We start from the raw sequence: 54,744 nt of genomic DNA on the forward strand, positions 1-54,744 counted from the left end.
GCTGGGCCCGTCGTCTTCGTCGCGCTCGCCGCGCCGCAGCTCGCCCGGCGGCTCACGCGTTCGGCCGGGGTGACGATGGGGGCCTCGGCGCTCATGGGCGCCGTCCTGCTGACCGTCGCCGACCTGGCCGCCCAGCGCGTCCTCGCCCCCACCCAGCTGCCCGTCGGCGTGCTGACCGCCGCCATCGGCGGCACGTACCTCGCATTGCTCCTGCGAAAGGACCGCCACTGATGGCCCGTTTGTCAGGCACCGATCTCACACTCGCCTACGACCAGCGCGTCGTGGCGGCCGACCTGAGCGTGGCGATCCCCGACGAGTCCTTCACCGTGATCATCGGCCCGAACGCCTGCGGCAAGTCCACCCTGCTGCGCGCCCTGGCCCGGATGCTCAAGCCGAAGTCCGGCGCCGTCCACCTGGACGGGAGCGTGATCACGTCGCTGCCGTCGAAGGAGGTGGCGCGGCGGCTCGGCCTGCTCCCGCAGAGCTCGGTCGTGCCCGACGGGATCACCGTCGCCGACCTGGTGGCCCGCGGCCGCTACCCGCACCAGCGGCTCATGCGCCAGTGGTCGCGCGCCGACGAGGCGGCCGTGTCCGAGGCCATGCGCGCCACCGATGTGGCGGAGCTGGCCGACCGGATCGTGGACGAGCTGTCGGGCGGGCAGCGGCAGCGGGTGTGGCTGGCCATGGCGCTGGCCCAGGAGACGCCGATCCTGCTGCTGGACGAGCCGACCACGTTCCTGGACATCTCCCACCAGATCGAGGTGCTGGACCTCTGCGCCGACCTGCACGAGGCCGGACGCACCATGGTGGCCGTCCTGCACGACCTGAACCAGGCCTGCCGGTACGCGACCCACCTGATCGTCATGCGGGCCGGCGAGATCGTCGCGGAGGGGGATCCGACGGAGATCGTCACGCCTGAGCTGGTGCATCGGGTGTTCGACCTGCGCTGCGAGATCATCCCGGACCCGCAGTCCGGCACCCCGCTCATCGTCCCCGAATCCCGCCGCCGCATCTCCACCTCCGCCTGACCCACCACCCCTGCGACGACCGGCCAGCGGGCCGCGCGGTGGGGTCAGGAGGTGGTGGTGAGGGCGGCGGCGAGGGTGGTGATGGCCGTGGCCGCACGGGCGGGGCCGTAGGCGTCCTTCAGGGCCGCGGCCGCCTCCGCGCCCATCGCGGCCAGCAGCGTGTGGGACAGCGGGTCGGCGTCGCAGCCCGGGCGGCACTCGGCCAGCAGGATCGCCACGTGCCGGTGCCAGAAGCGGTAGGCCCCAATCCGGTAGCGAGCCCCCGGGCTGGCGGTCTCCGACATGCGGACCAGGTCCAGGTGGGCGAAGAGATAGTCGAGGTAGGCGGCCACGAAGGCGGCCAGCCGCTCGGACGCGGGAGCCCCGGGCCCGAGGGGCGGCGGGCCGGACAGGACGCGCTGCTGCAGGTCGCGTTCGCGATCGTCCAGGAGTGCCACGGCGAGCCCCGACTTGTCGCCGAAGCGCCGGAAGAGCGTGCCCTTGCCCACCCCGGCCTCCGCGGCGACGGCGTCCATCGAGACCGCCTCCACCCCCTTCTCCGCGAACAGCCGGGCGGCCGCGGCCAGCACCTTCTCCCGGTTGCGCGCCGCGTCCGCCCGCTCTTTCACCGGCTGGCCGACCAGAAGCTCCAGGGACTCCGACATGATTCGGACTCTAGTCCATTTTCAGTGCCCGCCGGCACAGCCGGAACGCGCCGTTGGACGTGGAACGGACGGCCGTCCTGGGTGACCCTCAGCCGGACAGACACCACACTGGGGGAGTCTCATGGACCACGCCGGACGGATGCCGGCCCGCGCCGACCCTGCTCAGAGTGCTCCGCAGCGGCGCACAACGAGCAGTGCCAGTGCCCGCGTGACCTCGCGCAGCTCCCTCAGCTCGACCTGTTCCCTGGGGGCGTGCGCGTATCGCACGTCCCCGGGGCCGTAGTGCAGGGTCGGGATCCCGCCGGCCGCGTACAGCCGCAGGTCGCTCCCGTACGGCGCCGCCGCCTCGGCGGGCCGCGCGCCCGTGACGTCGGCGACGGCCCTGCCGACCTCGTCCAGCAGCGCGTGCCCGGCGGGCAGCCGGCCGCTGGCGAACTGGCCGCCGGGCCACGTCACGACCGGCGGGTTCGCGCGCAGCCAGGGATCGGCGACGCCGGCGACCGCCTCCTCGAACGCGGCCCGCGCCGCCGCCGGGTCCTCGTCCAGCCGCACCCCGAGCCGGCCCTCGGCGACCAGCAGGTCGGGCACGGTGCTGGCCCAGTCGCCCGCGCGCACGGTGCCGACCTCGATCGGGTACGGCGCTCCGTCGCCCCGGAAGAGGCCGGGCCGAGAGGGATCGGGAACGTCCCGGTTGCGCTCGGTCTCCAGCCGCCTGATCGCCTCGAACACCGGCCAGAACGCCTCGACCGCGCTGACCCCCTCGTGCCGCGTGGCCCCGTGGGCGGCCCGACCGGCGATCTCCAGCCGGAACGTCAGCGCGCCCGCGTTGGCCGTGATGACCGCGCCGCTGGTGGGCTCGGTGATGACCGCGGCCTGCGCCGTGTGCCCCCGGGCGAGCGTGGCGAACGCGCCGAGCCCGCCGTCCTCCTCGCTGATCACGCAGTGCACGGCCAGCGGCCTGGCCAGCCTGATCCCGGCCTTCTTGATCGCCCGCGCGACGGCCAGGTTCGCGACCAGGCCCGCCTTCATGTCGCAGGCGCCCCTGCCGTGCAGCACGTCGCCGGTGATCCGGGCGGCGAACGGGTCGTGCCCCTCCCACTTGGCCAGGTCACCGGTCGGGACGACGTCCACGTGGCCCTGGAGCGCCAGCGCCGGCGATCCCTCGCCCTCGGTGACGGCCACGACGCCGTAGCCCTCGCTCCTGGGCGCCTCGGTGCCGGGGAAGCCGGGGCGGGCGGCCAGGCCGGCGAGGTCGAGTTTCCAGACGTCCACGTCCATGCCGGCCTCGGTGAGCAGGCGGGCGAAGCGGTGCTGCAGCTCCGACTCGGCGTCGGTGCCGGTCACGCTGGGGACGCCGACGGTCTCGGCCAGCAGGCTCACGGTCTCGACCTCGTCGATGGCGTTCAGGACGCCGGCCTCCACGTCGCGCATGGAGCACACCTTACTCATGAACCCGAATCGCGCTTTGTGGCGATACAAGGCGTGCGGACATGGGTGAGCTGGATCGTGGTGGTGCCGTTCGCGGGGTGGGCGGCGGTGCGGTTGAGCGGGTTCGAGCCGGACTGGCCGTGGGTGCCGGTGGTGGCGTACACGCCGTACGCGGCACTCGCGACGGTGGTGATCCTGGTGCTGGCCTGCCTGCTGAGGCAGTGGGCGGCCGGAACGGTCGCGCTGGTTTCGGTGCTGGCGCTGACGCCTGTCTTGCTCCCCCGCGCGCTGGCCGACGGCAACCCCAAGGCCGGCGGGCCGACGCTGCGGGTGCTCGCGGCGAACCTGCTGGTGGGGCGGGCGGACACAGCGGACCTGATGGCGCTGGTCACCGCTCTGCGGCCGGACGTGCTGACGTTGCAGGAGTTCACGCCGGATGCCATGCGGCGGCTGAACGAGGCGGGAGTGCGCAAGGTGCTGCCGTACGCCGTCACGCGCCCGCTGGAGGGGGTCGGCGGGTCGGCGGTGTACGCCCGGTATCCGCTGAAGGCCGGTGCGACGATCAAGTACGGCGGGTTCGGGCAGGCCAGGGCCTGGCTCACGTATCCCGGCGGGGCGCGGGTGGAGATCGTATCCGTGCACCCGTGCGCCCCGAAGCGGATCGGGCGGCAGCCGTGCTGGCAGGCGGGGCTGGAGGCACTGCCGCGGGCGGGCAAGGAGCTGCGGGTGCTGGCGGGCGACTTCAACGCCACCCTCGATCACCTGCCGGTGCGCGAGCTGCTGGCGAGCGGTTACCGGGACGCGGCCGACGTCATGGGGCGGGGATTCGTGCCGACCTGGCCGCAGGAGGGCTCCGACCAGAACCTGCCCGGCGTGCCGATCGACCACGTGCTGGCGGATTCACGGATGGCGGTGCGGGACTTCGAAGTGCTGCGGTTGGGGCACACCGACCACCGGCCCGTGTTCGCCGAGCTCAGGCTGCCGTGATCGCGCTTCCGGAGTCTCGGGGGTGTCCTGACTCGTAAACTTGGGCTGTGGTTGAGCCCAAGTTCGAAATTCAGATGCTGCACGACCGGGTCATGATCAGGCTGGAGCCGGAGGCACAGGAGCGGCGCAGCGGCTCCGGGATCGTCATCCCCGCGACGGTCAAACTGGCCAACCGGCTGGCCTGGGGCGAGGTGTGCGGCGTCGGTACGAACGTGCGCTCGGTCAAGGTGGGCGACAAGGTGCTCTTCAACCCGGAAGACCAGTCCGAGGTCGAAGTGCACGCGCAGGTCTATCTGGTGATGCGCGAGCGCGACCTGCACGCGGTGGCCACCCAGGAGACCGACCACGGCACCGGCCTCTATCTATGATCCTCGGGTGAAGGAGAGCCAGAGTTCCGCGGTCCACGTCGTACGGGGCAGTTCCGCGAGCACGCGTGTCGTCTTGCCGGTCAGGTCCAGCACCACCAGCCGGTAGGCGGTGCCGCGCGCCACGACGGCGATGACGTGGCTGTCGTCCCACCAGCCGAACAGCGCCTCCGGCCGGGCGTTCACCCGCTGGGCGATCTTGCCGGTGGCCGGGTCGACCAGGCAGAGCTGTTCCTTGAAGCGTGCCGGGCACCAGGTGGTCAGGCGGGTGCCCGACGGCGAGAACGAGTCCTCGGGGCCGGTCGGCAGGCCGACGCCGGCGTAGGTGCGCAGGACCGCGCCGTCCAGGGCCCGGTAGACGCGCAGGCCGGTGCCGTACATGGAGACGAGGTTGCCGTCGGGGCTCCACCAGAAGCCCGCTTTCGCGCTCAGGCCGGTGACCCTGATCGTGCGGGCGGTCTTGGCGGCCACGTCCACGACGGTGTAGCCGATCACGCGCCACGTGCCGCTGGTCTTCTGCTCGACCGTGAGCGCGACCCGTTTCCCGTCGCGGGACCAGGAGGCGTAGGAAGCCGTCAGGGGCTTCTTGACCGTGCGGATCCGGCCGGCGGCGCCCGTGGTGCGGTCGGTGACGATCAGGGAGTCGTAGCCCGACCGGTACGCCCTGGGCACGCCCGCCGTCAGCCGGCCGCCGGGCGCGACGGACACTTCGGACAGCGCCTGTTGCCAGGTGAACGTGCTCCCGGTCGTGGACCTCAGGTAGGTGCGCTTGGTGCCGAGGCCGTAGGCGGTCAGGCGTACCGGATCACCCGTTGTTTCGCGATATTTCACACCTGCGGTCCCGGGGAGGACGAGGTCCGCCCGGGCGGCGGGACCCGCAAACCCCGCGGACGCGTGGCCGGAAAGCGTTAAGGACAGCGCGATGGCGATTTTGGCGATCACGCCCGCAGAATAGGCAGGAAAGCGCGGAATATCGGTCCGGTATACCGGACCGATCTATATGTGACCCCGGACGAACGCGATCGCGTCGAAGCCGAGCGTGAGCAGGCCGAAGTAGACGATCACCGCGGCCGCGGCCACCGTCACGACGAGCACGACGACGCGCACCAGCCAGCCCTGCCGCTTGTACCACTCCATCCAGGCGTGCAGCGTGCGCTTGCCGAACTCCAGCACCCTGCGGGCCCAGTGGAACTCCACGGCCAGCACCGCCAGCCCCGCGAACACGACCGCCCACCCCGGCCCGGGGAAGGGCACCATGATCAGCCCGGCCACCACCATGACGGTCCCGATCACGCCGAACACGATCTTCAGCGTGAGCGCGCCCGTGCGCGTGGACCTGATCCCGTCCAGCCACCCGTGAAGGCCCGTACGGCGCTCGGGCATGCTGGAATGCTCGGCGGCCTCGCCCTTGAGCATGTCGGCGTCGCCGGTGTCGGAGTTCTGAACCTGCACAATTCCCCCCCGGCAGTCGGTGTGCCATCCAGGATACGGGGCCTCACTAGGTGCCGACTTGCAGGCGACTAGCAAGGCCTGAAACCCTCCGAACGGCAAAATTTGCCGCCAGAAGAGGCTACTTACGGCAAACATCGGTTAATGTCTGCTATGCCCGAGGTCTTGCTTCGCACCGTCACCGGCCCTGTACGAGCCGCGGCCATCACCGGCCCCGTACTCCCCCACGAGCACCTGCGTACCGACATGCGCTGGGCCGTCGGCATCGACTCGGACCCGTACCGGTGGCTCGACGAGGAGCAGGCCGTCACCGCCGAGCTCCGCGAGCTGCGCCAGGCCGACGGCCTCGGCCTGGTGGTCGACCTGACCTGCATGGGGATGGGCCGCGACGCCGCCGCCCTGGCCCGCATGGCGGCCGGCAGCCGGGTGCCGGTGATCGCCTCGACCGGCCTGTTCGCCGAGCCGTTCACGGACGTCGGCGACGCGGACGTGGACACGCTCACCGCCCGCCTCATGGACGAGATCCTCAGCGGCGTGGACGACATGGGCGTCTTCCCCGGCGTGATCGGCGAGGTCGGCACCTGGGGAGCCGAGCCGACGCCGCGCGAGGAGCGCTGCCTGGTCGCCGCCGCCCGCGCCTCGCTGAAGTCGCGCCTGCCCGTCGCCACGCACGGCGCGCACGCCCCCGCGCTCCTGGAGATCCTGCTCGGCCAGGGCCTGCCGGGCTCCCGGGTGGCCGTCGGCTACGCGGGCACCGACCTGGGCGCGGCCAGGAAGATCGCCGAGGCCGGCGCGTACGTGAGTCTGGGCGTGCTCGGCCTGGGCTTCGACCAGGCGGCCAGGATCGCGCTCGGCCTCATCGAGGACGGCCACGCGGAACGCCTGCTGATCAGCACGGGCCTGAGCCGGGTGGCGCAGCTGCGCAAGTACGACGGGCCGGGCTACGCGCACCTCTTCCACGCGCTGCTGCCGCGCCTGCGCGAGGCGGGCGTCGGCGAGGACACGATCGGCCTCATCACCACCGCGAACCCGGTGCGCTGGCTCACAGCCGGAATGGCTTGACCCCAACCAATGTCAAGGTTGCAGACTCGCCTGCATGACCTTCACACCAGCGGAACTTGACTACCTGTCCTCGCAGCACCTCGGCCGGCTGGCCTCCGTGTCGCCCGGCGGGCAGGTGCAGAACAACCCGGTCAACTTCTTCGTCGACGCCGGGACCGGCACGATCACCATCGGCGGGCACGCCATGGGCGCGTCCAAGAAGTTCAGGAACGTCGGGCAGGGCAGCACCGTCGCGCTCGTCGTTGACGACCTGGCCTCGGTCGATCCGTGGGTGGTGCGCGGCATCGAGATCAGGGGCACGGCGGAGGCGCTGACCGACGTCGACCCGCCCGTGCCGTACTTCTCGAGAGAGATCATCAGGATCACCCCGAGGAAGATCACCTCGTGGGGGCTGGACGGCCCGCGCCAGACCCGGAACCTGTGAAAGCTCGCTAGGATCGGGGCAACACGAACCTTGGCCGGGTGGGGATGGTGACGGAGCAGACGCACAGGGCCGGCCGCCTGCGCCGGCCGCTCGCCGCCCTGTCACGCCTGACCCGGGTCGGCGACATCCCTGTCGTGATCATGCTGGCGTGGGCGGGCTGGCTGGCCGTCCCGTGGTCGTTCAGCGGCCTCGCCCAGGCCCGCGCCGCGGCCGCTGCCGCCGCGGCGGAGGCCGAGCCGCCGCCGTTCTCCACGGAGTCCGTACGCGCCGAGCCGCTCTTCACCGGATCCGCACGCGCTGAGTCGCCAGCCCTTTTCGCCGCGTCCGCCGGCGTCGAGCCGGCGGCGTGGGGGATCCCCGCCGCCCAGCCCCACCGGCTCACCACGGTGCGTTCCACCGACGGTGCCGGGCCCGACCTGCTGGCGGCGGAGCGGGCCAGGATCGCCGGCGAGGTGCACGACGCGGCCGGGCACGGGCTGGCGGCCATCGCCATGCAGGCCGGGATCGCGCTCGTCACCCTGGACGACGACCCCGAGCAGGCACGCGCCTCGCTGCGGGCGATCAGGGAGACCAGCACGACGGCGCTCGCCCAGCTGCGGGCGGCGCTCGACGGCATCGACCCGCCGGGGGCCGACCTCGCCGGGCTGATCGACGGCGTGCGGGCGGCGGGCGTGCCGGTGGACGTCGAGCCCGCCGACCTCGCCGTGCCCGCCCATCTCCAGGCCGCCGTCTACGGGGTGGTGCGCGAGTCGCTGACCAACGTCCTGCGCCACGCGGGGCCCACCAGGGCGCTCGTGCGGGTGGGCGGGGGTCCGGGCGAGTTCGTGGTGGAGGTGGCCGATCGGGGTGTCGGCCGTACGGGCGCGGGCGAGGGGCGCGGGCTGGCCGGGATGCGCGCCAAGGTCACCGAAGCGGGCGGCCATCTCGCCACCGGACCGCGCGAGGGCGGCGGCTTCCAGGTGACCGCCCGGTTCCCCCGGACCTCCGCGTGACCACCCCGGACGACACGGCTGCCCCGGACGGCGCGATCCCCTTGGACGGCGCAACCGTCCCGGACGGCGCGACCTCCCCTGAAGGCATGGTCAGGGTGGCCGTCGCCGACGATCAGGCGGTCGTACGGATGGGGCTGCGGGCCCTGCTGGAGCGCGCGCCCGGGATGGAGTGCGTGGGCGAGGCCGCCGACGGCGCCGCCGCGCTCGCGCTGATCCGCCGCACCCGCCCCGACGTCCTGCTGCTCGACATCCGCATGCCCGGCATGGACGGCCTGGCCGTGCTGCGGGCCATCGCCGACGACCCCGAGCTGCGCGCCACCAGGATCGTCGTGGTGACGACCTTCGCCGTCGACGAGTACGTCTTCGCCGCCCTCCAGGCCGGCGCCAGCGGCTTCCTGCTCAAGGACAGCGCCCCGGAGGAGCTGGTCAACGCCGTACGCGTGGTGGCCGCCGGGGAGGCGCTGCTGTCACCGGCGATCACGAAGAAGGTCATCGGGAGGTTCGGGCGGCACGGCACCGAGCCGGTCGAAGGGCTGGAGACGCTCACGCCCCGCGAACGGGAGCTGGTGGCGTGGGTGGCCACCGGCCGGTCGAACGAGGAGATCGCCAAGGAGCTGGTGATCAGCCCCGACACCGTCCGCACCCACGTCAGCCGCGCCATGCTCAAGCTGCATGCCAGGGACCGGGCCCAGCTCGTGGTCTTCGCCATGCGAGCCGGGCTCAGCGTGTGACTCAGCGCAGGAAGCCTTCGTAGTTGCGCTGCTGGAGCTGGGACTCGATCTGCTTGACGGTGTCCAGCCCCACCCCGACCATGATCAGCACGCTCGTCCCGCCGAACGGGAAGTTCTGCTGCGTACCCGGATCCCGGAGGATCGCGAACGCCACCAGCGGCAGCAGCGCCAGCACCCCCAGGTAGAGCGCCCCGGGCGCGGTCAGCCGGGAGAGCACGTACGCCAGGTATCGCGCCGTGGGCCCGCCCGGCCGGATCCCGGGAACGAATCCCCCGTAGCGCCGCATGTTGTCCGCCACCTCCACGGGGTTGAAGGTGATCGACACGTAGAAGTAGGCGAAGGCGACGATGAGCAGCACGTACACGCTCATGTAGAGGGGATGCGTCCCCGAGGTCAGGTTGAGCTCCACCCACGTCCGCGCCGAGTCCCCCAGCAGCGGCGCCACCAGCGTCGGCAGGTACAGCAGCGAGGAGGTGAAGATCACCGGCACGATCCCCGCCTGGTTCACCTTCAGCGGGATGTAGGTGTTGGTGCCGCCGTACATCCGCCGCCCCACCATCCGCTTCGCGTACTGCACCGGGATCCGCCGCTGTGCCTGCTCCACGAACACCACGGCCGCCACCAGGCACAGCCCGGCCGCCATCATCACCACGAAGCTCACCGGGCTCATCACGAAGATCTTCGCCATGTACCCCGGGAAGACGGCCACGACCTGCGTGAACATCAGGATGGACATGCCGTTCCCGATGCCCCGGTCCGTGACCAGCTCGCCGAGCCACATGACCACGCAGGCCCCGGCCACCATGGTCAGCACGATCACGGCCACGGGCAGCAGCCCCTCGTCACGCAGCAGCGGCTTCGCGCACCCGGGCAGCAGCTGCCGGGATCGGGCGAGCGCGACGATCGTCCCGGCGTTCAGCACGGCGAGCCCGACGGTCAGGTACCGCGTGTACTGGGTGATCTTCGCCTGGCCCCGCTGCCCTTCCTTCCTGAGGGCCTCCAGTCTGGGCACCGTCACGGCGAAGAGCTGCATGATGATGCTGGCCGTGATGTACGGCATGACGCCCAGCGCGAACACCGACAGCTGCAGCATCGCGCCCCCGCTGAGCATCTGCACCATGTCGAACAGCCCGCCCCTGGCCGACCCCACGCACTCCCGTACGGCCACCACGTCCACCCCCGGGGAGGGCATGAGCTGCCCGAGGCGGAACAACGCGATCAGTCCCAGCGTGAACAGCAGCTTCTTACGCAGCTCCGGCACCCGGAACGCCCTGGTCAAGACGGTCAGCATGGTCAAGAAGTCTGACCTGGGCGGCGCCCGGGGTCGTCCGCCGAGACGAGGCACCCGCGTACGCAAATCCGCGTACGCGGGTGTCAGGACGGCAAGGCGGTCAGGACGGCACGCGGTAGTCGTCGTCGCGGGCGTCCAGGATCGCCATGTGCCCCGGCAGGTGGCCGATCGCGTACTCGACGCCGCTGGCCATGACCGCCGCCTGCGGCGTCACCCCGCACGCCCAGAACAGCGGCACCTCCCCCTCCCGCACCTCGACCGGATCGCCGAAGTCCGGCCGGGCCAGATCGTGGATCCCGATCCCCGCTGGGTCCCCGGCGTGCACCGGCGCCCCGTGCACCAGCGGATACTGCCCGCTCACCTCGATCGCGGTCTTCACCAGCTCGCCCGGCACCGGCCGCATCGACACGACCAGCGGCCCCGACAGGCTCCCGGCCGCCGTGCAGGCGACGTCCGTGACGTACATCGGCACGTTCGTCCCCAGCTCCAGGTGCCGCACCGGCACCCCGGCCGCGAGCAGCGCCCGCTCGAAGGTGAAGCTGCACCCGATGAGGAACGGCACCAGGTCGTCCCGCCACCGCTCCACCACGTCGCCGAGGTCCGCGACCGGCTCGCCGTCGCGGTAGAGCCGGTATCCGGGCAGATCGGTACGGAGGTCGCCGGGGAACAGCGGCGTGGACCAGGCGCCCGGCTCCCCCACGTCCAGGACGGGGCACGCCTGCGGGTTGAGCTGGGCGAACAGCAGCAGCTCGTACCGCAGCCGCCGGGGCACGGCGATCAGGTTGGCCTGCGTCCACCCCAGGCACCACCCCGCCGTGGGCACGCGCTCGCCGGCGCGGAAGCGCTCCCGCGCCTGCGCCGGGCTGAGATCGGCGACGTCCACACCTCGACAGTACGCCCGCGTGGCAGGTCCGCGTGATGCCGGACGTTTCCGGGGTAGCGGGCTTGCCGTGCGTCTCGACGTTAACCTCCTCGACTACGTCCTCATCGCCATCTACTTCGCCACCGTGCTCGCCATCGGGTTAGCCGCCCGCAAACGGATCAGCTCCAGTCTCGACTTCTTCCTCGCCGGGCGCGGCCTGCCCGCGTGGATCACCGGGCTCGCGTTCGTCTCGGCCAACCTGGGCGCGATCGAGATCCTCGGCATGGCGGCCAACGGCGTGCAGTACGGCGCCATGACCGTGCACTACTACTGGATCGGCGCCGTGCCCGCCATGGTGTTCCTCGGCATCGTGATGATGCCCTTCTACTACCGTTCCAAGGTCCGCAGCGTCCCCGAGTTCCTGCGCAAGCGCTTCAACGGCGCCACGCAGCTGCTGAACGCGATCACGTTCGCGGTCGCGCAGATCCTCATCGCGGGCGTGAACCTCTACGCGCTCGCCCTGGTCATGGAGGCGCTGCTGGGCTGGCCGCTGCCGGTCTCGGTGGTGGTCTCGGCGGTGATCGTGCTGGCGTACATCACGCTCGGCGGGCTCTCCTCGGCGATCTACAACGAGGTCCTGCAGTTCTTCGTGATCCTCGCCGGACTGATCCCGCTGACCGTGCTCGGGCTGATCAAGGTGGGCGGCTTCTCGGGGCTGGCGGACAAGGTACGGCAGAGCCCGCTCGGCGAAGGCGGCCTGCACACGTGGGCGGGCACGGCGGGCGACAACCCGATGCACGCGCACTGGATCGGGATCGTGTTCGGCCTCGGGTTCGTGCTGTCCTTCGGGTACTGGACCACGAACTTCGCCGAGGTGCAGCGGGCGCTGTCGGCCAGGAACACGAACGCGGCCCGGCTCACGCCGATCATCGCCGCGTACCCGAAGCTGTTCATCCCGCTGGTGACGGTGCTGCCGGGGATGATCGCGCTGGTGCTGTTCAGCGGCTGGGGGGAGGGGCAGCCGTACAACAACGCGATCCCGATGCTCATGCGGGACCTGCTGCCGAACGGCGTGCTCGGGGTCGCGGTGACCGGGCTGCTGGCCTCGTTCATGGCGGGGATGGCGGCCAACATCAGCGGGTTCAACACGGTGTTCACCAACGACATCTGGCAGTCGCACCTGCGGCCGGACCGCGACGACGGCTACTACGTGCGGGTGGGCCGGATCGCGACCGTCGCGGGCGTGGCGCTGGGCGTCGGGACGGCGTTCATCGCGGCCGGGTACTCCAACATCATGAACTACCTGCAGGCCCTCTTCTCGTTCTTCAACGCGCCGCTCTTCGCGACGTTCATCGTCGGACTCTTCTGGCGGCGGATGACGCCGTGGGCCGGCTTCTGGGGACTGCTCGCCGGCACGCTGGCGGCCTTCGCGTCGTACATCGCGTTCAAGGCCGGGATCGTGGACTTCGGCACCGAGCTGAACGCCAGCTTCTGGGGCGCGGGCCTGGCGTTCGTCGTGGACGTGATCGTGTCCGTGGCGGTCACGCTGGTCACCACGCCCAAGCCCGCCGAGGAGCTGCGCGGGCTCGTGTACGGGCTCAACGCCACCGACCTGGAGGACGACGCGCTCGCGGGCGACGCGCGCTGGTACCGCTCGCCGGTGCTGCTCGGCACGGGCGCCCTCGTCCTGGCCGTTGTGATGTACGGGGTGATCCTGTGAGTGACATCCGGATGGTGATCGGCGGGTTGTTCCTGGTGTACGGGGTGATCCTCGTCGTCGCAGGGGCGCTCGGGAGCGCGATCAACCTGTGGACCGGCCTCGCCATGGCCGTCTTCGGCGGCGCGTTCGTGGCCTGGGCCCGAGCCAGACGCCTCTGACCGCCCTCTCCGGGCCCCGGCCCTGACCAGCACCTTTCATGGCCCCGGCCCAGCAGCCACCTTTCGTGGCCCCGGCCCGGCAGCTCTGACCGGCACCTTTCGCAGCCCCGCCCGTCGGCCCAGACCGGCACCTTTCGCAGCCCCGCCCGTCGGCCCAGACCGGCACCTTTCGCAGCCCCGGCCGACGGCCCTGACCGGCACCTTTTATGGCACCGGTCCGGGCCAGACGCCTCTGACCAGCTCGGTTCGCCCGTTCATCGCAGGCCCTACGCGCCGCGATCACATCGCCGAGATCTCGTCCAGGCAGCGCGCGATCAGCACACCGGGCGGACCGGGATGGACCGGGTGGACCGCTCATACGCGCGCCGGGGACGGCCGACGATGCCTCAGCACCCTCAGCACCCTCAGCACCCTCAGACCCTCAGACCCTCAGACCCTCAGACCCTCAGTACTCGACCTCGAACGTATGTGCCCCAAGGGCGTACCCGTCCTCCTTGGGCACCACATACCCATGCTCGATCAGGTGCTTGAGGCTCTCGCGCACCTGCTCCTCGGCCAGCCCGGACGCCCGCACCAGCGCGGCCGGTTCCGCCATGCCGTGCTCCACCGCCAGGGACGCCACCGCCTCGTAGACGTAGACGTCGACGTCCGACAGAGCCTGCACATCGTGGACCTCGATCATGATCGCTGTCTCGCCCCCTCCCTCAGCCGGTTCGGGTCGACCTCACGGTCCGGGTTGCGGCGAAGGTACTCGGATTCCAGTTCGTTCATCCGGGACGTGTGCACCGCCAGAGCGTCGTCCGACCCGTGGAAGAAGGTGTCGCTCCGGGTGGCGTGCAGTTGCCGCAGCTCGCGGACCAGATCGTCGTCGCTGAGCTGCGCCGGATCTATTCCCATCGTCGTCATGGGCTCCCCCTACCCCAGAGACCCTCGACAATATCTGTCACATTTCCTGACATATGGGCATTGTTTGTAAGAGATCGCCGCCTTACCGTCCCCTTATGGACCTCGAGCTCAGGCACCTCAGGATCGTCCGTGCGGTCGCGGACGCGGGAAGTGTGAGCAAGGCCGCATCCCAGCTCGGGCTGGCCCAGCCGGCCCTGACCGCCCAGCTCAAGCGCATCGAGCGGGTGCTCGGCGGCACGCTGTTCGAGCGCGACAGGCATGGCGCGCGACCCACCAGGCTGGGCGAGCTCGTGCTCTCCAGGGCACGAGTACTGCTTCCCGCGGCGCAGGAGCTGCAGGAGGAAGCCGTACGTTTCGCCGCCGCCCCCTCCCCCGGATTCCGCATCGGCGCCACCAACGGCCCCATACTGGGCGGCCTGGTCGACCGGCTCGCCGCGGAAGGGGCGGTCAGCACGTACACCTCCTGGTCGGCCCACGAGCTGACCAGCATGGTCGAGCTCGGCCGCCTCGACTACGTGCTGACCGGCGCCTGCGGCGACTCCGGCACCCCGACCGGCGCGCTCGTGTGGGAGACGATCAGCCTCGACCCCGTGTTCTGCCTGGTCGGCGAGGACCATCCGGCCGCCAAGGAGAAGGAGGTGGAGCTCGCCGACCTCGCCGGCGAACAGTGGGCGGTGACGCCCGGCGACGGCTGCTTCGCCGACTGCTTCGCCACAGCGTGCGCGCGGGCGGGGTTCACCCCGGGCACGATCTACGAGACGGACGTGTCAACCTGCACCCACCTCGCCCAGGTCGGCCGCGCGGTCGTGCTCTGCCAGGCCACCCACCAGGCCGCCCAGGGCCTGACCATGGTGCCGTTCGCCGGCGCGCCACTGCGCTGGCGCCAACTCCTCGGCCACCACCCCACCGCCCCCAAGGCCGACTGGGTGGTGGCACAGGCCAAACAGGCCCACATGGACGCCGTACGCCGCAGCCCGATCTACCACGACTGGCTGGTCCGCAACCCCAGCTACGGCACCGCCCCATAAGCCCCAGGCCGCAAGTCGCGCCCCGCCCCAGACCACCATCTACCCCGGACTCCACCCCCACCCCTTGAACCCAAACCACCACGCCGGGGAGGGCACCCCACCCCTCCCCCACATACCACCCCACCTCAGGAGATGCCGTACTCCCACCCCGACCACCACCCAAACGGCGCATGAACCAACTCCTCCACGGAGCCCCATCCAGCAAATTCTGCAGCGCCCACCGATTGACGGGATGCGACACCACGAGCACCAGACCCCCTTGCCACTCGTCCATCACCTCCCGCAGAACCCCCGCCATCTCCGCCACAACCTGCCGATTGCTCTGCCAGCCAGGCCACGGCATATCGATGTGCCTACTCCACAACGCCGCCACTTCACCGACCGTCCGCCCGTTGCAGATCCCGTAATCGCACTCCCTGAGCCGCCGATCGAGCCTGACCTCCTTGCCGCTGCCCGCAAAAGCGATCCCCGCCGTCTACACGCCCCGCCCCAGCTCGGAGGCGCAAACGACATCCACCGCCATCCGCCACGCCCCCGGCTCCACAGCCAGTTCCCGCCCCGCGCAGACAACTCCCCCAGCAACCACCCGGTGGCAATGCCCGTTTCGTTGTCCACGGCGATGGAGTGAGTCTCGTAACCCAGCGTCACGGCCACGCCCAGACGCTACCGCTCATCAATCCCTTACGACTCCGCTGGTAGCGAAGACCCCGAATATGATCGACCGAGGCTCCAACAACACTGCCGGGCATGGAATGATGTCCGCGGAGACCCGTCTCCCGTTCGGCCGGACGCCACGACCGCATCCGATGCTCTAGCCTTAGCATGCGCAGGGGCTCGGCGCGGTCTTCCGACGTCCCACCGCACGTCACACAACTTAATCCAGGGGCGGTAGCTCAGCCGGTCAGAGCATCGGACTCATAATCCGTGGGTCGTGGGTTCAAGTCCCACCCGCCCTACTCTCCAACACCGCGTTCGACCTGGGGTTTCTCGGTTCTCGCCAGCCTCGGACTTCGTTGTTGACCATGGTTGGTTGCTCGGTGGTTGCTCTTGTGTACGGACCGTGTATCGCGGTAGATCATTTAGATCGCCACCGTCAACTCAGACCCCAGCGACGGTCACCAAAAGATCAAGCCAGAAGGTCTGCGCAGCGTCGTCGGTCAGCGGTCGCCTGATGTACGGTCAAGAGTTGTCCAAGCTGGCTCTTCTTGCCCACCAGGCCGCTCGTGACCAGCAGATAAAAGATCCGCTGCTTCTCGCGGCGATCCTCTCGGCCCTGTTTACAGGACGGGTTAGGGATCGATCGGCTGCATCACCTGCACGACAGCGCTGAGGACAAAGACGCAGGCCCGCCGAAGAAACGACGGGCCTGCTGGGTTCGGTGGTTCAGGTTGTGGCGTCGCCAGCGTGGGCCGGCAGAGTGATCAGCCGGGCGGTCTGGGCGTGTGGGTGCCAACAACTCGGCCGCCCTAAGCGACCTGCGCGTACTCGTGGATCAGCCCGCCGAGGCGGTCACGTCGAATGACCTTGATATCGCCCTCGGCCGGATCGGGAAGGGCCCGCAGCGGAGCGGCTTGGCTCAGGGAGCGATGTGGGCGATGCGCATTGAAGTGGATCTCGTAGGCAGCCAGCACGCGTCGTAAATGGCGGGCGTTGACAATAAGGATCCGATCGAGAAGTTCTCTGCGCAAGCCGCCGATCCAGCGTTCGGCGAACGCGTTGGCCCGCGGAGCCCGAGGCGGACTCTTGAGAATGCGGATGCCTGCGGCCGTGAAGACTTCGTCGAACGCCGCGGTGAACTTGCTATCCCGATCGCGGATGAGGAACCTGAACCCCTGCGCCCTGTTCCCCAGCTCTATCATCAGGTTCCTGGCCTGCTGCGCAGCCCACGGCCCGGTCGGGTGCTCGGTGACACCGAGAACGTGCACACGGCGGGTGCTGATCTCCATGACGACCAGGCCATATAGGCGCTTGAACAGCACGGTGTCGCAGTGGAAGAAGTCGCACGCCAAGATCCCTTCAGCTTGAGCACGCAGGAACTCACTCCAGGTCGGTCCTGCGCGTCGCGGCGCTGGGTCGATGCCGGCCTTCTTCAAGATGAGCCACACTGTGGAGGCCCCGACCCGGTACCCCGAAGCGGCGAGTTCTCCGGCGATCCGCCGGTAACCCCACAGCGGATTCTCCCGGGCCAGACGAAGCACCAAGGTCCGGATGGAGGCGCGGGTGGGAGGCCGCCCCTGGCTGCGGCGTTTGAAGGTCCAGCGCCGCCGTACCAGGTCGGCGTGCCAACGCAGCAGCGTCCCCGGCGTCACGAACAACCGTCGACGACCGGCCGGAGACAGCAGCCGCGCCAGTGCGCTGATCACCGCCCGATCCGCCCACGACGGCCGAGGCCTGGCCACCTGCCGACGCAACACCGCGAGCTGATGACGCAAGACGAGGATCTCCGCGTCCTTCGACCTTTGCGAGCGACCCAGCAGCACCAGCCAACCCGCGAGCCGAACGAAGATCAGATAAAGCAACCGCAGCGCCATGAAAAGCGATCATGCCCGCCAGAATGGAACACCAACCCCCAGGTCGGCCCCAACGGCCGAGATTCGGGCACCCACACGCCTCCAAAACGACGCTGCTCGCTCCGCGATCACGCATGGTGCGCAGGATGAGCTGCAGTTCCGCCGCCTCCGGGGTGGTGGGCGTCGTTTTGTCGACCCAGATCGGTTCGTCGCCCACGCGGCTTCCGTCCGTGCCGATGACCCCGCCCCGGGCTCGCGCGCCCATCCGCAGCACAGACTCGATCATGTAGCTGATGCTGCTCTTGCCGTTGGTGCCGATGACCGCGACCACGTCCATGTCCCGTGACGGCTGCCCGAAGTAGCGAGAGGCCACCCAGGGCGCTGCCGCACGCGTGTCGGCCACCCGCACCATGCACACATTCTCCGGCAGGGGCTCGCCGATCGCCATGCGGTCGACCAGGACCGCCACCGCGCCGCGCGCCACGGCGTCGGCCACGAAGCAGTGACCATCAGCCCGCGATTCGCGCATGGCGATGTACTTGCGGCCGTCGGCCTCTATTCCACGCGGGTGTCTGCCGCACGTTCCCCCGACACGACCCGCGCCGCCTCGACGATCGGTCCTTCACCCGGGGTGAGGGCGGGCCCGGAGTTTCGGGTTTGCCACCAGACCCATGCGGTGATTGCGATGTGCAATGCGCAGGGAAGCAGCATGATCGCCGAACCGACCCCATCGGATCGGTCATTGGCTGCGGTGAAGTCCGCGTGCAGGACAAGGAGGATGAGGAAGCCGATCGTGTTGTTCACCGCGTGGATGACGATGCCGATCTCGAGTCCGCCGCTTCTCCAGGTGATGATCGCGAGGGTGGATGCGAAGACGAGGTAGTAGAGGTTCACCCAGGGGTCGGTCGAGAAGTGAACCACGGCGAAGAGGATGCTGGATACGGCGACGCCGAGCAGCAATGCTGCGCGCGGGCCCTTCGCCCAGCTCGCGGCGACTCGGAACACAAGGCCGCGGAATCCGTATTCCTCTCCTGCGGCCTGCAGCGGTGTCAAGAGGAGAGTGACGAGGAAGACCGAGGCGAGTCCGACCGTGGTCCAGGTGGTTGTCGTGCTGCCCATCACCAGGGTGGAGACGACGAGGTTGATCGCCCACAGCGGGAGGACGATCAGTATCGCCTTGCCGAAGACAGCGGTGCGAAAGACATTCAGTACCGAGGTCAACGAAGCGGCCCGGACCCCGTACAACCATCTTTGAATCAGCATGCTCCACGGAATCAGCAGGGCGATGGGGAGCATCGCTGCGACGTGGATGCTCGCGGTGTACCCGCTCAGTCCCAGCGCGGCGTCGATGCGAAACGCGATCTGGACCGCTCCGAATGTGAGACCGAACATGCCGCCGATAAGCAGGATGATCGCCAGGATGCCCCGCCCGATGCGGCGTCTATCGCTCGCGAGCACGCGTTGGTACTCCGCTCCGGGCCGAATCGGACGAGGTGCGAGCGAGGACGTCTTCGCCGAAGAGTCCGTGGAGGACATCGCGCTGAGCGGGTTATGCGTCATGTTTCCTTTGCCTTCTTGAGACTCGATGTCCTGTTGAGCGGATGGCTGCCGGTTCGGGACCGACATCCCTGCGGTCCGGGTGGGAGCTCGAAAAGCCTCACTGTCGCCTTTGTCGGTCCTGAGCGATGATCTGGTGAGCTTTGGCCAGGGCTTTGAGCTGCGCTTCGTTGTACAGCTCACCCACGGCGGACACGATCACGTCGGCGGCTTTCTGCGGGCTGGACGCAGACGATTTGGTGACGTCGACCATCCGAGGGAATCGGGCTTGGTGGTGCTGGATAACGGAGGCGAGGTCGTCTGCCACGGCATCGATTGCTTCGTCGTCAGCGTCTTCAGAGAGGAGATCGAACTCGTCTGGTTCGTCTCCTCGTTCAGTCATGAGCTGCCGTAAGTCGTCAAGAGCGTCGCTCTGCAAGACCTGTGAATAGACGGTGATCAGGGATCGGTCTCGCTCCGAGAGTGCTCCCGCGACCGGTTCGAATGGCGATGGGGTCGTGAGGGGAGCACGGTTGGTCAGGAGCACCGCGAGATCCGCACGTACGCGCTGCAGCCGGCTGATGGTCTGTGCGAGTTCCTCGTCGATGACGCGTATGGCGTCTTGAAGGTCTTGTCCGGTGTCGTCGATGTCGGCGATATCACTCAGAGGAATGCCGAGGTCTTTCAACCGGCTGATGTGGATGAGGCGGACGAGGTGAGCGGTCCTGTACTGCTTGTATCCGTTAGCGGTGCGCTCGGGCATCTCGAGGAGTCCGACCTCGTGGTAGTGGCGGACGGCTTTGACGGTTGTTCCTGCCAGTTCCGCCAGTTGTCTGGTGCTCCAAGCCACTGTGCTGCTCCTTTCAGCTCGTGATCCCGTGATAGACCAACCCTGCCGAGTTGTACACGATGTGCACGGCGATCGCGGGCCACATCGACCCTGACGCTCGCAAGAGGACACCGGTCGCGACACCGACGACGAACGCGACGGGCATCACAGCGTTGACGCCGTGAGCGACGGCGAAGATCGCAGCGCTCACGAGAACTCCTACCCAGGGGCCCCACCGGAAGAGGAAGTTGGCGAGGAGGCCCCGGAACAGCAGCTCTTCGCCGATCGGAGACAGGATTCCTCCGAGGAAGACCGTGACAGCGAGTGACAGCAGGTTCAGCTGGGTTGCGTCACGGTAGGTCTGCTGGACGGCCTCGGAGCCGGGGAACAGAGGATCGAGAAGCCAAGACACGGGCCAGCTGAGGAAGAAGCACGCAATACCGGCCCCCGCGCCGGCGAGAATCCAGGCGGGGCGGACTCGGTGAAACCCGAACGGGCCGAGACGGCGGATCCGTACGAGGACCGCGGCGAAGAAGCCCCCGGCGGGGGCCACGGCCGACTCAATGAATGCGAGGTGTCCGGCTGACAGGGCTCCGTTCTCGGGTACGAGATAGCCGACGATACCGCCCACCAGATACAAGATCAGTGCGACGACGAGTCCGACGATAAGTTCAAGCCACCCGGGCCGGCTAACATGCGGTTTCGCGTGGGGCGCGATGTCTGCGATGTCCATGCGACGAGCTTCTCCTGTGCCCCAGGGGCAGGGTCAAGGCTGGCTTGCAGCTGCGATGTGGCTGATCGTTCTCGTCCTGGGTCTGTCCGTACGCTCCCTGCGTAGCCTGGAACCCGAGACAGAGAACGACGAGTCGACGGTGGTCAGTAGTGCATAGCGGGGAGCTGGCGCGACTCGCCGGAGTGACCGTCCGAGCGCTGCGCCAATACCATCAGGTCGGCGTCCTCGCCGAGCCGGAACGCGGGGGCAACGGCTACCCCAAGTACAACCCACGACTTGATCCGCCTCCTGCGGATTCAAGCGCCTGGCATCCCGCTGGAACGGATGCCGGACCTCCTCAATGACTTCGGCGGCGACGCCGGCGAGCTGCTGGAGCTGGACGCGGAACTGTGCGCCTGCCGAAAATTCCATCCGTGCAGGTCAAGCGGCATGTGAGTATTCGTGGAGGACGCCGCCGAGCCGGTCTCTTCGGCGTACGTTGAGGTTGACGATTAGGGCTGGATCGGTGATTGAGCCCGGGGTAGAGCGCAGTGGAGCAGCTTGGTCCAGGGCTTGGTGGGCTCGGTGCTGGTTGTAGAAGTGTTCGTACTCGCGAAGGGCGTGCCGCAGGTGGCGCTCGTTCCAGAGCAGGCAGCGGTCGAGGAGTTCACGGCGGCAGGACTGCACCCATCGCTCCATGATGGAGTTCATGCGCGGCATCCGAATGCCGGTGAGTACCGTCGTGATGCGGGCGTCGGCGAGGACCTCGTCCATGAGGGCCGGGAACTTGCCATCCCTGTCTCGGATCAGAAAGCGCGCCCGGCAGCCCGCATCGTTCAGGTCCATCACCAGGTTCTTGATCGCCTGGGTGACCCAATTCGCGCTCGGGTGCGCGGTGGTGCCGAGCACGCGGATGCGCCTGGTGGCGTGCTCGATGACGGCCAGGATGTACTGGCGCTGCCCGTTCAGGGTGACGGTCTCGAAGAAGTCGGCGGCTAGTATGGCGTCGGCTTGGGAGCGCAGAAAGTCGGCCCACGTGGTGGACGGCCGCTCGGGCGCCGAATCAAGACCTTCCTGCTTGAGGATCTCCCACACCGTGGATGGCGCGACCTTGATGCCGAGGGTGGTGAGCTCTCCGTGGATCCGCCGGTAGCCCCAGCCGGGGTTCTCCCTAACCAAGCGCAGGATGAGGGTGCGGATGGAGCGGACGGTGGGCGGGCGCCCGGGCCGCTTCGGTCGGCAGGTACGGGCATGACGCCGTTTCATCAGATCGCGATGCCACCGTAGGACGGTATCCGGCCGGACGATGAGTCGCAGTTGGCGCAGGGCAGCGCGGGGCAGCGAGGTCAGGAGCGCGGCGAGAAAGGCTCGGTCCTGTACCGCTTCAAAATTCATCACGTAGGCCTTGAGCTGGAAGTTCTCCAGAGTGGCTACGCGGCTCGGTGGTACTCGTTGATCAGCCCGCCAAGCACTCTCCGGCGTTCGATCCGGCCTTCCAGCGGTACAACGGTCTGCTCGTCATGATCGGGTGGCCGCTGCGCGCGGGACTGGTGCGGCCGGTGGCCGTTGTAGTGAGCGGCATACTCGATCAGAACGGACCGCAGGTGCCGTTCGTTGTAGATCAGCATGCGGTCGGTGCATTCGGTCCGCACCGTGCGCACCCACCGCTCGGCATAGCAGTTGGCCCGCGGCGTCCGCGGCGGCGTCTTCACCACCGTCACGCCCGCACCGGCGAAGACCGCGTCGAAGACATCAGTGAACTTGGTGTCTCGGTCGCGGATGAGGAAGCGAAACGAGCTGATCCGGACGCCGAGGTCCATGAGCAGGTTGCGGGCCTGCTGAGCCGTCCAGACACCGGTCGGGTTGGCGGTCACGCCGAGGATGTGCACGTGCCGGGTGGCGACTTCCATCACGAACAGCACGTACAAACGCTTCAAGGAGATCGTGTCGATGTGGAAGAAGTCGACGGCCAGCAAACCTTGTGCTTGGGTGCGCAGGAACGTTCGCCAGGAGGTGCCGACGTCTCGGGGCGCCGGGCCGACCCTCCGGCCCCGCAGGATCCGCCGCACGGTCGCTTCACTCACGCGATAGCCGAGCCGGACCAGTTCACCGTGCACCCGGCGATACCCCCAGGACGGGTTCTCCCACGCCAGGCGCACCACCAACTCCCGGATCTCCTTGCGCGTCCTCGGACGGCCGGACTGGTGCGGATACGTCCACCGATCTCGGACCAGGCGCCGGTGCCAGGCCAGCAGGGTGGCCGGCGCCACCAGTCGATGAGCCCGCAACCCGGGCGGCAGGAACCGTGCCAGCGCGGCCAGGACCGCCCGATCAGCCCAGTCCGGCTTCGGCCGGGTGACTTGCCTCCGCAATATCGCCACTTCATGCCGCAGCACTATGATCTCGACATCCTTGACCGCCTCGCTCCGACCCAGCAGCGCCAGCCAGCCGAACACCCGGAGCACGATCAGATACAGGAGACAGAGAGACACAAGAACCGATCTTGCCCGTACCACCGCATCAGGTCGATCCGCAGGTCAAGCGCCCTGCGATGACTTTTGAAGCGGTACAGGTCGATGAGCTTCGCCACGGGCAAGGCGATCACGCCGGTACCGGTGCCCAGGTCCAGGACCGCTACATGCCTTCGAGGCCAGAGACTAAAGCACCCGGCGAGCGCGTCGTAGAAAGCGGGACGGCAGCCGGACTGGTATTTCGCGTTTCACGCGTCGGTGGAGGCAAACACCTCATCGAGCGTGCCAAGCCTTACTCCACGTCATCGCCTGAAGGTGCTGGTGATGTCGTGCAGGCCGGGACTCCCCAACGATCCGGGGGCCGGGGTCGTCGAACGCGCCGAGCCAGCGATAGCCACACTGCACCATCGCCGCCAGGCGAGCACAGGCGGAGGCGTTCAGACCGCCCGCGCGCCAGACGCGCTTCTCCAACAGCACCACATCGATGGGCCCGATGCCAGCAGTGACGGCACCCAGCCCATCAATCCCGCCGACCGCGGACGCTGATCAGGCCATGCCCAGGAGGACTGCCGGACGCAGAGCCACCGCCAACCTCGACCTGCGCGCAGCTCAACTGACGTACAGTGCGGGGCGGAGTTCCCCCGTGCACCCACATCGATCGTCGTCACGACAGCGACAGCCCGACCTTTCCGAGCGGCGCGGAGGCGAGCAGCGTGAACGCCTCGTCGATCCGCTTGAATGGCAGCACCTCGACCAGCGGGACGCGCAGCACCCCCTTCACTGCAAGATCCGCCACGCGGCGCAGCAGGGCCGGGTCGCCTTCCGAGTGGATATTGCTCACCCGGCGGCCCTCACCGATCCCCTCGCGGGCGGCGCCCAGCGTCGAGACCGCAACGCCACCAGGCCGCACGAGATCGGCCATCACCCTGAAGATGCCCGGGTCACGTGAGACCAGGTCGACAACGCCGCCGACGCCGTCCAGGAAACGCTTGCGGACGTCGGCGGCAACATCCCCGCTCCAGTCCACGGTGTCCGTGGCACCCAAGGCCCGGACGTGCTGCTCCTCGGCACCGGGCCGAGCGGTGGCCACGACCCGCAGTCCAGCCGAGGCCGCCGCTTGGATGATGAACGCGCCGACGCCACCAGTGGCCCCGTTGAGCAGGACGGTGGCGCCGGGAACACAGGCGAGCTGATCGAGGCACTGCAGGGCGGTGACAGCCGCCAGCCCGATGGCGCCGGCCTCGGTGAGCCCGAGGGCTTCCGGGCGGTGCACGATGAACCGGTCCTCGGGAACAACGACGAACTCGGCGAAGGTGCCGTCGCCGATGTACTCTCGTTTCACCATCCCGAACACCTCGTCGCCGGGCCGGAAGCCGGTCACCTCGGCCCCCACGCGGTCCACGGTGCCGGCGACATCACGGCCCAGGACGGCCGGGAAGCGATACTCGGACATCGCGCGGAAGAAGCCGGCGGCTGAGGCGGCGTCGACCGGATTCACCGAGGACGCCCTCACACGGATCCGAACCTCCCGGGAGCCGGGCTCAGGAACCGGCAGGTCGGTGAGCCTCGCCTGCTCGCTGAAGTCGTAGAGTGCGTAGGTTCTCATCAGATCAGTCATGTCTGGCTCCATTCCGCGGCCATCAGTAAGGGCGGGCCAGGGCGTTCATCGCGCGAGCCCGCATCTGGTTCTGGGCGGCGATCGGCTCGCCGCGGCGCTGCATCCGGTCGAGGTCCACGCTTGTCTCCACGACCAGCCGCGTCCGATCGAATCGACGCGCCATGAACCGCTGCAGGACATCCTCGACCGGCCCGCCCGCCGCGAGTTCTTGGCCGAGGACGACGCCGTCCTCGATGGCCATGCCACCGCCGGAGGCCAGGTGCGCGGTCGTGGCATGCGCCGCGTCGCCGATGAGCAGGACCCGGCCGCGATACCACGGGGCCGGCGCCATCAGCCAGTCGTAATCGTTGATGATGATCCTCGTGTCCTCAGTGAGGCGCTCCTGCAGCGCGCGCTGCAGCGGAGCCGTGAAGCCCTGTAGGTTTTCCCGCACGATCCGCCGCGCCTCGGCCGGGCCGAAGCGCGGCCTTTGCGCATAGCTTCGGCCAGTCGCCAGGTAGACGCGGCCGTCTCGCAGGCGCAGGGTGACGTTGAGGTGCTCGGACTCGTAAAAGCCGACCGGCCCGACGTCCGGCACTTCGTCGACGATGCAGCGGAACATCGTCACTCCGGAATAGACGGGGGTCACGCTGTCCCCGATAATCAGCGAACGGGTTGTCGACCGGACGCCGTCCGCACCCACAACAAGGTCGTACGATCCCGACGACCTATCGGTGAGCGTGGCGGTTACGGAGTCCTCCAACTGTTCCAGTGCGGCGAGGCCGACGCCGATCCGAACGGTCACGCCGGCCGCCTCGGCGGCTCCTCGCAGAATCGACGCGACCGTCTGGCGGTGGATGAGGATGCCATGCGGCAGCGACGACGGCGGGCGCGGCGGCATGGGCGGGGTGGGGATCGGTTCACCGTTCGCGTCGAAGTACCGGAAGAGGTCCTGAGGAGAAACCGCCAGTCCCTCGTCCAGGAACCGGTCAAGGACGCCGATCTCCGCGAGGCCGTCGACGGCTCGGTTGAGCAGCGTGATGGCGGCGCCGGCGGGCCGATCGGTGAGCTCCACCAGGTCAACGGATACCCCGAGGCGGGCCAGCGAGGCCGCCGCGGTCAGCCCGGCGATTCCCCCGCCGACGATGAGAGCGTTCTGGATGGTGGTCATGGCAGCACTCCGGAGTTTCAGTGCGATCGAGACGGTACCCGGGACGACAGAGCTCGCCGGCAGCCGCACGGCGGGCAGGACGGTCCGAATCGTTGTTTGCGTGGGAGATGGAGACGCCCTCGCGGAGCGAGGGCCGTGGCCGTGGTGTCGTCATCCTGCTAGTGATGTGCGCCACATCCAAGCCCCGATCCTGTATGTGAGGTATGGATGCGGTGAATGCCCGGGAAGCTCTTTTGATGGTGCGGACGCCGTGCCACGATGGGCGGTCACTACCAATCGCGTCGCAGATGTCGCCGCGTCCGCGTACCCAGCAGGAGGGAGCACGGCGCATGGATCGGCTACCGCGGCCAGATTCCGTCCCCGGCGACGGGGCTGCCATCCGATCGTCGCTGCCCCGTGCTCGCAACGGCGTCCGCAGTCAGGATCTGCTGTCCCTGCCAGTACTGCACGCCCTCCTCCGTGAGCGCAGCGTCACCCGCGCCGGGGAGGTTGTCGGGCTCACGCAGTCGGCCACCAGCAACGCTCTGGGCCGGCTCCGGCGGCGGTTCGGCGATGAACTGCTCGTGCGTGTAGGCCGGGAGTACCACCTCACGCCACTGGCCCAGAGCCTGCTGGAGCGTGCCGAGTCAGCGTTGGACACGATGGAGCGGCTGTTCGAGGCGGAATTCGATCCAGCGACCAGTACACGGGAGTTCAATCTGGTCCTGTCGGACTACTCCGTCCTTGTCCTCAGCGGCCCGCTGGTCACCTTGCTCCACAGCGAGGCCCCTGGTGTCCGCTTGAACCTACAGCTTCTGAGCGCCGCATCCCCCGACTTCGATGAGCTGCTGCGCCAGTCCGACGGTGTCGTCCTGCCGCCCGATTTCATCCGCGGGCACCCAAGCATCAGGCTGCTCCAGGATCGATGGGTCTGCATCGCGGGCGAGAAAGCCGCTATAGGCGACACGGTGACCATCGAGGACCTTGCTCGGCTGCCCTGGGTGGCGCCCTTCGGTTCGACGCTGTTCTCGACCATCACTCCAGTCCGGCGGCTCCGCGCCCTGGGAGTCGAGCCCAACATCGAAATCACCGTCGAAAGCTTCCAGGCCGTTCCGTTCCTTGTGGCCCGCAGTCACCGGATCTCGGTCGTCCCCGAACGGCTGGCCGCCCACTTCGACGACCTGCCCGGTGTCCGGGTCCTGGAGACCCCCCTTCCCTGGAATGAGCACCTGCTGTCCCTGTACTGGGACGCGATGGAGACCAACGACCCAGGGCACCGGTGGTTCCGGCACCTGCTGCGCCAGGCTGCCGCGGCGGCAATGTAGGCCGTGCTGCGGGCCTGAACGCCGGTAGAGCCAACCGATATCCGTTCCGCCGATAGGTCGCATACAAGGCTGGGTATGTCGCACGCCTGGTCGCTCGGCGCACAATCGAGGTCATCCTCCGTTAGCTCATCATCCCGGACCTCGTCCTCCGCCCGAAAGGGCCGCACGAGGCAATGGTGAAAGGTTGTCCATGGCTTCCGTTGTCCAGGTGCTGTGCGTCCCGCACGACCCCACACTGCCCGGCGTCGCGGCGCAGGGCAGCGCGGCTCCCGAGCCGTTGCAGCGCACGATCGCCCAGTTCGCCGAACTACGTGCCCGTCTGGAGGCGGCGCGTCCCGATGTGCTGGTCATGGTGTCCGGCGACCACTTCAATCAGTGGTTCTACGACAACATGCCGACATTCCTGATCGGCAAGGCGGCGCGTGCGTCCGGCCCGTTCCCGCACGAGCAGCACCTGTTCGGCATCACCCCCTACGACACCGCGCTCGAGGGCGACCTGGCCCGCCACCTGCTCCGCCAAGGCTTCCAGCACGGCATCGACTTCTCCTACAGCGACGACTTCCTGCTCGACCACGGATTCACCGTGCCGCTGAACTTCCTGCGGCCTGAACAGGACCTGCCCGTCGTCCCGCTGTTCACCAACGTGATGGCTCCGCCCGTGGCCACGGGCCGTCGCTTCTACGACCTCGGCGCCGCTGTCGTCGAGATGATCGAGGCCCATCCGGCCGACCTGCGGGTGGCCATCATCGCCAGCGGTCACCTGTCGAACTCGGTCGGCGGACCCGCCATGCTGCGATTCACGCGAGAACCGGCCTCCGCCTGGGACCGGCGGGTATGGCAGCAGATCACCGCCGGTGACACCAAGACCCTCATCGAGGAGAGCACCTACGAGACGCTGGCCGCGCAGGGCAGCGGCACGCCCGGCTTCCTGGACTACCTGTTCGCACTGGGCGCCGTAGGCGGTGCGGTGCCGGCTCACGCTGAAATGATCGCGAGCCCCGTCGGACTGCCAACGGGGTTCCTGGCCTGGGATGACCGGCACGCCGGCTCGACGACGCAGGGAGCGGCCCGATGAGCAAGTACGCCACGAACCGGGTGCTGTGGGAGGCCGCCGCCGACGGCGCGCTGGCGCAGCGGATCCAGCAGGACCCGCAGAGCGCGCTGGCCGAGCGCGACCTGACCGATCAGGAACGCGAAGCCCTGTCCAAGGCAGACATCCGTGGCCTGTTCCAGCTCGGCGTCCACCCGTTCCTGCTTTACAACTACGCCCTGCGTCTCGCCGGCGGCTTCAGCATGTCGTTCGTCGAGTCCTACCTGGCCCAGCTCGAAGGCCTGGAGCTCAGCGACCTTGAGACCTGACCGCTTCGGTGCTGTTGCGAGCCGCAAGACGCACTCGATGACAGCTGCTCGGATGGACCAGTTCGAACGGACGCGGGAGAGGACGGGCTGATGCGGTTCGCGCGCTGGGAAGAGGCCGGACACGTCCACGACGGCGTTGTCGGCGAACACGGCCTCCACCGCCTGACGGAGGCCGGCGTGCTGGACCTGGCGCGGGCCGGGCTGCCCGCCGCTCTGGCCGCCGGTCAGCGGGCGCTCACAGGCCCGCCGACCCCGATCGACGCGGTCCGGCTGCTGCCACCGATCGAGGCCCCGACGGTGCGAGACTTCGTCGCGTTCGAGGAGCACGTCGAGGGTGTGGTGCGGTCCGTCGCAGGAGGGGCGGGTGTGGTGCCGGAATGGTACGAAGCGCCGACGTTCTACTTCACCAACCCGTACGCGCTGGTCGGCGCTTACGACGATGTCGCCGTGCCGCCGGGTTCCGAGCTTTTCGACTTCGAGCTCGAGGTCGCCGTCGTCGTCGGGGCCGTCAATGGGCGCGACGGCGCCTCGCTGTCGCCTGAGCAGGCCCGCGAGCACATCTTCGGTTACAGCGTGCTCAACGACTGGTCGGCCCGCGATCTGCAACGCCGGGAGATGAAAGTCCAGCTCGGCCCGGCGAAGGGCAAGGACTCGGCGACCACGCTGGGCCCGTGGCTGGTGACCGCCGACGAACTCGACCCTTACCGCGACGCCGAGGGCTTCCTGGCCCTCGACATGCGGGTTGCGGTCAACGGCGAGCTGATCGGTGAGGACCTGCTGAGCAACATGGGGTGGCCGTTCGAGGAGCTGATCTCCTACGCATCGCGCGGCACCTTGGTGCGGGCCGGGGACGTGCTCGGTTCGGGCACGTGCGGCAACGGCGGCTGCCTGGCCGAGCTATGGGGGCGCCGCGGCAAGCAAGACCCTCCCGCGCTGCGGCCCGGCGACGTCGTGGAAATGACCGTCGAGGGTATCGGCACCATCCGCAACCGGGTGGTGGAGGGGGCTGAGCTCCCGCCGGTGCGGCCGGCACGCCGGCGGCCCCGCCACCGGACGCGCGCGTCGTCGAGCCGGACTGCAGAGTAGGAAGGCAGCCGGTGCTGTCCGCGCCGTGCACAGCCGGGAGACGGCGGCGCCGGACGAGCCCCCGGCCTAGGCGACGCGTTCGGCCGCGCGCATCAGCACACCGCGAAACCATCGGTGGCCGGGCTCGTCCGTCACGGTGGGGTGCCAGCGCAGGGACAGGTTGAGTGGTCCTACGTCCACCGGGCTGCGCAGGATCCGTATGGGTGCCACGGGGGCCAGGCGCTTCGCGAGCCTCTCCTGGAGGAAGGCGATACGGTTGCTCCCCGCGACCAGGAACGGGACCGAAAGGAAGCTGTCAGTCACCACCTCCACGTGCGGTTCCATGCCGTGTGACCGCAAATGGCGCAGTGCGGGGAAATCTGCCGGACCGGAGTGGGTGTACTGGCTCACCCACGGCAGGGCGGCGAGCTCGGACACGGTCAGCTCGCTGCCTACGGAGGTGTTGGTGTCGGCCACGACGCACACCCACTGGTCGCGCAGCAGGATCTGGCCGGGATAGCCCTGCACCAGCTCATGTGGCAGGACCACCCCGTCGGTGTTCCGGATCAACGCGTCGGCGTCGAAGTGAGAGATCGTGGTGAGGGGGCGAAGGTCGAGCCCTGCCCCGGGGGCCTCCTCGGCCAGGATCCGGTTGAGTTCCTCGAACAGGACCGCGACGGTGTAGTCGGAAATCGCGAGAGTGAATTGCCGGGTGGTCGTCGCCGGGTCGAATTCCTGGCCGAACACGCGCTCCAGCGCCTCGGTGGCCGCCTCGATCCGTGACAGCAGGCCGGCGGCCAGCGGCGTGAGCTCGTAGTCCCGGCCCACCCGGACCAGCAGCTCGTCGCCGAACCGGCGACGAAGACGGGCCAGCACCGCACTGGTGGCGGGCTGGCTCAGACCGAGCGTCTCGCCGGCCCGGGTGACATTGCGTTCGACCAAGAGTGCGCGCAGGACGGGCAGGGTCGCCACGTCCTGACTGCGCAGCACGCGGCCCGCCGGCTCTGCAGCGGGCCTGCCCGCTGTGGGGTTCGACGCCGAGCTGTATGTCACCGCAGCTTCCCTCCGCCTTCCGCTCCAGGCACGATCCAGCGCTCCGGACGGCCCTGCAGTGTCTTCAGCGTACGGTCCTCGCTGTCCGATATCCGTCCCGCCGATAGGTCGCATACAAGGTTGCGTATGTCGCATGCCTGGTCACGCGGCTCACAATTGAAGTAATCCTCCGTTAGCCCATCATCCCGGACCCTCGTCTTCCACCCAAAAGGGCCGGACGAGGCAATGGTGAAAGGTTGTCCATAGCTTGTGTCGTCCAGGTGCTGTGCGGCCCGCACGACGCCGCGCTGCCCGGCGCCACGACGTAGGGCAGCGTGACTTCCGAGCCCACCGGCTCGACGACGCGGGGGACAACCCGATGAGCAAGTACGCCCCGAACCGGGGTGCTGGGGAAGGCCGCCGCTGATGCCCTGTATGGGGGCGACATCCGTGGCCTGGCCCAGCTCGAAGGGTCTCGAACTCAGCGACCTCGAGGCCTGACCACCGATAGATGAAGGAATACCCGCCATGACCGCATCAGGCTCGCCTGCCGACCTCGACCCCGTCACCGGGCTGCGCACTGGCAGCTTCGCCCTCGCCACCCTCTCCGACGGGCAGCGCAGGTTCCCGTCGCTCGTCGGCTCGGACGGCACCGTCACCGACCTGTCCGAGCGGTTCGGCGACCTGCACGAGGTGGTGGACGACTGGGAGGCCAACCTCGAGCTGATCGGCAACCTGTGGGCCGACGCCGCGCGTTCCACCCGGCCGCTGGACGGCCTGCGGCCGTTGCCGCCGCTGGCGCACCCCAACCTGTTCGGCGCCGGCGCGAACTACAAGACGCACTCGGCGCAGATGCTGACCAAGAACCAGTTCAACCAGCACAACCGCAAGCCGGGCGAGACGGACGAGGACTTCTACCAGCGCAACCTTGAGCTCATGGAACGCCGGGCCCGCGAGGGTACGCCGTTCGCCTGGACCGGCCTGCACTCCGCGCTGATCGGCGCCACCGACGACGTCGTCCTCCCGGCCCTCGGCGAGGAGCCGGACTGGGAACTCGAGCTCGGCGTCGTCCTCGGCGGTACGGGGCGCTTCCTCTCACCGGAGGAAGGCCAGGAGCTGATCGCCGGGTACACGATCGTGAACGACCTCGGGACCGTCGATATCTTCCGCCGGACCGACATCCCTTGGGGCTACGACTGGATCAGCAAACACCAGCCGACCTTCAAGCCGACCGGCCCGTTCCTGGTGCCCGCTCAGTTCTTCCAGCTCGACGAAACCGTCCGCACCACGCTGAAGGTGAACGGTCAGGTCATGCAGGACTGGCCGACCAACGACATGATCTTCGGCCCGGCGCAGTTCGTCGCCTATCTGTCGGAACACGTCCGGCTGACACCCGGGGACATCGTCTTCATGGGCTCACCGCCCGGGAACGGCAAGCACCACGGCCGCTTCCTGCAGGACGGCGACATCATCGACAGCGACATCACCTATCTCGGCCGGCAGCGCAACCGTTGCGTCGCCGAGGATCTGCAAGGCCGCAAGCCCCACTTCGGACGCTTCCAGACCGACTGATCCATCGCCGTTGAGCACCCGACCGATGGGCGCGCCTTCCCTGGATGCTCATCATCTCCGCCACCCCCCACTGGAAAAGAGAAACAGACATGAAGATCGTTTCCCTTCCGCCTCTGCAGCCCTTCGCGCCTCTTGGGCCACTCATCGTCCGCGTGGTCACCGGAGCCACCATGATCGCGCATGGCTTCCACTTCACGCCCACGGAATTCGGACAGCTCGCCCAGCAAGCTTTCGACTTGCCGTTCCCCGGCCTCATCGGCTGGGGAGCGGTCCTGCTGCAAGTGGTCGGAGGTGGCATGTTCGTCCTCGGCCTGCTGTCTCGGCTCGTCGCCATCCCGTCGATCGTGCACATGGCCATGGCCATCTTCATGTGGGAGATGCAGTACGGGTTCGCGCCGAAGGATGTAGCGGCCGCAGGCAGCGTCGGAGTGCAGCTCCCGCTCCTCATCATGGCGGGCTACATCCTCGTGCTGCTCGCCGGTCCAGGACCCGTGTCCTTGGACCGCTTGCTCGGCTGGGACAACGGTTGGGAGCAGGGCTCCCGGTCGGCTCAGGCGCACCGGGCGGATCGGGCGGCTGAGTGAACGTGCCGACCGTCGATGTGCACGCCCACGCACATGTGGCGGCCATTGACCAGCTGATCGAGGGGCAGCCAGGCCTGGCACGGCAGCGGGAGGTCGATGCGGCATCCCTCGGCCGGGCGTCGCTGACGGTGAACGTGAAGCAGCTGGCCGAGCTCGGGCCGAAGCTGGTCGATCTCGACCTGAGACTGGCCGCGATGGACGCTGCCCGAGTGCAGGTCCAGGCGGTCAGCCCCATGCCCCTGCCACATGCTTGGGCCGACAGGGAGCTGGCCGCCCGTATCGTGGCGATGAGCAACCAGGGCATTTCCGAGTTCTGTGCCAAGGAACCGACCCGGCTGCTTCCCATCGGCACCGTGGCCCTGCAACACCCTGACATGGCGGTTGGGCAGCTGGTCACGGCGATCCGCGACCTCGGTATGCGGGGGGTGCAGATCTCGACCTCCGCCGGCCCGGATCGGGAGCTCGACGACCCGTCGCTGGCCGACTTCTGGGCTGCCGCCGAGGAACTGTCCGCGGCCGTGCTCATCCACCCCTGGGGCTGCACCCTCGGCGGGCGGTTGAACGCCTATTACCTGTTCAACAGCGTCGGGAACCCGACCGAGACCGCGTTGGCGCTGTCGCGTATTGTCTTCTCCGGACTGCTCGAGAGGCACCCGCGGCTGAAAATCTGGGCCGCGCACGGTGGCGGCTACCTGGCCAGCTACATGGTCCGCGCCGACCACGCCTGGGCGGCGCGCTCCGATGCGCGCACGATCACCGAGCCACCGTCCGCGCTGCTGCGCCGCACCTTCGTCGATTCGCTGGTCTACACCGCTGAACAGCTGCGACACCTGGTCGCCTCGGTGGGCGCGAACCAGGTCACTCTCGGCAGCGACTACCCCTTCGACATGGGCGTGCCGGACCCGGTCGACCGTCTCGAGGCGGCCGGCTTCGACCAGGCCACGACCGACGCCATCAGGGGTGCCAACGCCGTACGCCTCCTCGGTCCGATTCCAGTGCCGCGAGCTGTACCCGTAAGCGACCGGAACTCCAAGGAGAATCACTCGTGACCACCCTCGATCCCTCCAATCCCGCAGGAGCAATCGCGGCTGCGGCCAAACGCGTCTCCAACTGGGGCCGTTGGGGCACCGATGACGTCCTCGGCACGTTGAACTTCCTCGACGAGGCCAAACGCGCGCAGGGCGCACGACTGATCCACCGCGGCACGAGCTTCTCGCTGGCTCAGCGGTTCGACAGTGAAGGCCCGCAGAAGGGCTGGAGGCGGCGCACCAACCCGGTGCACACTATGCTCTCCTCCGGCCTGGACGCCGAGTTCGGCCCAGCGGAGTTTCCCCATGGGCTCGGCGGTGCGGATGATGTGATCTTCATGCCGCTACAGGCCTCCACCCAGTGGGATGGCCTGGGCCACATTTTCGACCACGGCATGGCCTACAACGGACGCCGCGCCTCGCAGGTGGTGACCAGCGAAGGAGACCGGCACACCGGTATCGAGACCGTGGCCGACAGGATCGCCGGCCGGGGCGTGCTGCTCGACCTCGGCCGGGCGCTTGGTGCCGAGGGCGAGCTGCCGGACGGCTTCGCCATCACCGCCGAACACCTTGAGGCGACCATCACCGCGCAGGGAAAGACCGCCCGGGTCGGCCGAGGTGATCTGCTGCTGGTCCGCACCGGCCAGCTCACCCGCGCCCGGCGCGGCGTCGCCGAGGGACACGGCTGGGGCGACTACGCCGGCGGCCCCGCTCCTGGCCTCTCGTTCACCACCGCCGACTGGCTGTACGCCCGCGAGATCGCCGGAATCGCCACCGACACATGGGGTTTCGAGGTTCGCCCGAACGAGTTCGATGTCGCCTTCCAGCCGCTGCATCAGGTCGTCATCCCGCACATGGGCCTGTTCGTCGGAGAGATGTGGGATCTCGACGCCTTGGCCGCCGACTGCGCCGCAGACGGCGTCTACGAATTCCTTCTGGTAGCCGCCCCGCTGCCCGTCACCGGTGCTGTCGGAGCTCCGGTCAATCCCATCGCCATCAAGTGAGGCGCAGCGCCCCTTCCCCGGCCATCCCACTGATCATTTGATCGACGTACTCCGGGGGTCAGTGAACCATTGGCGACTCGGTCGTCACACTGCCGGGTCCCGTCTCCTCGGCGCGATTGCGCGTCGGCTCCAGGTCCGGAGCTGTCCTTCCTGAACCTGCCATCGATCGTGCCGCTCAGCGAGCCGCGCCCTGGTGAAGGATCAGTGCTCACCGAATGCGATCTGCCGCCGGACACCCAACATCACCATCGTGCGGGGGCACGCCCATCGGAGATAACTCTACATATATAATGCGATACGACTATAAAATGTAGCATGTCTTGATGGGAGTCGCCGGTGAATGACACGCTGAAGACCGAGGAAGGGCCCGATCGGCTGATGGTCCGGCTGGACCGGCCGGAGGTACGCAACGCGATCGACGCGGCGATGGTGGCCGACCTGCACGAGGTCTGCGCCAACCTGGAGCGGCGGCCTCGTATCCTTGTGATCACCGGATCCGACGGGGTCTTCGCCGCGGGCGCGGACATCCGAGAGCTACGTGAGCGCCGTCGTGAGGACGCGCTGGCGGGCATCAACAGCGGCCTGTTCGAGCGGATCGCCCGGTTGCCCATGCCCACGATCGCCGCGATCGACGGCCCTGCCCTGGGCGGTGGCGCCGAGCTGGCCTATGCCTGTGATTTCCGACTTGCGACCCCGCGGGCCAGGTTCGGCAATCCGGAGGCGGGGCTCGGCATCATGGCGGCGGCCGGCGCGTGCTGGCGGCTGCGGGAGTTGGTCGGTGAGCCGCTCGCCAAGGAGATCCTGCTCGCCGGCCGGGTGGTGTCGGCTGAGGAGGCGCTGGCGGTCAGGCTGGTGAACGAGCTGGTCGCCCAGGACGAGTTGCTGGCCGCCGCGGAGCGGCTGGCCGCCCGCATCGCCAAGAACGCACCACTGGCGCTGCGCCTGACCAAGCTCGCACTTGCCGCGCCCCCTGGCGCTCATCCCCGGTTCGACGACGTCGCGCAGGCCGTGCTGTTCGAGACCGAGGAGAAGCAGGAGCGTATGACGGCCTTCCTGGAGCGGCGCCGCTGACGGCCGATCCACCTGAGATCAGGTGGGGTGCACGGCGAGGCGGGCGCGGCCGGCCTCCGTCAGCACTCTGTCGTGTCCTTCGGTGATGAGCAGCGGCGGATGCGCCTTGTAGAGATCGGCCGCCGCTGCGCGGTCCAACCCGGCCTCGCGGGCCGCCTGATGGGCCTCGAGCTTGTGCAGGCGCCCGCCGCCGTCGGCGATGAGCTGCAGGAAAGCCCGCACCGGGTCGGTGGTGTCGGTAATGCGAGCATCTTGCGGGTCGGGCTGTTTGACCAGCGTCGTGAGCTGCTCAATGATGCCGAGCAGAGTCGTGCGCCAGGCGTCGGCGGTGGCCGTGCGGTCTCCTCCCGCGCCACCCGATCCCTGCCAGGTCCGCTTCGGATGGCGGCGCAGGTACTCGCGTTCGAGTTCGAGCATGCGGGTGGTGTGACGGGCGAACTGCTCGGCGCTGCCGTGCAGGAAGACCCAGTTGCGTGTGGCGTGCGCCTGGGCGCCCTGCTGTTCCAGTTCCTCGTCGCTGAGCTCGGTAGCCGGCCGGCCGTGGATGTCGGTCATGGTCTGTTCCCTCAAGGGTCGAGTTTGCGCAGTTCGTGCCGGTAGCGTTTGGCGTTGCCGAGGTACTCGTTCACGCCGTAGTCGATCCATTGGCGCTGGACGTCGTCGTTCATCGGCCTGGGACGGGCCGGCACACCGAGGGCCACGTGGCCCGCTGGGATCTCCAGGTCTTCGGCTACGAGCGCCTGGGCGCCGATCACCGACCCGGTGCGGACGACGGCGCGGTTCAGGACGACCGAGCCCGACCCGATGAGGCAGCGGTCCTCGATGGTGCAGCCTTCGAGGTGGGCGTTGTGCCCGACGACGCAGTCGCTGCCGATGACGGTGGGCCATTGCTCGGTGGTGTGCACGATGGTGCCGTCCTGGATGGAGGTGCGCTCGCCGATCTCGATGCGGCCGAAGTCGGCGCGCAGCACGGCGGTCGGCCAGACCGACGACTCGGCGCCGATGACGACGCTGCCGATGACGACGGCGTCGGGGTGGACGTAGGCGTCCGGGTGGATCCGGGGCACCTGGTCGCCGAGGGCGTAGACGGGCATGGGTCACTCCCCCGTACGCAGGCCGGCGTACACCTTCGCCGCGTTCCCGGCGAGCACGGCCCGGGCCACCTCGTCCGGCACCAGCCCGGTGACGGCGCGTGCGTTGGCGGCGATGCCGGGCACTCCCGGCCAGTCGGTGCCGAAGATCCATTTGCGGGCAAGGCGGACGAGGTCGAACTTGGCGTAGTACTCGGGCAGTCTCTTGGGCGGCAGGCCGGACAGCTCCAGCCACACAGTGTCGTTCGACAGCGCGAGGAAGGCGGCGGCGTCGTACCACCAGCCTCGCCCGCCATGTGCCAGCACGACATTGAGCCCAGGGAAGTCCCGGATGACGGGGATGAGAAAGGCCGGGTCAGCGTTCTCGTTGGCCGCGCCCGGGAAGGAGCTGGTGCCGCAGTGGACGACGAGCGGCACGCCGCGCTCCTCCAGCACGTGGTAGGCGGGATAGAGAGCGGCGTCGTCGCAGCGAAAACCGCCGTGCACGGGATGCAGCTTGAGCGCGGCAGCCCCGAGATCGAGCTGCCTCCGCACCTCGGCGGCGAGCGGGAAGTGCAGGTGCGGGTTGACGTTGGCGACCGGGCGGAAGCGGACCGGGTTGTGCTCGACGATCGGCAGCAAGTCCTCGAACGCCTGCATGCCGGTCGCCTTGGGGCTGTACTCACACAACAGCAGCGCGACGTCCACGCCCTGAGCGACGAAGAGCTCGTCCAACCGGGCAGCACTCGGTTTGCCGTCCGCCTCCCAGACGTTCTCCAGGAGCCCGTCCTCCCCGAAATCGCACGCCCACTGCAACCAGGCGGGCTTGAGAGTGCCAAGCAGGGGCACGTGCACGTGCGCGTCGATGAGCGGGATACCGTCGATCATGGCTGCTCTGCGACCATGGGGGTGTCCATGCCGATACGGCCCGTCTTGTGCGAGCCGCCGGGCGCGCCCAGAGGTGCGTCGCGCCCTGACAGGACCTCGGCAAAGAAGCGGCGGTTGTCCTCGACGAACGCGGCGTGCTCGGCGAGGACGCGCCGGTCCTGGCTGATCGCCTCGACGGGGCAGACGGGTTCGCAGGCGCCGCAGTCGATGCACTCCTTGGGGTTGATGTAGAGCGATCAGCCCGGTCGATTCCAAGGCTTATCCGATCACCTTCAACATCAACCTGCCGGTGCGCTGGAACGGGAAGATCCTGCAGTCGGGCGGCGGCGGTTATGGAGGGTCGCTTGTCACCGCGCCAGGACGCAAGGGCTCGGGGTACTTCGACCCGCAACCGCTCGACGACACGTACCCGCTCACGCAGGGGTACGTCACCTTCGGCAGCGACACGGGCCATCCCCAGGGCAGCGTCGACTTCCTCCTCAACGACGAATCCCTGCGTAACTTCGGAGGGGAAGAGCTCAAGAAGACGCGGGACGTGGCCTACGAGCTCACCTCGCGCTTCTACGGCCGTCGCCCGGCCGCGGTCTACTTCAGCGGCGAGTCAGACGGCGGCCGCCAGGCGTTCATCGTCGCCCAGCGGTACCCCAAGGACTACGACGTGGTGCTCGCCACGTCGCCCGTCCTCAGCTGGAACTACCTGATGCTCGCCAGCAACCGAGTGCGGACCTCCCTCATCGACGGCGGCTGGCTGGATCAGAAGGCGGTGAAGCTGATCGCCGACCGGACCCGCGCGGCCTGCGACCAGCTCGACGGGGTGGCCGACACCGTGCTCGGGAAGTATCAGGACTGCACCATGGACCCGGACACGCTGCGCTGCCCGGACGGAACCGCCGGCGACGGATGCCTGTCCGACGCTCAGCTTCGCGCGCTGGAGAACCTCCGCGAACCCTGGCGGCTGCCCTTCCAGTTCGCCAACGGCGTGGACGGGTGGCCGGGCACCGGCGTGACCGGCGACGAGGACCGCCCGCAGGATCAGTACTTCGCCTATCCGGTCGGCACGGTTCCGCCGAGCCACCCGCTCCCGCCGGGATCAGCCGCCCAAGCCGACCCAGGTCGCGGGGCGTTGCTGACCTTCGGGGCGAACTGGGTACGCTGGGCCGTCGCCCAGGACGGCACGTTCGACCCGTACCGCTTCTACGCCCCCGTGTACAAGAAGCGGATCCAGTACCTGTCGAGCGTGGTGGACGCCACGAACCCTGACCTGTCGGCGTTCGCGCGCAATGGCGGCAAGCTGATCCTGCTCCAGCCGTCCGCGGACAACGCGGTGAGCACCCGGATGGTGGCCGAGTACTACAACTCGGTCGTCGCCAAGCTCGGGCGGCAGAGCGTGTCGCACTTCTTCCGGTTCTACGTGGGCCCCGGCGGCAGCCACAACGTCGGCGGGATCTCGAAGGTCGACCTGCTGGGCGCCGGCGATCGCTGGTTCAGCCGCGGCGTGACGCCGCCCGACTCGTTCAAGGCGGTCGAGCAGGATCCGGCCACGCTGGCAGTCCAGCGGTCGATGCCGGCGTGCCAGTGGCCCTCGTACCCCCGCTACACCGGGGGCGACAAGAACGTGGCGTCGAGCTTCCGTTGCACGCAGCGAGAAGACCCGCTCACCTGACGCCTGCCGAAACACCGCGGCGGATCCCACCCTGACATACTCCTCCTTCCACAGAGCCGTGATGGAGTCGGAGCACGGCTCGCCGGTCCGGACCGTGACGACCACCTGTACCCGCCGGGCCACCTGGTGAACGAGCGCGGCGGAGGTGGGGTCCAGCAGGTGGGCGTCGTCGACCAGGAGGAGCGTGGGTCCGCGACCGGCCACTTCCAGTACGGCGCCGCTCGCCCAACCCAGCAGATTGTCGCCTGCCGGCCCAGCGGGCAGCAGCGTGGCCAGCGCGCCGAGGGGCAGCGGCCGGGTCGCCTCGGTGGCACTGACCTGCAGGACCGTGCTGCCGGTGCGGGAGGCCACCGCCGTCGCCAGGCGGCTCTTGCCCACACCTGCCGGTCCTGCCAGGATCACGCTGCAGCGCCGTTCCAGGATTCGTCCGATTCGGGCAAGCTCCGGTTCTCTCCCCATCAACGGCCAAGGCATGGTTCCTCCCGATCGAGAAGGTGCTGGCCCGCAGACAAGGTTATGGCCCACGCGCGTCGATTGTTATCTGGGGTTGTCAAGCGAACCTGCTGGTCACCCGGTCAAAGGGCTGTCAGCCACGTCAGACACCTCAGGCGCCTAACGTGTCAAGCGACGGTGGTGAGGTCGGTGGGGAAAGCCGTGTTCTCGTCGAACAACTGCGGTTCTGGAGACAGTAGTAGAGCGTCGATGGCGAGGACCTGTGGCGTCTCACCCCACGCCGCGCCGCCCAGCTGGTCGCCGCGCTTCCCCAGGAGACCCGCTCCGACTTCGACGTCACGGCCCGGGAGATGGCCGCGATGGGGCGCACCCCGCACAAGCGCCCCTTCGCCCGGGACACCGCAGAGGACACGGAGATCGTCGCCGACGCTCTCACCCACGTCGGCGTCGCCCACCTCGCTACCGCCGCTACTCCACCCTGTCCGGCGGCGAGAAACAGCGCGTGCTGCTCGCCCGCGCCCTCGCTCAGCAGGCACCCGTCCTGGTGTTGGACGAGCCCACCAACCACCTCGACGTCCGCCACCAGTTCGAACTGCTCGACCTGGTCACCTCCATCAGCACCACCGTCGTCGCCGCCCTGCACGACCTCAACCTGGCCGCCACGTACTGCGACCACCTCTACGTTCTCGCCGGGGGACGCGTGGTCGCGAACGGGCCTCCGCGCGACATCCTCACTCCGCGGCTCATCAGAGAGGTGTTCGGCGTCGAAGCCCATGTCAGCCTCACCACCGGGACGCACGTTCCTCATCTCATCTTCCGCCCCGGAGGCAATATCGAAGAGTGAGTCCCCTGCCCGACCCGGCACTGAGGACTTGCGTGGACGGCGACACCCATGGCCAGGCCCTTCCACCGGTCTCTTCCCAGCGAGTTTGCGGATGTGATGGACCTCCGGGCGCCAGTAGGCGGGATCAGATTGTTCGACATCGCAGCAACAAGATCCTTGGATGGTTCCCAACCACGTCTGACGGCGGAGGCTGTGGAGAGCCCGGTACTCGGAGACGATTGTGGATGGGCCCGTGTCGCTACGCGCTGTGCCGTGCCGGGCGTACGGAATCTGCCGGGTTGCGGGGCACGCGAGTCCGTCGCTTCAATGCGGCATGATCGCGTCATCGAGCCCGTGAAACACCTGGCCGAGTGCTTGCGGTGTGAGGATGGAGCCGGGAAGGCCCTGCGCCAGGAGTCGTCCTCTGTCGAGGAGGAGACAGTGGTCGGCGCGCATGGCCAGGTCCAGGTCGTGCGTGGCATGGACGACGGTGACGCCCCGCGTCTTCTCGCGGTCGAGAGCGGCGATGATGTGCCGCCTGGCGCTGGCATCCAGCCCGGTCGTGGGCTCGTCCAGCAGGAGAAGGTCGGGCTCCTGGGCGAGCCCTTGAGCGACGAGGACCCGCTGGCGCTGGCCTCCTGACAGCGTGCCCAGCCGGCGGGGGGCCAGATCGGAGACGTCCAGCATGGCCATGCAGGCATCGACGATCGCCCAGTCGTGTGGCCTCAGCCGCCGCCACGGGCCGCGCAGGGCCCAGCGCCCCATCGCGACCGTGTCACGCACCGTGATCGGCAGGGAATCGGAGACGGCGTCGCGCTGGACCACGAAGCCGGGGCGGCCACCGGCCGGAGACTCGACCGTGCCGCCTGACGGACGTACGGTCCCGGCGAGCACGCCCAGCAGCGTCGACTTGCCCGACCCGTTCGGTCCGACGACGGCGGTCACGCCGGGGCGCGGCACCCGGGCCGAGAGCCCGTGCAGAACCGTGTTGGGGCCGTAGCCCGCTGTGACCTCGCTGATCACGATCCCGTTGTGCGTCATGAGACCTCCGCTTGGCAATGACAACGGTTTTCATTGTAGGGTCTTGGGTCATGGATTGGTTGGTTGATCCCTTTGAGGTGTCCTTTGTCCGGCAAGCGCTATGGGCGGGCGTCCTGGTGTCGCTGCTCTGCGCGCTGGCCGGCACCTGGGTGGTGCTGCGCGGCCTGGCCTTCCTGGGCGACGCGATGTCCCACGGCATGCTCCTGGGAGTGGCGGTCGCGTCGATGGCCGGGGGGAGCGTCCTGCTCGGCGCGCTGCTGAGTGCGGGCGGGATGGCGTTCGGGGTCAGCCTGCTCGGCCGGTCGGGCCGGCTGTCGCAGGACACCAGCATCGGACTGCTGTTCGCGGGGATGTTGTCGCTGGGCGTGATCGTGGTCTCGCATTCCCAGTCCTTCGCGGTGGACCTGACCGGGTTCTTGTTCGGTGACGTACTGGCGGTCGGGGGGCGGGATCTGGCCGGACTGGGTGTCGCGCTCGCGGTGACGGCACTCGTGGCGGTGCTCGGGCATCGGCTGTTCGTCGCGCTCGCCTTCGACACGCGCAAGGCGTACACGCTGGGGATGCGTCCCCGGCTGGCACACGTCCTGATGCTCGGCCTGGTCACGCTGGCGATCGTCGCCTCGTTCCACATCGTCGGGACGCTGCTGGTGTTCGGACTGCTGATCGGGCCGCCGGCCGCCGCCGCGCTGTGGGCCCGGCGCATTCCGACGATCATGCTCGGAGCCGCGCTGCTCGGAACCGCCTCGACCATGATCGGACTGGTGGTGTCGTGGCACGCGGCCACGGCGGCGGGCGCCACGATCGCGGCGGTGGCCGTGGGGCTGTTCTTCCTGTCGGCGCTGGGCGATGGGCTGCGGCACCGGATCTCCCGGAAGGCGATCGCGGCGTGAGGCCGGGCACGGTGGTGGCAGGCGCTCTCGTCGTACTGCTCGGAGGGTGCGCTCACGAGAGCGGCGACGGTGCGGCACCGCGTGTGACGCAAGAGGTGCCACAGGAGGTGCCGCACGGGTACGTCGAGGGCGCCGAGGAGATGCCCGAGCCGCAGTTGCGTCTCGTGCTGGCCGACGGCGAGACGGGCAAGGTCCACGTGCTCGACCTACTCACCGAGGAGACCGTCGCGGTGGCCGACGTTGAGGACGTGCGCGGTATCGCCGGTGACGGCCGGTTCGCTTATCTCACCACCGGCTCTGGCGAGCTGCGCGTGATCGACGGCGGTGCCTGGGCCGTCGATCACGGGGATCATCGCCACTACTACCGGACCGCGGCGCGCGACCTCGGTGCTGTCGCCGGGCGACCTCCGTACGAGGCCGCCGCCGACACGGCGACCACCGCCGTCCGGGCCGGCAACGGCGCGGTCAAGCTGCTCGACCGCGCCCGCATGGAGAAGGGCGAACTCCTCGAAAAGGGCACTCTCACGGCTGCCGCCGCCCTGCCTTACCGAGGCCACCTGCTGCTCGCCGAGGGCGGGGTCGTACGGGTCGAAGGGGATGCCGACGTCGGCGCCTGCGCGGACGCGGCAGGTACGGCGGTGACGCGGCGCGGCGTGATCTTCGGGTGCATCGACGGGGCCCTCCTGGTCACCGAGAAGGGCGGGGCGTTCGAGGGCGTGAAGATCCGATATCCGCACAAGACACCCGCAGGTGACCGGGCGAAGGCGTTCCGGCATCGCCCGGGCAGCTCGACCCTCGCCGCCCGGGCCGGCGAGTCCGGGATGTGGGTGCTCGACGTCGCCGCCAGGAGCTGGAAACTCCTGAAGATCGGCCCTGTGGCGGCGGTGAACGCCGTGGGCGAGGACGCGCCGGTCCTGTCCCTGACCGAGGACGGCGTCCTGCGCGCTCACGACCCCGCCTCCGGCAAGGAGACCGCCAGGACGAAGCTCCTGACCGCGCCGCTGACCGGTGCACCCGGCATCCAGGTGGACACCAGCCGCGCCTACGTCAACGACCCCGCGGGCAAGGCTGTGTACGAGATCGACTACAACGACGGCCTCCGGCGGGCCCGCGTGTTCAGGCCCGGCTTCACGCCCACGTACATGACGGAGACCGGACGATGACCCCGCTGCCGGTCCGGCTGGTGACGGCGATCGCGTTCCTGCTGGCGGCCGGCTGCGCGAGCGCCGGCGAAAGCGCCCCCAGAGTGGTCGTCACCACCAACATCCTCGGTGACGTCACGCGCACCATCATCGGTGACCAAGCCGACGTCACCGTGCTGATGAAACCGGACTCCGATCCGCACTCCTTCGGCGTCTCCGCCCAGGAGGCCGCGCTGATCGAGGACGCCGACCTGATCGTCTACAACGGGCTCGGCCTGGAGGAAGGCGTGCTGCGCAACGTTGAGGCCGCCAAGCAGGCCGGCGTCCCCACCTTGGCCGTGGCGGAGGGCGTCGATCCGATCCGCTTCACCGCCGACGAGACGGCGGGGCAGTTGGACCCCCACTTCTGGACGGACCCACGGCGCATGGCCAAGGCCGTGGACCTGATCGCGGAACAGGTCGTCACACACGTGGACGCTATCGACGCCGCCGCCGTCAGGGCCGCCGCCGCGACCTATCGGGCCCAGGTCGAGCAGCTCGACGCCTGGGTCGAACAGCAGGTCGCCACCATCCCGCCCGGCTCACGCCGCCTGGTCACCAACCACCACGTCTTCGGCTACTTCGCTCAGCGATACGGCTTTCAGGTCATCGGCGCCGTGATCCCCAGCGGCACCACCCTGGCCTCTCCGAGCGCCTCCGACCTGAAGTCGCTGGCGAACACGATCACGTCGGCGAACGTCAAAGCCATCTTCGCCGACTCCTCCCAACCCGACCGGCTCGCCCAGGTGCTCGCCTCCGAAGCCGGCGTGGAGGTCAAAGTCGTCCCGCTGTTCTCCGAGTCACTGAGCCGCAGGTCACCGGGCGCGGCCACGTACCTCGACATGATCCGCAGCAACACCAAGGCCATGACCGACGGCCTCAACGGCCGTTAAAACCCTCCTGCTCAGAAAGGCACACAACCCATGACCGTCCGGTCCCGGACCACGGCACTGCTCGCAGCGGGCTTCCTCCTCACCGCCTGCGGAGCGCAAGAACCCGCGGCGGCGCCCGCGAGCACCGAACCCGCAGCCGCCACCACCCCGACAACGGTGACGGACCCCATCGTCACGACCTACGCCGGCGGCCTGTACGTCCTGGACGGGCAGACCCTGGAGCTGGTCAAGGACATCCCCCTCGCCGGATACAACCGCGTCAACCCCGCCGGGGACGACCGGCACGTCCTGGTCTCCACCGCGACCGGATTCCGCGTCCTCGACGCCGCCTCCGCCACCCTGAAGGCCGACGAATTCAAGGGCACCAAGCCAGGCCACGTGGTCAGGCACGCCGGAACCACCGTCCTGTTCGCCGACGGAACCGGCGAAGTCACCATGTTCAACCCCGATGACCTGGCCACGGGCCTGCCGAAGGGCAAGACGTACCAGGCGGCCGCGCCGCATCACGGCGTCGCGATCGAACTCGAGAACGGCGAGCTGGTCGTCACCATCGGCACCGAAGACAAGCGCACCGGCATCATCGTTCTCGACCAGGACCGCAAGGAGGTCACCCGCAACGAGGACTGCCCCGGCGTGCACGGCGAGGCCACCGCCAAGGGCGAGGCCGTCGTGATCGGCTGCGAGAACGGCGTCCTGCTCTACAAGAACGGCAAGATCAGCAAGATCGAGAGCCCCGACGAGTACGGACGCATCGGCAACCAGTCCGGTTCGGACCTATCGCCAATCGTCCTGGGCGACTACAAGAAGGACCCCGACGCCGAGCTGGAACGCCCGACCCGCATCTCCCTCATCGACACCGAGACCAGCAAGCTGAAGCTGGTCGACCTGGGCACGAGCTTCACCTTCCGCTCCCTGGCCCGCGGCCCCCAGGGGGAAGCTCTGGTCCTCGGCACCGACGGCGCCGTCCATGTCATCGACCCGGCCGCGGCCAAGGTCATCAGAACCATCAAGGTTCTGGACGAGTGGAAGGAGCCTCTGGAGTGGCAGCAGCCCAGGCCCAACATCTTCGTCCGTGACCAGGTCGTCTATGTGAGCGACCCGGCGGGCAAGCAGGTGCACGCGATCGACTTCACGTCCGGGAAGGTCACCAAGACCACCCCCTTGCCCCAGCCGCCGAACGAGCTCACCGGCACCGCCGACTGACAGTGACCGCCGCCTGGGCGCTGATCGGGCAGCGCCCAGGTCCGCCCCTCGTCAGATGTCGCGACGCCATCCCCGCCAACCCGCCTGGCGGTCCTCGGGCTCGTAGGAGCCAGCGCCGCACCGACGTTGATGATCGTCCGGCCCTGGCCGAGGGCCGTGTGGACGTGGGCCGCGATGCGGGGGGCGGCACGGCGCTGCTAAGCGTAGCCGTGGCCGTGGCGGTCGTCATCGAAGTCGCCGGCGAAGCAGTCTTCTATCGTGCTGGGGAAGCGGCGTGCAGGGCTCCGGTGATGGCCTGGACGGAAAGCAGGTTGACGCCGACGCCGGTCATCTCCGTACGCCCGACGTCGTGCAGGCGTGAGGTGGCGTCGTTGGTGAGGATGAGGCGGTAGTCCCGCTCGCTGGCCTCGACGAGGGTGGCCCGCGGGCAGTTGGGGAAGTTGCAGCCGGCCACCACGAGGGTGTCCACGTCCCAGCCCGCGCAGCAACTCGTCCAGCCGCATGCGGTAGAACGCTCCCCATCGTGGCTTGAACAGCGCGACCTCGCGCTCGCCCAGCGGCTGTGGCTTGCCCGACAGCAGCAGTGCAGGGTCCAAGGACGGCGCATCTGGTGGCAGCAGATCGGCGGCGATGGCGCTGCCTGCGCTGCCGGGTGCCACGATGGCGGCTCCGCCGGCGAGCACCGTACGGCGCACAAGGTCGGCGTTCCGGCCGTCGGGAAGATACAGCGGCACGAGCGCCAACGGCTCTGGTAGCACCGAATGCCCGTCGCATCACGGGTCATCGTTCGAGCGTCTGACTGCGGTCAATGAGGTCCGTTCGTCATGCAGTAGGGGTGGCGGCAGCTACCTCTCTGGGGCGTCGTGCAGGGTGGCCGTCAGGAAGTCCGCTGCCTGCGCCAGAGCAAGCTGGGCGGCCAGCGTGTCGCGCAGGACGTCGAGCACGGCGAAGCCGTGTACGGCTCCCACGTACCTGGTCGCGGCGACGGGCACGCCGGCGGCGCGGAGTTTGGCCGCGTAGGCTTCGCCCTCATCCTGCAGGACGCCGGCCCTGCTTCCGCTACCCGCGCTCGTCTTGCTGGCCGTACGGATGGCCTGGCTCAGGCAGGCGGCACTGGCCCGAGTACGGACTAACCCACACTTCTAGCCCTGCCTCCTATGAGCGCCACCACACCTGCCATGAGGCGTACCGACCATCCAGCCGACAGCGTCGCGTCGACGTGCTGGCCCAGAGGCCTTCTATGCGCGGAGGGCTTCAAGGACTTCTCGGCAGATGTCGGCGCAGCGGCGTGTGGCCTGCGAGCACATCAGACAGTGCGCATGTTGGGCGGCGTGCCGGCTGCACAGTTCGTGGCTGCGTTCGCAGGCCATCAGGCAGGCTTCGAGCTGTGCGCTGATCAGGTGGGTGTCGGGTCCGCTGCCCCGGGTCAGGACGCGGCGTGTCACGCCTACGATGTCGGCGCAGTCCAGGTCCCGGCTGATCGCGGGGGCCATTCGCATGGCGTCTTGTTCGCTCAGCATGCCCATCGCGCAGGCCGCGACGACCTCCTCGCATTCCTGCATGGTGTCTACGGCGCCAGCTAGGACTTCGGTGCTCAGTCCCGCTTTGGCGGTCAGAGTGTCGAACAGCTCTCGGGTGTGAGGCATGATCCCTCCTGGTGGAGGTTGGCGCTCCCTCTCTTCCACGTTAGTCCCACTCTGGAGCCATGCATGCCCATGGGACGGGGGTGTTCGGCCAGGTCCGAGGTGCTGTGGGCGGCCCAGTCCGCGTATCGGCGGCAGAGGGCGAAATAGTCGAAAGTAGGGAATGGTTAACGCGGCCAGCGCGGTCGCCCCAAGCGGGGGAAGTGGACATGAGCTGGCTCCGGCGCTCAACCTTCGCCTCTGGCGGGCCCGTCCCGCGACGGTACGCCGGCTCACCGGGCTCGGTCTGCCGATCGCCGCCACCTACGGCTCCGAGGCCGGATTCTTCTCTGTCGTCGCCCTGCTAATCGGCACGTCGGGCACCGCTGCCCTGGCCGCGCACACCGCCGTCAACCAGCTCGTCTACATCGTCTTCCAGGTCTCCGTGAGCCTGTCGCACGCTGCCCCGATCGGCGTGAGCAGGCAGATCGCCCTGGGGCAGGCCGATCAGGCCAGGCGCATCGCGCGAGCCGCCCTCGCCTGCGGGGCCGCCGTCATGGCGCTCGTCGCGGTGCTGTATCTCGCGCTGCCCGACCTTGTTCTGCGCCCGTTCCTCGGCGCGGAGGGCGGAACGGCGCTCACCATCGCCACCAGTCTGCTCATGGTGGCCGCCGTCATGCAGTTCGTGGACTGCGCCCAGAACATCGGCGTGGGTCTGCTGCGCGGCCTCGACGACACCAAGAGCGGCTTCCGCCTGACCCTGGTGGGCTACTGGCTTGTGGGCCTTCCCCTTGCGGCCCTGCTGGCCGGACCGGCCGGACTGGGCGCGGTGGGCACCTGGCTGGGCCTGCTCGGCGGCCTCACCGCCACAGCCGGCCTGCTCCTGCGCCGCTACTCCCGCAGACTGGCCGCACTACCAGCGCAGTAGCCGCAGGCGCGGCTACTCGCACGACGTAGCCGCGCAAGCGTCTCCTCCCGCACGTACCACTGTGGCGTCCAGTGCGGCAGCGTCGTACGGAATGCAGGACTCGCTCATCCGCACCACCCCCACATTTGTGGCATCGCCACTGGGCACGCTGAGGATGTTGCGCTGAAACCATTGAGACACTCTGGGCGCGGTAGATCTCGGACAGCTTGACTAAAGAATCAACCAGTAGGGGTCTCATCCGCAGCTAGGGCACATGTAGACAGAAAGCGTGAAGCTCCCCAAGGGACTCCCGCGCCGGCTGCCAGATCTCTCATCGTTGGACAGCCGGAAGATGGTCGCTGTCCCACTGATCATGATCGTCCTGATCGTGCTCGCCGATCTCTTGGCCCCGCCGAGCGTCCACCTCGGGCCGCTGCTGGTAGCCGCCCCAGCGGTCACGGCATCCTTCGCCAGCCCCCGGCTCACCGCCGCCATCGGCGCCCTGGCCATCGCGGCCGACGTGCTCGTCGGCATACACGATGAGGGATTCGAAACCCTGAACGTCCAGATCGGGCTCGGCGGCCTGACGCTGGTCTCGTTGTTCGTCGTGCTGTTCGCCGTGGTCAGGGATCGCCAGCGGCGCGAGCTGACGCAGGTGCGCTCCGTGGCTGAGGCGGTGCAGACCGCTCTGCTGCGGCCGGTGCCCGAATGCCTCGGGCCGCTCCACCTAGCCTCCGCCTATATGGCGGCCGAGGCCGAGGCCCAGATCGGCGGCGACATCTACGCCGCCGTCCGCACACCGCACGGCACCCGGCTCATCATCGGCGACGCCCGCGGCAAGGGCCTACCGGCGATCTCCGAGGCCGCCACCCTGCTCGGCGCGTTCCGCGAGACCGCACGCCGGAGCCCGCAGCTGCCCGATCTCGCCGCCGACCTGGAAGACAGCTACCTCACGCAGAACCATTCCAACGCGGCCGATCAGGTCTTCGCGGAGAGCTTCGTGACAGCCGCGGTCATCGACATCCCCGACGAACGGCCAGTACTCACGATCCTCAACTGCGGCCACCCGCCACCACTCCTGCTGCGCGAGGGACGCGTCATCCCCCTCAACGTCAACCAGCCCGCACCACCCCTGGGTCTTGCCGGGCTCGCCGACCCGCAGTACGTGCCTACCGACTTCTCCTTCAGGCAGGACGACCTCCTCCTGCTCTACACCGACGGCGTCATCGAGGCCCGCGACGCCGCGGGCACCTTCTTCCCGCTAGAGCAAAGGGCCGCCCGCCGGAGCGAGGAGGAGCCGGCGCCGCTGCTCAAGGGCATCTGCGACGACCTGCTCGAGCACGTGGGCGGGCGCCTCGGCGACGACGCCGCCCTCATCGCGATCCGCCGCATCGCCGAGCCGTGACCCGGCACGCCGGAGTCCCGGCATCGCGGAGCGCCAGAGCGGCAGTGGCTGCGGCTATACCCTGCCGGACCACTCGCCCGGTACCTGAGCCGACGCCGTCCTCCATCCACATGGTGGCCACCTTGGTGGAAGCGGAGTGTGAGATCAGCGATGAGCCGGTGGGCGATCCCAGAGTGTTGCGGGCGATCGGACCAGGGCTTTCTGCTTGCCGCGACCCTGAGCGCTGCGGCGACGGTGGAAGAGACATATCCACGCAACGCCAGACGAGCTCGAACAAGCGATATACCGCTGACCAGCTCTATTAGCCCTTTCCGGCCTACTTGCTCTGCCCTCGATTGAGACACTCCGCCACTTGCTACTATTCGTGCGAGTAGTATCTAGGCAGGCTGGTGCTCCTGGGGTGCCAGTGACCTTGTCTTTTTCCTGTCTGGAGCGTGCGCATGGTGTCCACCTCTGCCCCACCTCGACGACGGCAGATGGCCAACAAGGTGCCCTTGGTCACGGCGACCTTCTGGGTCATCAAAATCCTCTCGACGACGGTGGGCGAGACGTTCGCGGACTACCTCACGGTCAACGTCGGGCTCGGCCCGGTGCTGACCGACGGTCTGGTGTTCGCCGTCCTGGCCGCGGCCCTGGTCCTGCAGGCGTCCTCCCGCCGCTACACCCCGTGGATCTACTGGCTGTCCGTGGTCTTGGTGAGCATCTCGGGCACCCAGATCACCGACTTCCTCACCGACACGCTCGGGATCAGCCTGTACGTCAGCACCACGCTGTTCGCGGTGCTTCTGGCCGTGGTCTTCACCGTCTGGCATCGGCAGGAGATGACGCTGTCGATCACCGCGATCAACACGCCTCGGCGGGAGGCGTTCTACTGGGGCGCCATCCTGACCACATTCGCGCTGGGCACCGCGGCAGGCGACCTGGCGACCGAGGCGTTGAGCCTCGGCTTCCGCAACGGCGCGCTGCTGTTCGGGGGCGCCTTCCTCGTCACGCTGGTGCTGTGGCGGGTCGAGACCTGGCAGGTGCCGGCGTTCTGGGCCGCCTACATCCTGACCCGCCCGCTGGGCGCCGCGGTCGGTGACCTGCTGACCCAGGACCACTCACTCGGCGGTCTCGGTCTGGGTGCGACCAGGACCAGCCTGCTGTTCTTCGCCGTCATCGTCGTGCTGGTCGCCCGCGAGCAGGTGGCCGCGACCAGGGCCCGCCGCGCGGGCTCACACGCTGAGGGCAAGCCGGGTAGGGCGAGCCTGGGCCGGCCCGCGGACCTGGTGTGGGCGACCGCCGGCATCGTGGCCGTCGTCGGCATCGGCGGCTGGATGTCAGCAGGCACCGGAGGCCAACCCGCCGCCGCTTCCCCCGCGACGGCCAAGCAGGCGTCGAGTCCCAAGCTTGGAGACCTGTCGTCCTTCGCCGCCATCATCGACGACGTCAACGCGCTCACCACCAAGGGCGACCTGGCCGGGGCGAAGGCTCGGATCAAGGACCTCGAGGTGGCCTGGGACGCCGCCGAGGCAGGTCTCAAGCCCCGCTCTCCGAGCGACTGGCACGCCCTGGACGACGCGATCGACGGGGCACTGACCGCGCTGCGGGCCGACTCTCCGACTCAGGCGAGATGCGGCGCGGCGATGATGACCCTCGAGAAGACCCTGAAGCAACTGCAGGCCTGAACCCGCACCTCGACGGCGCAGGCTACGATTGAGGTTTGTAGTAGATGCCGGGGGTGGGAATGAGCGAGTCGGCGCGACGGTCGGGCAGGCGATCCCCGGGCGTCCTGGAGCAGGAGATCCTGGACTGCCTGACCGAGGCCGGTCGACCGCTGACCCCCGCCGAGGTGCGGACCCACCTCGGTGGCGAACTCGCCTACACCACCGTCATGACCACCCTCGCCCGGCTGCACAAGCGAGGGCTGGCCGAGCGCGAGCACGCCGGCCGCGCCTACGCCTACCGAGTGGCCTCCGACGCCGAGGTGGCCCAGTCGATCGCCGTGGCCACGCAGATGAGCCGCCTGCTCGGAAGGGGCCGCGACCGCGCCGGCGTCCTGGCTCACTTCGTCGCTGACCTCGATCCCGAGGACGAACAGCTGCTCAGCGAACTGCTGCGCGGCCTCGAAGACGATCGCCAGGGGCGGGAGAATACCCGCCGGACAACGGGCGAGTGAGCGGTGGCGTGGCTGGTGTGGTCACCGCTCGTGGTCAATTTTGTGCTCGGCTTGCTTGGTCCGTGGATCGCGCGCACTCTGCCGCCCGGGACGGCCGTCCGGCTGGTCCCGATCGCGATGGTGGTCGTGGCCATGGGCACGGGGACGGTGCTGACCACGCTGGGGTTCCTGTCATTCGCGCAGCTACCTGAGGTGGCGCGGCTCGGCAGCTGGTCCGCGGGCCGGCTCGGCGCCGAACAGCCGTGGCCGGTGGCGGCCGAGGCGATGGCCGGGCTATGCGCCGCCCTGCTGCTCGCCGCGGGCTTGCACGCGACCGCGCGGATGGTTCGCGAGCTGGCCAGAGCCGCAGACACGGCCCGGCGGCTGGTACCAGGCCCCGACGGGATCGTCATCGTGCCCGATGCCGTACCAGACGCCTACACGCTTCCGGCCCTGCTGGCGATCCCCGCCCGTGTTGTCGTGACGACCGCCATGCTGCGCGCTCTGGACGATGAGGAAAGCCGGGTGCTGTTCGCCCACGAGGCAGCTCACGTCTCCGGCCGGCACCACCTCTACGTCCAGGTGGCGCACCTCGCCTCCGCGACCAACCCCCTTTTGCGCCCCACCGCCCGCGCGGTGCGGTTCGCGGTCGAGCGAGCCGCAGACGAAGCCGCGGCGCGCCGGCTCGGCAACCGCCGGCTGGTCGCCCGCGCGCTGGCCCGTGCTGCACTCGCCAAGGCCGCCGCACTGCGCGCCGATGACCTCGGCCAAGGATCCACCGGCGCCTCCTCCGTCAGCCTGTCGGCCACCGGTGGACAAGCCGCCCAGCGTGCGGCCGCCCTGCTGGCGCCAGCACCACGCCCGCGCCGCACCATCGCCGCCGGACTGCTGGCGCTGACCGCCATCACGCTCCTGGGCTCCTCGGTGGCCGTGGACCAGCTCGACGATCGGCTCGACCAAGCCGAGCTACCCGCGCCAGTCCTGTCATCCTCCCCGTACGGGAGTTTTCAGTCGATCGCATCCGTCCTGCCAGGCGTATGACGATCGAGCGATCGTTTGCTGCCGATCGACTCAACATCAGCGACGTCCGGGGGACGCTCCTCTTGGGCTTGGCGGTGCTGCTCGCCCTAGCGGGTATGGCGCTGGGCGCAGCAGTGACCATGCGGCAGGTCAGAGTGAGCCGAGAGGGGCAGTTCATCGACCTGTTCAACACGGCGCTGGACCGCTTTCGTGCGGAACCGGGGCCGTGATCATTGCGAGGTGCGGGCCAGATCCTCTGGTCACCGTCATGGCCGATCAAGATTCGGTCAACACCGCCCCTTCGTCCCCGCAGGTAGAACGGAGGGCCCCTCTGCGCAGGATTAACCTCGCGTTATGGCTGACAGAACCCGCCGCTGTCCGTCGTTTTCGCAGACTGAGATGCATCAGCAAGACGTCAATGCACGGGAACATGTCCATGCCCAAGCCTGTGATCATCGCCGGACTCGCCAGCACCGCCGTTCTGGTGGCGGTGCCGTGTTCGCCTCGCCCCTGAACCAAAGCTCCGCCCCCACCCCCACCTCCAAGCGGCCCCTGACAACGGGGCCACACCCGATGGCACCACCGAGGACGGCCAGGACGATCAGAGCCGGGAGCCCGAGGCCAAGGACCAGCAGGGCAAAAGAGATCAGGCGGGCGACCAGAACGGGCAGGAGAGCAAGGGCGACGTGTCCGAATCCGAGGACGACTGAGCCAGACCCCATGCCGAGTATCCCATCGTCGCGTGATCGGCGCGGACAATCTCTTCCCTGGCAGGACGTACGTCGCACAGCGCTGTCGGTTACCGGCCGCAGCGTGAAGTCCCGCGGGAGTGACTGTTCGCCCAGCGGTTCGCGAGATCACAAACCCGCACGTCATGAAGGAGATAAGTAGTGCCAAGACGCAACGTCTTCACTGAGGCGGACATCGCCGGCGGGGGCCAGTACGTGATGAAGAAGCTGCCCGAGGTCACGCTGGCCTTCTGGATCATGAAGGTCGCCGCCACCACTCTCGGCGAGACCGCTGGCGACCTGTTCGCCCAGACACTGAAGGTCGGCTACTTCCTCACCACGGTCGGGCTGTTCCTGATCTTCCTTGTCACTCTGGTGATCCAGCTCGCCTCCAAGCGGTACAACCCGTTCTTCTACTGGACGGTCATCCTGTCCACCAGCATGGCCGGCACCACGATGTCGGACTTCATGAACCGGGACGCCAGCAGCGAATACCTGACCAACGGAGCGACGTCGCTCGGCTGGGGGCCGCAGGGCCTCGGCCTGGGCTACCCCGTCGGGGCCGTGATCCTCATCTCGATCCTCATCGCCATCTTCATCGTCTGGAAGTTCACCGGCCTGACCTTCGCGATCCGTGACATCGACACCTTCCGCGGCGAAGCCCTCTTCTGGTCGGCGATCCTCGTCTCCAACACACTCGGCACCTCCCTGGGCGACTTCCTCTCCGACAGCTCAGGCCTCGGCTACGGCGGAGGCGTGGTACTCGTCACTACCCTGCTCGCGCTGCTCCTCGCCCTCAAGTACGTCCCCGCCGTGCCCAATGTGCTGCTGTTCTGGCTCGCCTTCGTCCTAACCCGGCCCTTTGGCGCCACCGCCGGTGACCTCCTCACCAAGCCGACC

At 68.8% G+C, this 54,744-nt stretch carries 61 protein-coding genes, 1 tRNA gene and 3 pseudogenes (1 of these 65 only partly in view); 36 read left to right on the forward strand and 29 right to left on the reverse strand.

Annotated features, from left to right (window positions below; translation table 11 throughout):
- Both ACWDX9_RS10900 and ACWDX9_RS10905 read left to right on the forward strand, forming a co-directional pair.
- Positions 1–231: iron chelate uptake ABC transporter family permease subunit (locus tag ACWDX9_RS10900; protein WP_449951657.1), on the forward strand; the 231-nt coding region annotated here is incomplete at its 5' end.
- Positions 231–1,028, forward strand: a complete 798-nt coding sequence (locus tag ACWDX9_RS10905) for an ABC transporter ATP-binding protein (protein WP_355206402.1) — start codon at positions 231–233, stop codon at positions 1,026–1,028. The genes ACWDX9_RS10900 and ACWDX9_RS10905, both read left to right, overlap by 1 nt.
- Positions 1,029–1,072: 44 nt before the next feature.
- Here ACWDX9_RS10905 and ACWDX9_RS10910 read toward each other — a convergent pair whose 3' ends face one another.
- Both ACWDX9_RS10910 and ACWDX9_RS10915 read right to left on the reverse strand, forming a co-directional pair.
- Positions 1,073–1,672 carry a TetR/AcrR family transcriptional regulator gene (locus ACWDX9_RS10910; RefSeq protein ID WP_449951661.1) on the reverse strand — a complete coding sequence of 200 codons (600 nt, stop codon included), beginning with the start codon at positions 1,670–1,672 and terminating at the stop codon, positions 1,073–1,075.
- A 162-nt stretch (positions 1,673–1,834) separates the two neighbouring features.
- Positions 1,835–3,103, reverse strand: coding sequence for an ArgE/DapE family deacylase (locus ACWDX9_RS10915; RefSeq protein ID WP_449951663.1), 1,269 nt, complete (start codon positions 3,101–3,103; stop codon positions 1,835–1,837).
- Positions 3,104–3,154: 51 nt separating this feature from the next.
- Here ACWDX9_RS10915 and ACWDX9_RS10920 point away from each other — a divergent pair, with 51 nt between their 5' ends.
- Positions 3,155–4,087: an endonuclease/exonuclease/phosphatase family protein gene (locus tag ACWDX9_RS10920; protein ID WP_449951666.1), complete on the forward strand. Its 933-nt coding sequence runs from the start codon at positions 3,155–3,157 to the stop codon at positions 4,085–4,087.
- Between the two features lie 47 nt (positions 4,088–4,134).
- Positions 4,135–4,455 carry a GroES family chaperonin gene (locus ACWDX9_RS10925; protein ID WP_363963178.1) on the forward strand — a complete coding sequence of 107 codons (321 nt, stop codon included), beginning with the start codon at positions 4,135–4,137 and terminating at the stop codon, positions 4,453–4,455.
- On the opposite strand, the gene ACWDX9_RS10930 is transcribed toward ACWDX9_RS10925, so the two are convergent.
- Both ACWDX9_RS10930 and ACWDX9_RS10935 read right to left on the reverse strand, forming a co-directional pair.
- Positions 4,450–5,394, reverse strand: coding sequence for a hypothetical protein (locus tag ACWDX9_RS10930; RefSeq protein WP_449951669.1), 945 nt, complete (start codon positions 5,392–5,394; stop codon positions 4,450–4,452). The genes ACWDX9_RS10925 and ACWDX9_RS10930 overlap by 6 nt on opposite strands.
- Before the next feature lie 54 nt (positions 5,395–5,448).
- Positions 5,449–5,904, reverse strand: coding sequence for a TIGR02611 family protein (locus ACWDX9_RS10935; protein WP_449951672.1), 456 nt, complete (start codon positions 5,902–5,904; stop codon positions 5,449–5,451).
- A 150-nt stretch (positions 5,905–6,054) separates the two neighbouring features.
- Between ACWDX9_RS10935 and ACWDX9_RS10940 the strand changes: the two genes are divergently transcribed.
- The 4 genes from ACWDX9_RS10940 to ACWDX9_RS10955 all read left to right on the forward strand — a co-directional run bounded on the left by ACWDX9_RS10940 (position 6,055) and on the right by ACWDX9_RS10955 (position 9,110).
- Positions 6,055–6,963: a phosphotriesterase family protein gene (locus ACWDX9_RS10940; protein ID WP_449951674.1), complete on the forward strand. Its 909-nt coding sequence runs from the start codon at positions 6,055–6,057 to the stop codon at positions 6,961–6,963.
- A gap of 34 nt (positions 6,964–6,997) precedes the next feature.
- Positions 6,998–7,387 (forward strand): PPOX class F420-dependent oxidoreductase, encoded by a 390-nt coding sequence (locus tag ACWDX9_RS10945; RefSeq protein WP_449951676.1) that lies wholly within the window; start codon positions 6,998–7,000, stop codon positions 7,385–7,387.
- Positions 7,388–7,431: 44 nt separating this feature from the next.
- Complete coding sequence (locus ACWDX9_RS10950; protein ID WP_449951854.1) at positions 7,432–8,379, forward strand: sensor histidine kinase; 948 nt, start codon at positions 7,432–7,434, stop codon at positions 8,377–8,379.
- A gap of 86 nt (positions 8,380–8,465) precedes the next feature.
- Positions 8,466–9,110 (forward strand): response regulator, encoded by a 645-nt coding sequence (locus ACWDX9_RS10955; RefSeq protein ID WP_449951857.1) that lies wholly within the window; start codon positions 8,466–8,468, stop codon positions 9,108–9,110.
- A gap of 1 nt (position 9,111) precedes the next feature.
- On the opposite strand, the gene secY is transcribed toward ACWDX9_RS10955, so the two are convergent.
- Both secY and ACWDX9_RS10965 read right to left on the reverse strand, forming a co-directional pair.
- Positions 9,112–10,401: a preprotein translocase subunit SecY gene (gene secY / locus ACWDX9_RS10960; RefSeq protein ID WP_449951679.1), complete on the reverse strand. Its 1,290-nt coding sequence runs from the start codon at positions 10,399–10,401 to the stop codon at positions 9,112–9,114.
- Positions 10,402–10,501: 100 nt separating this feature from the next.
- A complete protein-coding gene (locus ACWDX9_RS10965) occupies positions 10,502–11,284 on the reverse strand; it encodes a putative hydro-lyase (protein WP_449951682.1) in 783 nt (260 codons plus the stop codon).
- Between the two features lie 67 nt (positions 11,285–11,351).
- Here ACWDX9_RS10965 and ACWDX9_RS10970 point away from each other — a divergent pair, with 67 nt between their 5' ends.
- Both ACWDX9_RS10970 and ACWDX9_RS10975 read left to right on the forward strand, forming a co-directional pair.
- Positions 11,352–12,983 (forward strand): sodium:solute symporter family protein, encoded by a 1,632-nt coding sequence (locus ACWDX9_RS10970; protein ID WP_449951684.1) that lies wholly within the window; start codon positions 11,352–11,354, stop codon positions 12,981–12,983.
- The gene (locus ACWDX9_RS10975; RefSeq protein WP_363963164.1) at positions 12,980–13,141 is read left to right on the forward strand and encodes a hypothetical protein; all 162 of its coding nucleotides are present in this window, start codon (positions 12,980–12,982) and stop codon (positions 13,139–13,141) included. Before ACWDX9_RS10970 ends, ACWDX9_RS10975 begins: the two co-directional genes overlap by 4 nt.
- A gap of 445 nt (positions 13,142–13,586) precedes the next feature.
- Here ACWDX9_RS10975 and ACWDX9_RS10980 read toward each other — a convergent pair whose 3' ends face one another.
- Together ACWDX9_RS10980 and ACWDX9_RS10985 are read right to left on the reverse strand one after the other, a co-directional pair.
- Positions 13,587–13,823: a hypothetical protein gene (locus tag ACWDX9_RS10980; RefSeq protein WP_449951687.1), complete on the reverse strand. Its 237-nt coding sequence runs from the start codon at positions 13,821–13,823 to the stop codon at positions 13,587–13,589.
- Complete coding sequence (locus ACWDX9_RS10985; RefSeq protein ID WP_449951690.1) at positions 13,820–14,047, reverse strand: DUF6158 family protein; 228 nt, start codon at positions 14,045–14,047, stop codon at positions 13,820–13,822. Before ACWDX9_RS10985 ends, ACWDX9_RS10980 begins: the two co-directional genes overlap by 4 nt.
- Positions 14,048–14,142: 95 nt before the next feature.
- On the opposite strand from ACWDX9_RS10985, the gene ACWDX9_RS10990 reads away from it, so the two are divergent.
- The gene (locus ACWDX9_RS10990; protein ID WP_449951693.1) at positions 14,143–15,075 is read left to right on the forward strand and encodes a LysR family transcriptional regulator; all 933 of its coding nucleotides are present in this window, start codon (positions 14,143–14,145) and stop codon (positions 15,073–15,075) included.
- Positions 15,076–15,259: 184 nt separating this feature from the next.
- On the opposite strand, the pseudogene ACWDX9_RS10995 reads toward ACWDX9_RS10990, so the two are convergent.
- Positions 15,260–15,541, reverse strand: a pseudogene (locus tag ACWDX9_RS10995) (histidine phosphatase family protein); the annotation flags it as partial.
- A 416-nt stretch (positions 15,542–15,957) separates the two neighbouring features.
- Here ACWDX9_RS10995 and ACWDX9_RS11000 point away from each other — a divergent pair.
- Positions 15,958–16,031, forward strand: a tRNA-Ile gene (locus ACWDX9_RS11000).
- Between the two features lie 510 nt (positions 16,032–16,541).
- Here the strand turns inward: ACWDX9_RS11000 and ACWDX9_RS11005 are convergent.
- The 5 genes and pseudogenes from ACWDX9_RS11005 to ACWDX9_RS11025 form a co-directional block, all read right to left on the reverse strand.
- Positions 16,542–17,606 (reverse strand): integrase core domain-containing protein, encoded by a 1,065-nt coding sequence (locus ACWDX9_RS11005; protein ID WP_449951695.1) that lies wholly within the window; start codon positions 17,604–17,606, stop codon positions 16,542–16,544.
- An 85-nt stretch (positions 17,607–17,691) separates the two neighbouring features.
- Positions 17,692–18,114: pseudogene (locus ACWDX9_RS11010) on the reverse strand (Mur ligase family protein); the annotation flags it as partial.
- A gap of 26 nt (positions 18,115–18,140) precedes the next feature.
- Positions 18,141–19,043, reverse strand: a complete 903-nt coding sequence (locus ACWDX9_RS11015; RefSeq protein ID WP_449951698.1) for a CPBP family intramembrane glutamic endopeptidase — start codon at positions 19,041–19,043, stop codon at positions 18,141–18,143.
- A gap of 199 nt (positions 19,044–19,242) precedes the next feature.
- A complete protein-coding gene (locus tag ACWDX9_RS11020; protein WP_366317436.1) occupies positions 19,243–19,971 on the reverse strand; it encodes a MerR family transcriptional regulator in 729 nt (242 codons plus the stop codon).
- Between the two features lie 13 nt (positions 19,972–19,984).
- On the reverse strand, positions 19,985–20,683 hold the full coding sequence (locus tag ACWDX9_RS11025) for a CPBP family intramembrane glutamic endopeptidase (protein ID WP_366317438.1): 699 nt from the start codon (positions 20,681–20,683) through the stop codon (positions 19,985–19,987).
- 149 nt (positions 20,684–20,832) lie between these two features.
- Between ACWDX9_RS11025 and ACWDX9_RS11030 the strand changes: the two genes are divergently transcribed.
- Entirely contained in the window at positions 20,833–21,027 is a 195-nt protein-coding gene (locus tag ACWDX9_RS11030) for a helix-turn-helix domain-containing protein (protein WP_366317440.1), read from the forward strand.
- On the forward strand, positions 20,960–21,118 hold the full coding sequence (locus ACWDX9_RS11035) for a hypothetical protein (RefSeq protein WP_449951875.1): 159 nt from the start codon (positions 20,960–20,962) through the stop codon (positions 21,116–21,118). The genes ACWDX9_RS11030 and ACWDX9_RS11035 overlap by 68 nt, the downstream gene beginning before the upstream one ends.
- Here ACWDX9_RS11035 and ACWDX9_RS11040 read toward each other — a convergent pair.
- The 4 genes from ACWDX9_RS11040 to ACWDX9_RS11055 form a co-directional block, all read right to left on the reverse strand.
- Positions 21,104–22,057, reverse strand: coding sequence for an integrase core domain-containing protein (locus ACWDX9_RS11040; RefSeq protein WP_449951703.1), 954 nt, complete (start codon positions 22,055–22,057; stop codon positions 21,104–21,106). The genes ACWDX9_RS11035 and ACWDX9_RS11040 overlap by 15 nt on opposite strands.
- Positions 22,058–22,092: 35 nt before the next feature.
- Positions 22,093–23,118 (reverse strand): integrase core domain-containing protein, encoded by a 1,026-nt coding sequence (locus tag ACWDX9_RS11045; protein ID WP_449951706.1) that lies wholly within the window; start codon positions 23,116–23,118, stop codon positions 22,093–22,095.
- A 679-nt stretch (positions 23,119–23,797) separates the two neighbouring features.
- Positions 23,798–24,739 carry an NADP-dependent oxidoreductase gene (locus tag ACWDX9_RS11050; RefSeq protein ID WP_449951709.1) on the reverse strand — a complete coding sequence of 314 codons (942 nt, stop codon included), beginning with the start codon at positions 24,737–24,739 and terminating at the stop codon, positions 23,798–23,800.
- A 34-nt stretch (positions 24,740–24,773) separates the two neighbouring features.
- Positions 24,774–25,901 carry an FAD-dependent monooxygenase gene (locus ACWDX9_RS11055; protein ID WP_449951711.1) on the reverse strand — a complete coding sequence of 376 codons (1,128 nt, stop codon included), beginning with the start codon at positions 25,899–25,901 and terminating at the stop codon, positions 24,774–24,776.
- Between the two features lie 329 nt (positions 25,902–26,230).
- On the opposite strand from ACWDX9_RS11055, the gene ACWDX9_RS11060 reads away from it, so the two are divergent.
- From ACWDX9_RS11060 to ACWDX9_RS11075, 4 genes are all read left to right on the forward strand, one after another.
- The gene (locus ACWDX9_RS11060; protein WP_449951714.1) at positions 26,231–27,205 is read left to right on the forward strand and encodes a LysR family transcriptional regulator; all 975 of its coding nucleotides are present in this window, start codon (positions 26,231–26,233) and stop codon (positions 27,203–27,205) included.
- Between the two features lie 190 nt (positions 27,206–27,395).
- Entirely contained in the window at positions 27,396–28,280 is an 885-nt protein-coding gene (locus tag ACWDX9_RS11065) for a DODA-type extradiol aromatic ring-opening family dioxygenase (protein ID WP_449951716.1), read from the forward strand.
- Positions 28,277–28,564: a hypothetical protein gene (locus ACWDX9_RS11070; RefSeq protein ID WP_449951719.1), complete on the forward strand. Its 288-nt coding sequence runs from the start codon at positions 28,277–28,279 to the stop codon at positions 28,562–28,564. Before ACWDX9_RS11065 ends, ACWDX9_RS11070 begins: the two co-directional genes overlap by 4 nt.
- A 90-nt stretch (positions 28,565–28,654) precedes the next feature.
- Positions 28,655–29,650 carry a fumarylacetoacetate hydrolase family protein gene (locus tag ACWDX9_RS11075; RefSeq protein ID WP_449951722.1) on the forward strand — a complete coding sequence of 332 codons (996 nt, stop codon included), beginning with the start codon at positions 28,655–28,657 and terminating at the stop codon, positions 29,648–29,650.
- Positions 29,651–29,716: 66 nt separating this feature from the next.
- On the opposite strand, the gene ACWDX9_RS11080 is transcribed toward ACWDX9_RS11075, so the two are convergent.
- Positions 29,717–30,601, reverse strand: a complete 885-nt coding sequence (locus ACWDX9_RS11080) for a LysR family transcriptional regulator (protein WP_449951724.1) — start codon at positions 30,599–30,601, stop codon at positions 29,717–29,719.
- 588 nt (positions 30,602–31,189) lie between these two features.
- Here ACWDX9_RS11080 and ACWDX9_RS11085 point away from each other — a divergent pair.
- The 5 genes from ACWDX9_RS11085 to ACWDX9_RS11105 all read left to right on the forward strand — a co-directional run bounded on the left by ACWDX9_RS11085 (position 31,190) and on the right by ACWDX9_RS11105 (position 35,920).
- Positions 31,190–32,233, forward strand: coding sequence for a fumarylacetoacetate hydrolase family protein (locus ACWDX9_RS11085; RefSeq protein WP_449951726.1), 1,044 nt, complete (start codon positions 31,190–31,192; stop codon positions 32,231–32,233).
- An 89-nt stretch (positions 32,234–32,322) separates the two neighbouring features.
- Positions 32,323–32,817 (forward strand): DoxX family protein, encoded by a 495-nt coding sequence (locus ACWDX9_RS11090; protein ID WP_449951729.1) that lies wholly within the window; start codon positions 32,323–32,325, stop codon positions 32,815–32,817.
- Between the two features lie 2 nt (positions 32,818–32,819).
- Positions 32,820–33,866: an amidohydrolase family protein gene (locus tag ACWDX9_RS11095; RefSeq protein WP_449951731.1), complete on the forward strand. Its 1,047-nt coding sequence runs from the start codon at positions 32,820–32,822 to the stop codon at positions 33,864–33,866.
- The gene (locus ACWDX9_RS11100; protein WP_449951733.1) at positions 33,863–34,849 is read left to right on the forward strand and encodes a cyclase family protein; all 987 of its coding nucleotides are present in this window, start codon (positions 33,863–33,865) and stop codon (positions 34,847–34,849) included. The genes ACWDX9_RS11095 and ACWDX9_RS11100 overlap by 4 nt, the downstream gene beginning before the upstream one ends.
- Before the next feature lie 336 nt (positions 34,850–35,185).
- Complete coding sequence (locus ACWDX9_RS11105; RefSeq protein ID WP_449951735.1) at positions 35,186–35,920, forward strand: enoyl-CoA hydratase/isomerase family protein; 735 nt, start codon at positions 35,186–35,188, stop codon at positions 35,918–35,920.
- 18 nt (positions 35,921–35,938) lie between these two features.
- Here ACWDX9_RS11105 and ACWDX9_RS11110 read toward each other — a convergent pair whose 3' ends face one another.
- Genes ACWDX9_RS11110 through ACWDX9_RS11125 form a run of 4 tightly spaced genes read right to left on the reverse strand, consistent with a single transcriptional unit; the run spans position 35,939 to position 38,105 of the window.
- Positions 35,939–36,475 carry a DUF6158 family protein gene (locus tag ACWDX9_RS11110; protein WP_449951738.1) on the reverse strand — a complete coding sequence of 179 codons (537 nt, stop codon included), beginning with the start codon at positions 36,473–36,475 and terminating at the stop codon, positions 35,939–35,941.
- Between the two features lie 11 nt (positions 36,476–36,486).
- Complete coding sequence (locus tag ACWDX9_RS11115; protein WP_449951741.1) at positions 36,487–37,014, reverse strand: gamma carbonic anhydrase family protein; 528 nt, start codon at positions 37,012–37,014, stop codon at positions 36,487–36,489.
- Between the two features lie 3 nt (positions 37,015–37,017).
- A complete protein-coding gene (locus ACWDX9_RS11120) occupies positions 37,018–37,878 on the reverse strand; it encodes an amidohydrolase family protein (protein WP_449951744.1) in 861 nt (286 codons plus the stop codon).
- Positions 37,875–38,105 (reverse strand): 4Fe-4S dicluster domain-containing protein, encoded by a 231-nt coding sequence (locus ACWDX9_RS11125; RefSeq protein WP_449951860.1) that lies wholly within the window; start codon positions 38,103–38,105, stop codon positions 37,875–37,877. Before ACWDX9_RS11125 ends, ACWDX9_RS11120 begins: the two co-directional genes overlap by 4 nt.
- An 8-nt stretch (positions 38,106–38,113) precedes the next feature.
- On the opposite strand from ACWDX9_RS11125, the gene ACWDX9_RS11130 reads away from it, so the two are divergent.
- Positions 38,114–39,541, forward strand: a complete 1,428-nt coding sequence (locus tag ACWDX9_RS11130; protein WP_449951863.1) for a tannase/feruloyl esterase family alpha/beta hydrolase — start codon at positions 38,114–38,116, stop codon at positions 39,539–39,541.
- Between the two features lie 117 nt (positions 39,542–39,658).
- Here the strand turns inward: ACWDX9_RS11130 and ACWDX9_RS11135 are convergent.
- Together ACWDX9_RS11135 and ACWDX9_RS11140 are read right to left on the reverse strand one after the other, a co-directional pair.
- Positions 39,659–40,015 (reverse strand): annotated as a pseudogene (locus ACWDX9_RS11135) (ATP-binding protein); the annotation flags it as partial.
- Between the two features lie 146 nt (positions 40,016–40,161).
- Positions 40,162–40,449 carry a hypothetical protein gene (locus ACWDX9_RS11140; protein ID WP_449951746.1) on the reverse strand — a complete coding sequence of 96 codons (288 nt, stop codon included), beginning with the start codon at positions 40,447–40,449 and terminating at the stop codon, positions 40,162–40,164.
- A gap of 47 nt (positions 40,450–40,496) precedes the next feature.
- Here ACWDX9_RS11140 and ACWDX9_RS11145 point away from each other — a divergent pair, with 47 nt between their 5' ends.
- A complete protein-coding gene (locus tag ACWDX9_RS11145; RefSeq protein WP_449951748.1) occupies positions 40,497–40,838 on the forward strand; it encodes a hypothetical protein in 342 nt (113 codons plus the stop codon).
- 303 nt (positions 40,839–41,141) lie between these two features.
- Here the strand turns inward: ACWDX9_RS11145 and aztA are convergent, their stop codons facing one another.
- Entirely contained in the window at positions 41,142–41,858 is a 717-nt protein-coding gene (aztA, locus tag ACWDX9_RS11150) for a zinc ABC transporter ATP-binding protein AztA (protein WP_449951751.1), read from the reverse strand.
- A gap of 50 nt (positions 41,859–41,908) precedes the next feature.
- Here aztA and aztB point away from each other — a divergent pair, with 50 nt between their 5' ends.
- The 4 genes from aztB to aztD all read left to right on the forward strand — a co-directional run bounded on the left by aztB (position 41,909) and on the right by aztD (position 46,025).
- On the forward strand, positions 41,909–42,748 hold the full coding sequence (gene aztB / locus ACWDX9_RS11155) for a zinc ABC transporter permease AztB (RefSeq protein ID WP_449951754.1): 840 nt from the start codon (positions 41,909–41,911) through the stop codon (positions 42,746–42,748).
- Positions 42,749–42,831: 83 nt separating this feature from the next.
- Complete coding sequence (locus tag ACWDX9_RS11160) at positions 42,832–43,911, forward strand: ABC transporter (protein ID WP_449951758.1); 1,080 nt, start codon at positions 42,832–42,834, stop codon at positions 43,909–43,911.
- Positions 43,908–44,822 carry a zinc ABC transporter substrate-binding protein AztC gene (gene aztC / locus ACWDX9_RS11165; RefSeq protein ID WP_449951762.1) on the forward strand — a complete coding sequence of 305 codons (915 nt, stop codon included), beginning with the start codon at positions 43,908–43,910 and terminating at the stop codon, positions 44,820–44,822. The genes ACWDX9_RS11160 and aztC overlap by 4 nt, the downstream gene beginning before the upstream one ends.
- A 30-nt stretch (positions 44,823–44,852) precedes the next feature.
- Entirely contained in the window at positions 44,853–46,025 is a 1,173-nt protein-coding gene (gene aztD, locus ACWDX9_RS11170) for a zinc metallochaperone AztD (protein WP_449951766.1), read from the forward strand.
- A 253-nt stretch (positions 46,026–46,278) separates the two neighbouring features.
- Here aztD and ACWDX9_RS11175 read toward each other — a convergent pair whose 3' ends face one another.
- The 3 genes from ACWDX9_RS11175 to ACWDX9_RS11185 all read right to left on the reverse strand — a co-directional run bounded on the left by ACWDX9_RS11175 (position 46,279) and on the right by ACWDX9_RS11185 (position 47,671).
- A complete protein-coding gene (locus ACWDX9_RS11175) occupies positions 46,279–46,494 on the reverse strand; it encodes a hypothetical protein (RefSeq protein WP_449951769.1) in 216 nt (71 codons plus the stop codon).
- Positions 46,495–46,870: 376 nt separating this feature from the next.
- The gene (locus ACWDX9_RS11180) at positions 46,871–47,128 is read right to left on the reverse strand and encodes an alpha/beta hydrolase fold domain-containing protein (protein ID WP_449951866.1); all 258 of its coding nucleotides are present in this window, start codon (positions 47,126–47,128) and stop codon (positions 46,871–46,873) included.
- A 135-nt stretch (positions 47,129–47,263) separates the two neighbouring features.
- Positions 47,264–47,671 (reverse strand): four-helix bundle copper-binding protein, encoded by a 408-nt coding sequence (locus ACWDX9_RS11185; RefSeq protein WP_449951772.1) that lies wholly within the window; start codon positions 47,669–47,671, stop codon positions 47,264–47,266.
- 160 nt (positions 47,672–47,831) lie between these two features.
- On the opposite strand from ACWDX9_RS11185, the gene ACWDX9_RS11190 reads away from it, so the two are divergent.
- The 7 genes from ACWDX9_RS11190 to ACWDX9_RS11220 form a co-directional block, all read left to right on the forward strand.
- Positions 47,832–48,575 (forward strand): MATE family efflux transporter, encoded by a 744-nt coding sequence (locus ACWDX9_RS11190; protein ID WP_449951775.1) that lies wholly within the window; start codon positions 47,832–47,834, stop codon positions 48,573–48,575.
- 331 nt (positions 48,576–48,906) lie between these two features.
- On the forward strand, positions 48,907–49,959 hold the full coding sequence (locus ACWDX9_RS11195) for a PP2C family protein-serine/threonine phosphatase (RefSeq protein WP_449951778.1): 1,053 nt from the start codon (positions 48,907–48,909) through the stop codon (positions 49,957–49,959).
- Between the two features lie 440 nt (positions 49,960–50,399).
- The gene (locus ACWDX9_RS11200) at positions 50,400–51,626 is read left to right on the forward strand and encodes a COG4705 family protein (RefSeq protein ID WP_449951780.1); all 1,227 of its coding nucleotides are present in this window, start codon (positions 50,400–50,402) and stop codon (positions 51,624–51,626) included.
- Between the two features lie 44 nt (positions 51,627–51,670).
- Entirely contained in the window at positions 51,671–52,117 is a 447-nt protein-coding gene (locus tag ACWDX9_RS11205) for a BlaI/MecI/CopY family transcriptional regulator (RefSeq protein WP_449951783.1), read from the forward strand.
- Positions 52,118–52,168: 51 nt separating this feature from the next.
- Entirely contained in the window at positions 52,169–53,137 is a 969-nt protein-coding gene (locus ACWDX9_RS11210; RefSeq protein ID WP_449951786.1) for a M48 family metalloprotease, read from the forward strand.
- Positions 53,134–53,346 (forward strand): hypothetical protein, encoded by a 213-nt coding sequence (locus ACWDX9_RS11215; RefSeq protein WP_449951789.1) that lies wholly within the window; start codon positions 53,134–53,136, stop codon positions 53,344–53,346. Before ACWDX9_RS11210 ends, ACWDX9_RS11215 begins: the two co-directional genes overlap by 4 nt.
- Before the next feature lie 660 nt (positions 53,347–54,006).
- On the forward strand, positions 54,007–54,744 hold the 5' portion of the coding sequence (locus tag ACWDX9_RS11220; protein WP_449951792.1) for a COG4705 family protein. The gene runs 120 nt beyond the window's last position; 738 of the gene's 858 nt are visible here — the first part of the coding sequence; its start codon is at positions 54,007–54,009; its stop codon lies beyond the right edge, outside the window.

The sequence above is a fragment of the Nonomuraea sp. NPDC003201 genome (genome assembly GCF_053590415.1).

Coding starts and splice junctions, on each gene's coding strand:
- ACWDX9_RS10905 (WP_355206402.1), top strand. CDS start 231: ATGGCCCGTTTGTCAGGCACCGATCTCACACTCGCCTACGACCAGCGC.
- ACWDX9_RS10910 (WP_449951661.1), bottom strand. CDS start 1,672: ATGTCGGAGTCCCTGGAGCTTCTGGTCGGCCAGCCGGTGAAAGAGCGG.
- ACWDX9_RS10915 (WP_449951663.1), bottom strand. CDS start 3,103: ATGCGCGACGTGGAGGCCGGCGTCCTGAACGCCATCGACGAGGTCGAG.
- ACWDX9_RS10940 (WP_449951674.1), top strand. CDS start 6,055: ATGCCCGAGGTCTTGCTTCGCACCGTCACCGGCCCTGTACGAGCCGCG.
- ACWDX9_RS10945 (WP_449951676.1), top strand. CDS start 6,998: ATGACCTTCACACCAGCGGAACTTGACTACCTGTCCTCGCAGCACCTC.
- ACWDX9_RS10950 (WP_449951854.1), top strand. CDS start 7,432: ATGGTGACGGAGCAGACGCACAGGGCCGGCCGCCTGCGCCGGCCGCTC.
- ACWDX9_RS10955 (WP_449951857.1), top strand. CDS start 8,466: ATGGTCAGGGTGGCCGTCGCCGACGATCAGGCGGTCGTACGGATGGGG.
- secY (WP_449951679.1), bottom strand. CDS start 10,401: ATGCTGACCGTCTTGACCAGGGCGTTCCGGGTGCCGGAGCTGCGTAAG.
- ACWDX9_RS10980 (WP_449951687.1), bottom strand. CDS start 13,823: ATGATCGAGGTCCACGATGTGCAGGCTCTGTCGGACGTCGACGTCTAC.
- ACWDX9_RS10985 (WP_449951690.1), bottom strand. CDS start 14,047: ATGACGACGATGGGAATAGATCCGGCGCAGCTCAGCGACGACGATCTG.
- ACWDX9_RS10990 (WP_449951693.1), top strand. CDS start 14,143: ATGGACCTCGAGCTCAGGCACCTCAGGATCGTCCGTGCGGTCGCGGAC.
- ACWDX9_RS11005 (WP_449951695.1), bottom strand. CDS start 17,606: ATGGCGCTGCGGTTGCTTTATCTGATCTTCGTTCGGCTCGCGGGTTGG.
- ACWDX9_RS11025 (WP_366317438.1), bottom strand. CDS start 20,683: ATGGACATCGCAGACATCGCGCCCCACGCGAAACCGCATGTTAGCCGG.
- ACWDX9_RS11040 (WP_449951703.1), bottom strand. CDS start 22,057: ATGAATTTTGAAGCGGTACAGGACCGAGCCTTTCTCGCCGCGCTCCTG.
- ACWDX9_RS11050 (WP_449951709.1), bottom strand. CDS start 24,739: ATGAGAACCTACGCACTCTACGACTTCAGCGAGCAGGCGAGGCTCACC.
- ACWDX9_RS11055 (WP_449951711.1), bottom strand. CDS start 25,901: ATGACCACCATCCAGAACGCTCTCATCGTCGGCGGGGGAATCGCCGGG.
- ACWDX9_RS11060 (WP_449951714.1), top strand. CDS start 26,231: ATGGATCGGCTACCGCGGCCAGATTCCGTCCCCGGCGACGGGGCTGCC.
- ACWDX9_RS11065 (WP_449951716.1), top strand. CDS start 27,396: ATGGCTTCCGTTGTCCAGGTGCTGTGCGTCCCGCACGACCCCACACTG.
- ACWDX9_RS11070 (WP_449951719.1), top strand. CDS start 28,277: ATGAGCAAGTACGCCACGAACCGGGTGCTGTGGGAGGCCGCCGCCGAC.
- ACWDX9_RS11075 (WP_449951722.1), top strand. CDS start 28,655: ATGCGGTTCGCGCGCTGGGAAGAGGCCGGACACGTCCACGACGGCGTT.
- ACWDX9_RS11085 (WP_449951726.1), top strand. CDS start 31,190: ATGACCGCATCAGGCTCGCCTGCCGACCTCGACCCCGTCACCGGGCTG.
- ACWDX9_RS11090 (WP_449951729.1), top strand. CDS start 32,323: ATGAAGATCGTTTCCCTTCCGCCTCTGCAGCCCTTCGCGCCTCTTGGG.
- ACWDX9_RS11110 (WP_449951738.1), bottom strand. CDS start 36,475: ATGACCGACATCCACGGCCGGCCGGCTACCGAGCTCAGCGACGAGGAA.
- ACWDX9_RS11115 (WP_449951741.1), bottom strand. CDS start 37,014: ATGCCCGTCTACGCCCTCGGCGACCAGGTGCCCCGGATCCACCCGGAC.
- ACWDX9_RS11120 (WP_449951744.1), bottom strand. CDS start 37,878: ATGATCGACGGTATCCCGCTCATCGACGCGCACGTGCACGTGCCCCTG.
- aztA (WP_449951751.1), bottom strand. CDS start 41,858: ATGACGCACAACGGGATCGTGATCAGCGAGGTCACAGCGGGCTACGGC.
- aztB (WP_449951754.1), top strand. CDS start 41,909: ATGGATTGGTTGGTTGATCCCTTTGAGGTGTCCTTTGTCCGGCAAGCG.
- aztC (WP_449951762.1), top strand. CDS start 43,908: ATGACCCCGCTGCCGGTCCGGCTGGTGACGGCGATCGCGTTCCTGCTG.
- aztD (WP_449951766.1), top strand. CDS start 44,853: ATGACCGTCCGGTCCCGGACCACGGCACTGCTCGCAGCGGGCTTCCTC.
- ACWDX9_RS11185 (WP_449951772.1), bottom strand. CDS start 47,671: ATGCCTCACACCCGAGAGCTGTTCGACACTCTGACCGCCAAAGCGGGA.
- ACWDX9_RS11190 (WP_449951775.1), top strand. CDS start 47,832: ATGGTTAACGCGGCCAGCGCGGTCGCCCCAAGCGGGGGAAGTGGACAT.
- ACWDX9_RS11195 (WP_449951778.1), top strand. CDS start 48,907: ATGGTCGCTGTCCCACTGATCATGATCGTCCTGATCGTGCTCGCCGAT.
- ACWDX9_RS11200 (WP_449951780.1), top strand. CDS start 50,400: ATGGTGTCCACCTCTGCCCCACCTCGACGACGGCAGATGGCCAACAAG.
- ACWDX9_RS11205 (WP_449951783.1), top strand. CDS start 51,671: ATGCCGGGGGTGGGAATGAGCGAGTCGGCGCGACGGTCGGGCAGGCGA.
- ACWDX9_RS11215 (WP_449951789.1), top strand. CDS start 53,134: ATGACGATCGAGCGATCGTTTGCTGCCGATCGACTCAACATCAGCGAC.